The organism is Ochrobactrum sp. AN78, from assembly GCF_029909885.1.
GTDB lineage: Bacteria > Pseudomonadota > Alphaproteobacteria > Rhizobiales > Rhizobiaceae > Brucella > Brucella quorumnocens.
In genome coordinates this window covers 228,200-285,870 of record NZ_JASAMU010000004.1, presented here as the reverse complement: position 1 = coordinate 285,870, position 57,671 = coordinate 228,200, and the positions used below count along the sequence as shown (strand labels likewise).

Genomic DNA, 57,671 nt, shown 5'->3' with positions numbered 1-57,671 from the left:
TATAGGTAGCGGAGAAGGGAAAAGCGTTAATGAAATTATTTCCCTTATCGAACAAACAATGGGTGTAAAAGCAAAGAAAAACGCCCTGCCAGGGAGAAGTTTCGATGTTAGAAAAAGTGTTCTCGATATATCGTTAATAAGGAATGAACTCGATTGGCATCCGAATGTTGATCTGAGCGACGGCATAAATCTTACTGTTAATAGTTTATAGGATTCCATTGTGAGTTCGGATAATTTTTTGATGCCTACACCCGCAGAAGTTGATCAAAGGCCTTACGACAATATCAACATCGCACATCAGTATATATCAACTCCACAATGGAACTTTGGGGTAAACGCCCAAGCTCGCGTGCTGAACGATATTTTCAATGATGGTTTAACTTCGGATATTGTTTGGCAACCAGATACATACCATTCCGCAAAGCAGTATACCGATGTTTCCGGGGTGAAGCGTATAATTGACATTGGTTGTGGCAGCGCTCTTAAGCTCAAGAGTCTATTTTCGGAAAGCGATTTCGAGGTTGTAGCTGTTGATTTTGCTGGCTCCTTGATCGCAGCCAAGGAGAACTATCCAGCTGCAACGCATGTCGAGTGCGATCTAACATCGTGGAATGAAGTACTGGCAGTGGCCGAAAAATTTCGGGACGGCGTCCCGACTGTAATTTTGTGCGCCGATGTAATCGAACATATACCTGATCCTAGGCCATTGTTGGCATTCATTCGATTATTATTGGCGGGGTCGGTCGACAATCGATGCTTCCTGTCTACGCCAGATCGCTCCAGGTTGGGGTATCACAGTCTAACAAGCAGGCCAGCTAACCCAGCCCATATTCGTGAGTGGACGAACGGAGAACTTAGAAACCTCTTGATGGCATCAGGATTCCACGTGGTGCAGATCGGTAATATCCGTGCGAATATACACGACGAGCTTGCTAGTACCATATTGGCGGAATGTTCATTCGATGCTGCGTCATATGAAGAGGTATTATCGCGCTACGGGATGTCCCAGAATGTATCTTCTATAATGATGACGACGGAATATCCTGGATTAGTTGCGAGCGGTGGCATTGGCACTTTTGTAGCAGACTGGCACCGTTCCATTGACGGCTCTGCAGTGCTTGCTGCATTCGATTTTGATAAGAAGAAGAAGGCTGCCAACGACGTTATTTTCAGCCCATCAGATATAATAGATGTATCGAAAATTGGTGATATTGGAATTGCCGACGTATTGCTCCAAGCTGTCACTCAATTGCTTTTTATGTGTCCTGATCTTAAGGAAGTTCATTTCCAAGAGTATTTGGGTATCGGAACTCGTATTGCTCAGGCTAAGAGAACGGGAGTTCTTCCTGATACACTTACAATCGTTGTTCATTGTCATGGCAACCAGCATTATCTTGAAAATGCTAACCAATCTTGGTCAGGCGCCGATGCACAAGTATGCGCGGTAAAAGAAAAGATTTGTATAGAGCTTAGCGATCTAGTCGTTTTCCCGTCGGTTTTTCTGCGCAATCTTTACATTCAAGCAGGCATTCGAATTGATAATGATAGGGTTTTAATGTGCCCTTATCGATACGCGAACGTTACTGCCGATAACTTGAGATTCTCCAATATTAGACGCGTCGTTTTCATTGGGAAATTCATGCCGATGAAAGGTTTCGACCTCTTTTGTGAATCTTTTAACGAGAGTTTTTGTAAAGAGCTTCAAGCAAAAGGAATTGAGGAGGTCACGCTTATTGGCCGCGGCCCTAATGGAGGGTATGTCAACGAGGCGGCAATCAAACGTCATTTCAAATTGACGGTGTACACCGAGTTTGATCTTGCGAAACTTGTTTCGTACATAAGGGAGCAACGATCCGATAGCTTATTTGTGGAGCCATATCGGGGCGATAATTTTCCGCTCGCAGTCTATGATGTTGTCGGTAATGGCGGCTTGCTCCTGACTGGGAACGCAGGAGGCATCCCTGAAATGTTCCAAGTTGAAGCTTGGCGGGAATGCTTAGCGGACCTTTCCATCGAATCGCTCCGTCACAAAATTCGCGAACTGGTCGATTGGGATAATGAGAAAAAGAACCGTATCGTCGATGAACTTATCGACGATTTGCGAAGGACTAATATTAAGGCGGAAAATATTAAGTATGAAAAGGTCGATAGAAAAGAAGTAGAGCTTCTTAGTTCGACAGTGATGATCCCATTCTATAACACTGATATTTCTGAGTTTACTGACTTGCTGAAATCGTTAAACCAGCAGGCTCTTCGACCAACTGAAATTATCATCGTAAACGATGCTTCTGATTATAAGAGCCGGATCGAGATGGCAGAAGCGGCTCAAAAGCACCTCGATGTACCGTTCAGGATTATTGATCATGCGTACAATTGCGGACTGGCCGGTGCAAGAAATACAGCGTTATCTGCCTGCACGACGGACTTGATACTAAACGCTGATTCGGACGATATTCCACTAAATGACTGGGTTAAGACAATAGTCATTGCGTTGAGCCGTGACTCAACTGCGGCTGCGGCGGTGCCATATTTGACCGCGTTTGATGCTGGTACGAACTTCAATCAATACTATCCGATGGGACAATATACATACCGCCCGCTTGGAGATGGGTTCGTTACCTCTCAAGCCCAAAATGACTTGGGTCATGCAAACTCTGGATACAGGGTTTCTCATGCGAAAGGTATGGGAGGATGGAATGCCGCGTCCAAAGCAAAGTATGAAGACTGGGCATTCTATCTCAACGTCATAGCCAATGGCCTTCGCATCGCGATTATCCCGACGGTAACTTGTCTCTACCGTGTACGGAAAAATTCGATGGCGAGGACGTATTCTGAGTGGCCGGGTCAAGTTCGGCTTTATCAGACAACGAATGGTTTATCTAGATTCGAGACGCTTCAACTACAGCGCTTGTCCCGCATGGCTTCCGGCACTGGCGGAATTATCGAACTGCAGAGGCGATTGAGTGCATTAGAGAACCGAAAAGTTATCAGAATAACGAATGCAGTTTCTGCGCGATTAGAACGAATGCCGGTTGTTTATTCTGCTGTTCGTAAAATGGCCCGGTTCTCTTGGAATTTCGCCAATCGCATGAGACGAGCGCTGCGGTCTTAACCGCAGCGTTACGTATTCATCATCACGTCAACCCAGAAAGCGCTCCATTGCTTTATCAATGGAAGCGATGTTTTTGTGTGGGTTCTGGTTGAGGTTGACGTGCTGCATTGACGAAACTATGGCTGCCGCCAGCGATTGTTTCGCTTCTTTTGATCGTTCTGAGGACGGGTGCTTAACAATTTCTATAAGGCTATCAAAGAAACCGTAGTTTACGTGATAGTTGTCCGGTAAAGTAAGTGCAGGCACAGAGAGGGTGTGGGGCACACCTCCGTTAACCCATTCGTCGGCTGTAATTGTCGGTATTGATGAGAAATTCTTGAATGGAAACGATGCTAGTCTGATTACATCGCTAGAAATATAATCTTCCTCGACTGGAAGTCGAACGACTGGGGTGCTGGCGATCAGCGCATCCAAAATTAAAGTTGAATGAGTAGTGATAACGCCGTCGACGGCCTTTACAAGGCGCATGAGTGGCCAATCTATGGAGGTTAAAAGAATATCATCAACTAGAATGGCGTTTTCCGCCTCAGTGGATGCAATAAAATCATAAATAGAGTTATCGTCTGGATGTGGTTTGATAAAGAAAAGATGATCTTTATTGTTTTTCAATATTCGAGAAATCCAAGAGTAGGTATCGTCAGATCCGTAACGATGGACTGACCAGTGAAGATTCAGAGCAATCAGAATATGCCTCTTGTACCGGCGGGTCCATTCACCAAAACGGTGTGGTATTGCATTGATCGCTTGCTGTAATTGAGCATCAAGGAATTTGGGTGAACCGAGCACCTCTATTGTGTGGCAATGAGCACTGGAAAGGGCCGACCTCATCGCGTCTTCTGCACCTTCATCCCAAACACCAATAACTTCTGATGATGGCGACAATACCGACGCTATAGTCATCCCGTGCTGAAGTGAAACAGTATGAAACCCAGCGTCACGCGCCTTACTCATTGTTATCGAGTTGAGTTGGTGAGTAATGCTGTGGTTCCCTTCTGTTGCAGTCATCCAAAGCCGGGAGGCATTAGAAGATGGCGTCATCAATGCGGCGGCGTCGTCAACCGTGCGAAGAGTTGTGTACTCAATTCCTTTCTGTGTCAGAAATCCTCGAATGACGTTTTGATAGGATTCACTTATGCAATCACTACGAAGTGTCACCCGCAGCCTATCGGAAGGCCAAACGTCCATAATGCTACGTAAAAAGGACCAATCCTGGACGAAGTGAACAGAATAGGTTAACTCTGGGTACACACGTTCAAGGGATCGCTTATGCCAACGATAAGCAATATCTAGATATTCTGCGACCTTTTCTCGTAAATCCACGATAGAGGGCGATTGAACACCGTTATTGCGAACGACAAGATAGTGTTGATGGTTTTTGATATCGCGAAAGGCGTTTATTCTCTGCCAATGAGCAACAGAGATAATATCAGCACCCGTTCCGGTGTATCGTGTGTTTCTAATGAGGTCATCGAAATAGGTATCAGAATAAACTTCGTAGTCCGCGAGTTTGAAAAGTGCTTTCCAGGTTTCAATCGGTAGAACGCTCGAATGAAAACTGTTCGATCGCGAACTGGGTCTGGTACTAATCGAAATGACGAGAGCCTTGCCGATGATTGGTTTCAAATTGAGAAGAAAGTCGGCAAGATGCTCGTTATCAATGTGCTCTGCAACGTCTAGGCAGGTAGATATCCAGGAGTCTCCCAGGTTCTCGTTGATGAATGGTTGGATATCATTTGTCTCATCCACTTCGTAATGCGATAGATCAAACTTTTTACAAAAATCTTCAGGGTTGTCGTAGTAGTCTAGTGATGCAGCTTTGCCGCCGAAACCGCGCCATATACGAGACAGTGTTCCGTTACCCCCTCCTATATCTAAAAGACTTTCTACACCTATCTCACCAGCTAGTTTTTGAAGCAAAAGAGGGAATCGTTCAACATCGTATGATGTTGAGCCTGATTGGTGAGCATAATAATTCTGAGCGTACAGCTTTTCGTAATTGGTTACGCTGGCGGTCGCGTGACGAACCAAGAATAACGGGTTTGGATTGTGATCGACGTCCGAAGTGAAACCAGAAGACATTAACGATTTGAATTTATTCAGTATAGACTTCATGATCTTAGAATCCATCCTCCACTAATTCTCAAATATCAAACAACAACTGGTGTACAAACAAAACAGTTTAATGAGTCGGGCTATCTTTCGTCCAAAGATATACGCGCAGCATTTCGATTTCGCTATTCTTTCCGCTCTAAATTCAAATGATCTTTATCATGGCAACGCTGTCGCCGGTGTGTCACTTCTGTTCGACTCCCATTGACCGAACGGATGTTTGGAAAGCGTCACCGAATCTCGTAACCCTTCCAACAAAAACGGGAAAGATCACCAAAAGAGACGGTAAATTCTAATTCCTCGCGGCCTCAGGCTAGGACTCAGTATAAGAGGAGTATGTTCGTAGTCTACTGATAATTAGAACAATTTGAGTCCATGGGTCCCATAAAAGGTCATCGCTGACTGGGTAAAAACCCGTATATGCCAAAATCCTTTCTTCGAAGCATGTCCACCTGCATGGACCACTCTTATTGTGGGCACATATGCTGTATCAGTAATTTTACGCGATCTTAAAGAAAGATCAAAATCCTCAAAATATAAGAAGAATTTATCACTGAATCCGCCTGTATCTCTTAAAGTAGTGCTTCTAAAAAACATGAAACACCCGCTCACGATGGGCGGGTTCCAAAAGACTGCGTTCTGCGTTTCAGCCTGCAATTCATATCGCGCTAATCGTGCTGAGAAAAGCGAGCGAACTATCTTGGGTGCAAAGCCTCTTATGATTAAGTCAAAGATAGCTGGGTAGCGTTTACATAGATATTGTCGTTGCTCATTCGGCCAAGCGGCATAAGGGCTCAATAGTCCACAATTTTCATTGGTTCTCATAAATGCAAGTGCATTTATCAGCGCATCAGGATCGAGTTGGATATCTGGATTGAGAATGAGATGAAATTCACCCATCGGCTGCATTGCGAGGTTATGAGCCCGGCCAAAGCCGATATTTCCTTGACCTTCAATTAGTTTAACTGGCAATTGTGGATAGTAACGCAGCAGAAAAGAGGCGACTTCTTTACTAGAGGAGTTATCCACAATTGTGATTGCGAAAGATCTGGGCGCGAACGTCTTCAGTGCAATTTTCAGGCTGTCCAGTGTTTTTTTGAGTTCATCAAAGTCAGGATTAAATGTAACGATTGAAATCGTTAGCAATGGCTGCTTATTGGTTTGAGGATCAGCAGCTGAAACACTATTGGTCATTCTTTGAATTCTCGGTTCGCTAGGTAGCTCCGGCTGTCGTCAAATCGAAGCCATCATCTTAGGCATATTATGTGCTTATATGAACGAAACGAAAGAAGTAAGATGATAGGAAGTGAAAACGCATGAAGGGAATTATTCTGGCTGGCGGCAGCGGTACGAGACTGTACCCTTTAACAATCGCAGTCTCAAAGCAAATTCTGCCGATATATGATAAGCCGATGATCTATTATCCGCTTAGCGTCCTTATGCTAGCTGGAATTCGCGAAATCCTAGTCATCTCGACACCACACGATCTGCCACTTTTTCAAAAACTGCTTGGTGACGGTTCTGATTTCGGTATCAATTTTTCTTACGCTGAGCAGGCATATCCTAACGGTCTGGCTGAAGCCTTTATCATTGGTCGAGACTTCATCGGCGGCGACAGCGTAGCCATGATCCTTGGTGATAATATCTACTTTGGTGATGGTCTTTCGAAACTGTCACAACTCTCTTCTCAGCCAATGAAGGGCGGGACTGTTTTTGCTTATCGTGTCGATGATCCACAGCGTTATGGTGTTGTCGAATTTGATAGCAAAACCGGAAAAGCTGTTTCCATTGAAGAAAAGCCTGAGAAGCCCAAATCTCACTGGGCTGTCACAGGTCTTTATTTTTATGACAATCAAGTGGTTGATATCGCACATTCTATCAAGCCGTCCGCGCGCGGAGAGCTAGAGATTACCACAGTCAATAATGTCTATCTCGAACGAGGTGAGTTAAACGTTCAGCGTTTCGGACGCGGGTATGCTTGGTTGGATACAGGTACACACGACAGCCTTCACGAGGCGTCATCCTTCGTTCAGACTATCGAAAAGCGACAGGGTATTAAAATAGCTTGTCCAGAGGAGATCGGTTTGGATAAGGGGTGGCTGAGTAGTGAAACCGTGCTGGAGCGTGCATCCAAGCTGGGCAAAACTGAATATGCAGCTTACCTGCGTCGACGTGTTGATGAATTAGGGAAAGATTAATGCAAATTCGCCCTTTAGGTTTAGATGGGGTTTTTGAGATAATTCCGCGAAAGTTCGGTGATGATCGTGGTTTTTTTTCCGAAACCTACAAGATCGAGGCGCTGCGTACCCGTGGTATTGATCTTAATTTTGTTCAGGATAACCATTCGTATTCTGCAGCAAAGGGCGTTGTGCGCGGTCTTCATTATCAATTGCCACCATTTGCTCAGGATAAACTACTGCGCGTTATTCGCGGTTCAATTCTGGATGTTGCAGTTGATATCCGCAAAAGCTCATCAACTTTTGGCAAGTGGGTAGCACAGGAAGTTTCAGCCGAGAAGTGGAACCAAATTCTGGTGCCGAAGGGTTTCGCGCACGGCTTCATCACGCTCGTTGAGAATACCGAAGTGATTTACAAAGTGACGGATTATTACTCTCCGGAGCATGACCGCTCAATCCGGTTTGATGATCCCGCAATAGGCATCAATTGGCCTATTCCAGCAACTGGTGTGCAATTGTCCGATAAGGATGAGAAAGCCCCGCTGCTTGCCAACTCAGACGTTTTTGATTGAGGAATAATATGAACATTCTTGTTACGGGTGGTGCCGGTTTCATTGGTTCTGCGGTGTGTCGCTATCTGGCCGCTGATCCCAAGGTCAACGTCATCAATCTCGATAAGCTGACCTATGCGGGCAATCTGGCCTCACTGCGCCAGATTGAAAACCATCCGAATTACAGCTTTCTTCAGGCTGATATCTGCGATGACACTGGCGTTCTTGAAGCCTTGCGTGCCAACGAAATCGACGTCGTCATGCATCTGGCTGCGGAAAGCCATGTCGACCGTTCAATCGATGGTCCTGGCGCGTTCATTGAAACGAATATTGTCGGCACGTTCCGCCTGCTCAATGCGGCGCTCGCCTATTGGCGGGAACTGCCTGAGCCGCGCAGATCGGCTTTCCGTTTTCATCACATTTCAACGGATGAAGTGTTTGGCGATCTGCCTTTCGATAGCGGTATCTTCACGGAAGAAACACCATATCAGCCATCATCGCCTTATTCGGCGTCGAAAGCAGCATCCGATCATCTGGTGCGTGCCTGGCATGAGACCTATGGGCTGCCGGTCGTGCTGTCCAATTGCTCGAACAATTATGGGCCGTTCCATTTCCCAGAAAAGCTGATCCCATTGGTCATTCTCAACGCGCTCGATGAGAAGCCTCTGCCAGTTTATGGTGCAGGAGCGAATGTGCGTGACTGGCTCTATGTTGAGGATCACGCACGTGCGTTGGCATTGGTCGCGACCACGGGCAAATTGGGTGAAAGCTACAATATTGGCGGGCGTGCGGAGCGCACCAATCTGAATGTAGTGGAAACGATCTGCGCGATTCTCAACAAGAAGCGTCCGCGCGCAAACGGCAAGAGTTACGCCGATCTGATCACATTTGTGACGGATCGGCCTGGACATGACCGCCGCTATGCAATTGACGCTTCAAAGATTGAACGTGAATTGGGCTGGAAGCCACAGGAAACCTTCGAGACAGGGCTTGAAAAGACCATTCAATGGTATCTCGATAATGGTTGGTGGTGGGAGCCGATCCGCAGTGGCAATTACGCGGGTGAACGGCTCGGTAGCGCGGTGGCAAAAGAGACCAAGGCATGAAAATCGTTGTCACCGGGCGAGAGGGACAGCTTGTCCAGAGCCTTTTGGAAAGGGCAGCGCAACAACCCAATCTGCAAGTGATTGCACTGGGTCGCCCGGAACTGGATTTGACGAAGCCCGAAACCGTGCGCAGTGCCATTGAGGCGCTCAAGCCCGACCTCGTTGTCTCCGCTGCCGCCTACACGGCAGTGGATCTGGCTGAGGATGAGCCTGAATTAGCCTTTGCGGTGAATGCAACTGGCGCGCAAGCAGTTGCCGAAGCGGCAAAGGCCTGCGGTGCTCCTGTCGTTCACTTGTCGACGGATTATGTTTTTTCGGGTGATACCAGCAAACCATATGTCGAAACGGATATCACTGGACCTCGCAGCGTCTATGGAAGCTCCAAGCTTGAAGGTGAGCGTCGGGTAGCGCAAGCCAATCCAAAACACATCATTCTAAGAACGGCGTGGGTCTATAGCCCCTTCGGCAAGAATTTCGTCAAGACGATGCTGAAGCTGGCGGAGACGCGCGACGCTATTTCCGTTGTTTCTGACCAATGGGGCAATCCAACCAGTGCACTCAATATCGCAGATGCGATTATTAAGGTGGCAGATCATTTAACGGCAACGCCCAACTTTTCCGCCTATGGCGTTTACCACTTGGCGGGTACGGGTGACACGAACTGGAGCGGCTTTGCGCGCGCCATATTTAGTGAGAGTGCCGAACTTGGCGGACCGACGACGACTGTTACAGATATTGCAACAGCTGATTATCCGACCAAAGCCGTGCGTCCTGCCAACTCACGCCTGTCGACTGCGAAATTCCAGGAAATCTTCAACTGGTCTGCGCCTCATTGCCACTCCTCACTGCGGAATGTTGTGGCTAGACTAGTATAATATCATATCGCCAATTTGTCCGTTTTCGGTCCCGGTCTCATTTCGATAAGCTGCTATAACTTTGACAGATCGAGGTTATCGGCTCTACATCGTCGCTTTACTTTTAAAGGACTACCTGGGTCTCAAAACTTGATGATGCCTAAGACGCCCTGATTGCAACGGTTTTTGTTTTCCACTATCCCAACTATTAAATACGACTAGACCGGAGCACCCTATGTGTGGAATTATCGGCATTATTGGCAATAACGAGGTCGCACCGCGTCTGGTTGATGCGCTGAAGCGCCTTGAATATCGCGGTTATGATTCTGCCGGCATTGCCACGCTCCAGAATGGTAAGCTCGATCGCCGTCGTGCGGAAGGCAAGCTCGTCAATCTCGAAAATCGCCTTACGGGCGAGCCACTTCCCGGGGTAATCGGCATTGGCCACACGCGTTGGGCCACCCATGGCAAGCCCGTTGAGCGCAACGCGCATCCGCACATCACCGCACGTCTGGCTGTGGTGCATAACGGCATTATCGAAAACTTTGCTGAACTGCGTACCATGCTTGAAGCCGAAGGGCGCAAATTCGAGACCGAGACTGATACCGAAGCTGTCGCGCACCTCGTGACGCGCGAGCTGGAAAAGGGCAAGTCGCCGGTTGAAGCCGTGCGTGACAGCTTGCCATTGTTGCAGGGTGCTTTTGCACTTGCTTTCCTGTTTGAAGGCGATGAAGAAACTCTGATCGGTGCGCGTCAGGGACCGCCGCTGGCTGTCGGATACGGCGAGGGTGAAATGTTCCTTGGTTCCGACGCCATCGCGTTGTCACCATTTACTGACACAATTGCTTATCTGGAAGATGGCGATTGGGCTGTGCTGACACGCAAGAGTGTAACCGTCTATGACGAAACCAATGCCGAGGTCGAGCGCGAGGTCCAAAAATCACAGACTGCAAATATGTTGGTGTCGAAGGGAAATCATCGCCACTTCATGCAGAAGGAGATGTTCGAGCAGCCGGAAGTTATTTCCCATACGCTTGCAAACTATCTCGATTTCACCACCGGAAAAGTGCGTGAAGAAGCAGTCGGCATTGATTTCAGCAAGGTTGATCGTCTGACCATTTCTGCCTGTGGCACCGCTTTTTATGCAGCCTCAGTTGGCAAATACTGGTTCGAGCAGATTGCGCGTTTGCCGGTCGACAGCGATATTGCATCGGAATTCCGTTATCGCGAAATGCCGCTTTCAAAGGATTCGCTGGCGATGTTCGTTTCGCAATCCGGTGAAACGGCTGATACTCTGGCTTCGCTGCGCTATTGCAAGCAACAGGGCTTGAAAATCGCCTCTGTGGTCAATGTGACCGGCTCGACTATTGCGCGAGAATCGGATGCTGTGTTTCCCACGCTTGCCGGTCCTGAAATCGGTGTTGCTTCGACCAAGGCATTCACCTGTCAGCTCTCGACCATGGCGTCACTTGCAATTGCTGCCGCAAAGGCGCGCGGGGTGATTGACGACAAACGCGAGCAGGAGCTGGTGCGCCAGCTTTCCGAAGCGCCGCGTTTCATCAATCAGGTGTTGAAGCTTGAAGACCAGATTGCGGCAGTTTGTCATGAGCTGGCCAAAGTCAATCATGTGCTTTACCTCGGTCGCGGCACGTCCTTCCCACTGGCGATGGAAGGTGCGCTGAAGCTCAAGGAAATTTCCTATATTCATGCTGAAGGCTATGCGGCTGGTGAGCTGAAGCACGGACCGATTGCGCTGATCGATGAAACCATGCCGGTAATCGTCATTGCACCGTCGGATCGTCTCTATGAGAAGACTGTATCCAACATGCAGGAAGTGGCAGCTCGCGGCGGTCGTATTATTCTGATTACTGATAAGAAGGGTGCAGCGGCAGCAAGTCTTGATACGATGGCAACCATCGTTCTGCCTGACGTGCCAGAATTTATCACGCCGCTGGTCTATGCTCTGCCGATCCAGATGCTGGCTTATCACACCGCAATTCTTATGGGTACTGACGTCGATCAGCCGCGTAATCTCGCGAAGTCGGTGACGGTTGAATAGCAACCAATCTGATCGCATTAGTGATCGAACAGTTATGGAATACCCGGCATCGCTCAAGGGGCGTTGCCGAGTTTTTCGCTCGTGCAGGGAAAATTTCCGCCTGTGCATGGGTAACACCCCCATATGTAACGGAGCTCAGCAGTAGAATTTACGCAGCCTGTTTCAGTTTCTGTACGGGTGTGCTGCCGCCGATGCCCATATTGGGCCGCTCGTTGTTGTACGTCCAGAGTATCCTTCTTGTTCAAGCCATTCATGGAGGACAGTCGGTTATAGCCTTTGATTGAAGTTGAACGGTGCCCTCCAGATGGAATGGTTGCGGTGATTGAGAACCCAGACCGGACAGGTGATGGTTAATGGGTTGCAATTGTAAAAATCTTATAAGTTAAACGCTATTCGGCTGTGGATCGGATCTGATCAAAAACTTGCCGCGCGAATTCAAATTGCCGTGCTGTTCCGCGCCCCATTGAATTTTTCCCCAACGTTTCCGTGAGAATGCCGCGCTGAACGAGCAGATCCATGGTCTCAATCACTCCGCCGCGCGTCATCCCGGTAATTTTTATTACGGAGGCGAGCGTTAAGGGCTCATGAGCCTGATGCATCATGTAGAGCACGTTCAGCAACCCAATCTGCTTGATGCGTGATTGCGGCGTCTCGTCTTCGAGTGGCTTTTCCAGGATTTCCCGCAGGCCAAAATGCGCGAGAGCCTGATTTTGCCACCGTTCACTTAAATTGCTTGCCATTCTTTTAACTATCTATTATTTGCATAGTATGACGTTGAGGCACACCGACTTCCGATAACGTGCCCAACAAAAAATCGGAGGATGGGAGGCATGAACAGCTTTCTCTTTCGCAGTGCAGTGGCAAGTTTCGGGTTCGTGTCATCATATCTCAGTTTTGGTCAAAGCGCTCATGCTGACGACTGGGGCTGCCAGGTTATCCTGTGCTTATCCAATCCCGGTGGGCCGATGCAGTATGGAGCATGTCGCCCGCCGGTGCAAAAACTATGGCGTTGGCTGGCCAGAGGCAAGTCGTTTCCCACCTGTAGCGGAGTCGGGTTTCAAAGTTCGCGCCCGCATTATGAACCTCTTTATTGCAATGACGGGTACAGCCTGACCGTTACCTATTCAGATAGGGCGCGTGAAGCATCCTGTGTTTCCACTTCCAGGCAGATTGTGAACAAAAGCCTGTGCAGGCATGATCGCGATTGGCCAAGGAGCAGCAATGAACAAATCACGGCTGCACAATGGCGATCTGAAAACGGACAGCTGCAGTGTACGGGCTACGTAACAGCGCGCCCGCTTGTGCGCGAACAGCCGAACTATATCGATGTGACGATTGACGGCGTTGGCAAGCAACGGGTGTGGTTTTGATGATGCCAATTCCTTTTGTCGATCTTGCCCAGAGCTGCGCGCCGATGATGGCTTCTGAAACACTGGCTGGCATTGTCAGTCTGGAAAGCGGCTTTGCACCATTCAATATTCGCATCAACAGTGGTCCTCCATTAATGGAGCAGCCGGCATCGAAAGCCGAGGCGATAGAAATCGCCACAACACTGGCCGCCGACCATCAGGATATCCAGCTTGGTCTTGGCGGGATCCGCATCGATGATTTGCTGAAACTCAAGCTCTCAGTTTCTGACGCGTTCGATCCATGCGCCAATCTCCAGGCCACAGCGACCTTGCTTGAGGACTATTATCGGTTTGCCATCAGGATCGGTGACGACAAGTCGATGGCTGGGAAGGTCATGCTGCAGTCGTTCTACGGTCGTGGCGATCCTTCCATCGGTGCACTGGTCAAATATGACAGCCAGGTCCGGCGCGAAATCCAACGATTGAAGCCAACAATAGCCAAATTGACTGTTGGCGTCTCTCAGTATGGTCGTGATCAGATGCAAACTGCGGTCACGCCGAACGTCGTCGCGAATGTTGTGGCTGAGAATTCCAAGGAGGAGGACGCCTCCGACGAGGCTGTACCTTTGTGGGATGTGTTCAGCAGCCGGCGACGGTCTTCGATCCTGGTTTTCCAGAATAAGAATGGAGCAGAATGAAATGAACTATCGTTCTCGTATGCGTTCAGTTGCAGCTTCCGCAACAATGTCATTCATTGTGGTGGCAGCCTTCGTTGAACCCGCCTTTGCTCAAGCTGCCGGCATTGAATCGATCCTTCAAAATGTTGTCGATATGCTGACGGGCAATATTTTCAGGCTGATAGCGACGATAGCAGTGATCATAATCGCGATCGCCTGGATGTTTGGATATATGGACCTGCGGCGCGCCGGTTACTGGATCGTCGGTATCGGGGTGATTGCAGGCTCCTCTGAACTCGTCAACACAATCGTCGGGAGCTGACCGGATGATGACGGCAGGGTCTCCGCTTGCAGAGGACACGTTGTTTATTGCCTGTACCCGGCCTGCAATGTTTGCAGGCGTCACGATGGAGGCGATGGGGATCAATGTCATTGCGACGACGATCTTCTACCTCGCAGCAGGTTCAGTCGCCTATGCGCTTGTCGGCATCGTGTTTCACTTCATCTTCCGCGCGCTCGTCAAGCATGACCACAACATGTTTCGCATCGTGCTTGCATGGGTAGAGACACGCGGGCGATCCCGAAACACGTCCCATTGGGGCGGCAGCTCGATCTCTCCGATGAAGCTGTCGCGTCGGTTTGATGAAAGGGATCTTGGTTTTGCCTAGCGTTGCAACGTTGAAATCCCGGGAGCTTGGCCCGGAGACCTTCATCCCCTATCTGCGCCACGTTGACGAGAATATGATTGCGCTGGAGTCACGAGCGCTGATGGTGATCATTGCACTCGACGGCGTTTCGTTCGAGACCGCAGATCTCCTGGATATCAATGCCCTGCATCGTGATCTCAATACGCTTCACAGGAACATTGCTGATGAGCGGCTTGCGCTCTGGACGCATTTGATCCGTCGACGCGACAACAGCTATCCCGACGGAACCTTTAAAGCGCCGTTTTCAGCCCAACTCAACGAAAAATATCGCGACCGCATGATACGCGAGGATCTGTTCCGCAATGATCTCTATCTCGCAATCGTATGGTCGCCACCGCGCGATCCTGCAGAAAAGGCGGCAAAGCTGCTGTCACATCTCCGGCGTACCCGACGGGCAGGTATAGAACTCGATGAGGAGGCAATAAAGCAGCTCCGCGACAAGGTTATCGACATTACGGCGGGCCTGAAGCGGTTCGAGCCGCGGGTCCTCTCGCTCTACGAACAGGATGATCTGCTATTTTCTGAGCCGAGCGAAGTTTTACACCAGCTCGTCGGCGGACGATCGGAACCGGTTCCGCTCACCGAGGGGCGTATTGCATCTGCGATCTATTCCGATCGTATCATCGTCGGTCGCGAGACAATAGAAATTCGGCATGAGGCTGAGAGCCGTTTTGCGGGAATGCTGAGTTTCAAGGAATATCCCGCCACGACCAGACCCGGCATGCTGGATGGTGTTCTAACGAGCCCTTTTGAACTGATCCTCTCACAGTCCTTTTCCTTTGTCTCAAAGGCTGATGCCCGGACCATCATGGGCCGCAAGCAAAACCAAATGCTGAGCAGCGGAGATAAGGCAGCTTCGCAGATCGAAGAACTCGATGACGCGATGGACGATCTGGAATCGAACCGGTTCGTTCTTGGTGAACATCATCTGTCCCTTGCAGTCTTCGCTCCAACAGTGAAAAATCTGACTGATCATCTTGCCAAGGCACGCGCCAGTCTGACCAATGGCGGTGCTGTCGTAGCGCGTGAGGATCTCGGGCTGGAAGCTGCCTGGTGGGCGCAGCTTCCAGGAAATTTCAGATATCGAGCTCGGTCCGGTGCCATTACCTCACGCAATTTTGCAGCGTTCTCGCCGTTCCATTCTTATCCGGTCGGTCAGAAAGACGGCAATAAATGGGGCGCTGCAGTAGCCCTTTTGAAAGCTGCATCCGGCTCTCCCTACTATTTCAATTTCCATGACAGTGATCTTGGAAACACGTTCATTTGCGGCCCGTCTGGTGCCGGCAAGACCGTGCTTTTGAATTTCATGCTTTCGCAACTCGAAAAACATGATCCGCATGTTGTGTTTTTTGACAAAGACCGCGGCGCCGACCTTTATGTGCGCGCGGCAGGCGGCGTCTATCATTCGCTTAGGAATGGCAAGCCGACCGGCTGTGCGCCGCTGAAAGCGCTCGATCTGACACCGGAAAACAAGATCTTCCTGGCGAACTGGGTTGGGAAGCTCGTCGGATCGGGGACACGGGAATTATCTGTCACCGAATTGCGCGATATCGCTGCTGCAATTGACGGACTTGCCGATTTGTCCGTGGAACAACGCACGATCGGTGCGCTTCGGACTTTTCTTGACAATACGAACCCCGAAGGGATCGCAGCCCGGTTGCGCCGATGGGAGCGGGGAGGCCCGCTTGGCTGGGTCTTTGACAATCCAAGCGAGGATATCGGTTTGGGGGAGTTCGGTGTTGGCGGAAACATGGTCGGTTACGACATGACCGATTTTCTGGATAATGAGGAAATCCGCACACCCCTGATGGCCTATCTGTTCCACCGCGTCGAGCAGCTGATTGATGGTCGGCGCATCATCATCGTCATCGATGAATTCTGGAAAGCGTTGCAGGATGAGGATTTTCGGGATCTGGCGCAAAACAAACTGAAGACAATCCGCAAGCAAAATGGCCTGATGCTGTTTGCAACGCAAAGCCCGCGCGACGCAATCAATTCGCCGATCGCCCACACCATCATCGAACAATGCCCCACGCAAATCTTTTTGCCAAATTCGCGGGGCAGCCATGCGGATTATGTCGACGGATTTAAGCTGACAGAGCGTGAATATGAACTGATCGCGCGCGAACTTTCCGTCGAAAGCCGACGTTTTGTCCTGAAACAGGGGCACAAAAGCGTCGTGGCGGAGCTAAACCTCCATGGCTTTGACGACGAGCTCGCCATTCTTTCCGGACGCATCGCCAGTGTCGAACTTGCAGATAGCATCCGCGCGGAAGTTGGCGACAGGCTAGATGATTGGCTTCCGGTTTTCCAGCAACGAAGGAGTGCAAGCTGATGGCGGTAAACCGACCATGTGGAGCAGTAGTTGCTACCGCGATGATCTTCTCACTCAAGGCAGCTGGTGCGCAGGGGATTCCCGTCGTCGACCAGACCTCTATTCTAAAACAGATAGAGAGCATCACTCAGCTGAAATCCCAACTCGATGCGCTTCATCAGCAGATTGATCAGGCACAGCAACTTTATAGCTCGCTCAACAAGCTGACTGATATGGCGGATGTCGCCAATGTCTTGAACGATCCGGAGATACGAAAGGCACTGCCTTCAGATTTCGTTTCCATTGAAGGTCTGTTCAAAGGCTATGGATCAGGCAGCATCGGGCAATCCGCATCAAAATTTCTCGAAAGCAATTCTAGCTATCAAACGGGCGCTGATGATTTTTATGCGAAAGAGCTATCGCGTATCCAGAACAAGAATGCTGGTCAGATGAGCCTCGGTCAGCAGATCTATGATGCTGCAACGAAACGTATCGACGGTATTGACGAATTGCGTGAGAAAATCTCATCGACAGGTGACGCCAAAGGTATCGCTGACCTGCAAGCCCGGCTTCAGGCGGAACAGGCTTTTCTCCAGACGGATGTCCTGCGGATGGAGGGGCTGCAAATGGTGCAGCGCGCGCAAACTGAGGTCGATGAACAGCGCAAGGCGGAAGACTGGCGCCAGCGCATGGACAGTATGAAGGCGGCGCTGAAATGAGGGCGCTTGTTACCATGACAGTGCTTGGCCTTCTTGCCGGTTGTTCCGATGATATTGGCCCGACCTATACCGTCGAAGAGCTCATCCGAGATGAAAGTTTGCTGAGCCGTATTCTCACCGAATGCCGTAACAATCCAGGCGATCTCAGTGCCACAAGCAATTGTGTGAATGCACAAGCTGCGGATGGCAGGCTGCGGCTCCAGAATATGCGCGAAGCGCTCAGGAACTGATGCCATGTACCAGGTATTCGACTTCATCGACAGTCAGTTCCAGCGACCATTGGAGACGTTCGTTTCCGATGGTACATCAAACATTGCCGAATGGGTGACGGGCCCGCTCACTGCTGCAGTAACCCTCTATATCGTGCTTTATGGCTATCTGGTGCTGCGTGGTTCGGTTAGTGATCCGATCGTCGAATTTGTCTTCCGGGCCATCAAACTCGCGATCATCGTAATGCTGGTCAGAAATGCAGGCGAATATCAGACCTATGTCACGAACATCTTTTTCAATGTGCTGCCGCATGAAATCGCGCAGGCACTGAATTCTGGCGCATCACCAAGCGCCAGCACCTTTGACAGCCTTCTCGACAAGGGCCAGGCATCAGCAACAGATATCTGGTCACGCGCCGCCTGGCCGATCGATATCGTCACCGGTGTTGCCGGGATGATGGTGATTGCGGTGAGTTTCCTTGTCGCCGGCATCGGCTATGTGGTGTCACTATATGCGCGTCTTGCGCTTGCCATTGTGCTGGCGATTGGTCCGATCTTTGTCGCACTTGCCATGTTCCAATCGACCCGACGTTTTACCGAGGCCTGGATCGGACAACTTGCCAATTTCGTTATCCTGCAGGTCCTTGTTGTTGCGGTGGGTTCGCTGCTGATCTCGTGTATTGATTCAACCTTCACGACAATTGATGGCTATTCCGATGTCCTCATGCGCCCGATTGCACTTTGCGCCATCGGAATTGCCGCACTTTACGTCTTTTATCAGCTCCCCGGCATTGCATCGGCACTTGCTTCCGGAGGAGCGTCGCTTGCCTACGGATACAGCACGGCGCGTGATGCGCATGAAGGCATGCTTGCGCGTGGCACCGGGAGCACAGGACGTCTTGTTATGCGCACCGCTCGTCTGGTCGGGCGAACGGTTGGCTCCAGAGAAACGGGGGCATGACGCAAGCCCGTTCCACATTCTTGGCTCGATAACGCTCTCTTAAAATCAGAAAGGGTCCTCCCCAATGATCAGGCTTTCCCTGTTGCTTGCGATTGTGCTCATTTTGAGTGGCTGCGCTTCGCTGAGCTATCCCTTGCCGAAGTGTAATGGCTATTCCCGCCGTCCGCTCAATAGCTCGATGTGGCAATGGGAAGGCAAACGAAACCTGAAATCGCAGCAATCTAACGCGGGGTCGTCGGTTCCGGTCACGCCTTATATGGAGCATTCGAAGGGAGCCGCTGCCTTCGACCACCTCGACATTGACGGCTCCTATGGTCCTTGCGCGGAGTGAAGTCATGGTCTCAACAGATAATCTCAAGAGCTATTTTGAAAAGGCGCGCCGTTTCGACCAGGACCGGTTGATCCAAATTGAGCGATCGAACCGTATTGCCTGGTCGATTGCGATTGCCGCAAGCCTTGTTGCTGCCGTTTCGGTCTTTGCGATTGCCGGACTGACGCCGCTCAAGACCGTGGAACCCTTTGTTGTCCGGGTCGATAATTCAACCGGTATTGTCGATGTGGTTTCCGCACTGACATCGACGGCTGGCACCTATGATGAAGCGGTGACCAAATATTTTGCTGCAAAATATGTTCGTGCCCGCGAGGGATATGTCTGGAGCGAGGCGCAAGAGAATTTCAGGACGATTGCACTTTTGTCAGTGCAGGCTGAGCAGGATCGTTTTGCGGGCCATTATCGCGGCAGCAATCCTGAATCGCCGCAGGTCACTTATGGTCGCGCGGCGACAGCGAAGATCAGCATTGCCTCTATATCGCTGATCAACCAGAACGTCGTGTCTGTCCGTTATATGCGCACCGTGACCCGCGGCGATGACGTTCGCATGACCCATTGGGTTGCGACGCTCACTTTTTCCTACGCCAACGCGCCGATGACTTCGACAGACCGGCTGGTCAATCCGCTTGGTTTTGTGGTCAGCGAATATCGCTCCGATCGGGAGGCAATCGATTGATACGAAAAATCCTCATTTTCACAGCTCTCACTGTCGGAACCATTTCCAGCGCGCATGCGCTCGATATTCCACGCGGGGGCCCACAAGATAGTCGCGTTCGCTTCGTCAATTACCAGCCCTATAACATCACGAAGATTGTCGGCTCGCTGCGTTCTTCCGTGCAGGTGGAATTTGCAGCCGACGAGGAGATCGCGCATGTAGCACTCGGCAACAGCATGGCCTGGGAAGTTGCTCCTGCTGGCAATATCCTGTTTTTAAAGCCGCGCGAAAAGCAGCCGCTTACGAATATTTCCGTTGTGACGACAAGGCGTGATGGTTCGACGCGCAGCTATCAGATGGAACTGACCGTGCGCCACGGACCTGTGGAAGCTGGTCAAAACACTTACTTCTATGTGAAGTTCCGATATCCCGGCGATGAAGCAGAGGCCCGACGCCTACAGGCTCAATCTCGCGCCCGCGAAGCGCAGGCGAAGGCCGCCGACGATGTTCTGGCGCTTCATGAGGCTTATGGTCCGCGCAACTGGCACTATTCAGCGCAAGGCGCTCCGGCGCTTGAACCGCAGAGCGTCTATGACAATGGCAAGATCACGACCTTTGTCTTTGTCGGCAATCAGGAAATGCCCGCAATCTATATGGAAAATTTTGATGGTTCGGAAAGCCTGGTGCCGAAATCTGTCGATGGCAATCTGGTCATGGTCCACGCGATCAGCCGCAAGTTTATTCTGCGCCGGGGCAAGGATGTCATTTGCGTTTTCAACGAAGCTTATAACCGCGTAGGCATCAATCCCGATACCAGTACGACGTCGCCCTCGGTCGAACGCGTCGTGAAAACTGATCAAGCAATGCAATAGGGGAGGGATATAGTCATGGCACAGGAAGAAGAAACCCATATTCCCGGTGAACGCGCCGAGACGACTGTCGGTCGGCGCATAGACAATAATCCGGTTCTCAAACGCGGCGCGGTCGCGCTCGCTGTCGTGGCGTTTGTGGGCTTTGCCATCTGGTCAACCTCGGGAAAGAAGTACAATGATGAGCAGACACGACCTAAGCGCATTGTCATTCGCCAGACCAATGATTTTGAACCGGTAAAGGAAAAGGCGGATCCGGTTGTGTCGGTTCCAGAGACAAAGGTGGCGCTGCCCACACCTGCGCTTCAGCCTGTTGCACCAGAAAAGGACGAATTGCTTGATTCCGCGCGGCGCGCACCAGTCATTGCCTATAGCCGGGGACAGAATAGTGCGCCGTCACGACAGGCAGCCAGTAATCAATCTGAATTGATAGATAGCAACTTTGTACCACTTACCAGCGACATGTCAGGTCAGAACCAGGCAAATAGTGATCGGCAACGCTTCGATGGTCTCGTGCGGCCGACGAAGCTTGAAGGCTCGCGTGCCGGTACGCTGGGCAATCGTGATTTCATTGTCGCGATGGGTACTTCCATTCCTTGCGTGCTGGAAACGGCGCTGGCCTCTGATCAGCCAGGTTTTACGAGCTGTGTGATCAATCGCGATGTTCTTTCCGATAATGGCCGGGTTGTTCTGATGGAAAAGGGGACGCAGGTTGTTGGGGAATATCGTGGCGGCCTTCAGCGCGGCCAAAAGAGGCTGTTCGTGCTATGGAACAGGGCAAAAACACCCAAAGGCGTGATTGTCACGCTCGCCTCTCCCGCAACGGATCTGCTCGGTCGTGCCGGCGTTGACGGCCATGTCGACACGCATTGGTGGGAGCGGTTTGGAAGTGCGCTGCTTTTGTCCATCGTCGGCGATGCAACGAGCTATGCCAACAGCCGTTTGCAGGACAGTGATGTTGATGCGCAAAAGACCGCGAGTGCTGGCCAGCAGGCGGCGGCAATTGCCGTGGAGCAGTCGATTAACATTCCCCCGACCTTGAACAAACACCAGGGAGAACTCGTCTCGATCTTCGTGGCTCGTGATCTCGACTTCTCTAGCGTCTACCGTCTGCGTGTAACCGAACCGAGGAACCGCATCTTCGACAGGGCGGTGCAGGGTGACTTTATTCCGGATTCGACGATCGTGACGAAGTAGGAGTGCTTGATGACGGAGGAAACCGATGCTGTCGTCGTTCGCGAACTGTTATCGCCACTTGCGATCTTCCTTGCAGACAAATCGCTCTATGAGGTGATTATCAATCGGCCCGGTGAGATACTTACCGAAGGACCAAATGGGTGGCAGGTCCATGATGCCCCGGACCTGACATTCGAAAAGCTGATGCGCCTTGCGCGGGCCGTTGCGACCTTTTCCAACCAGTCCATTGATGAAAAACGCCCCATTCTTTCGGCAACACTTCCAGACGACGAGCGCATTCAGATCGTCATACCTCCGGCCACTACCAATAGCACCGTCAGTATCACAATCCGCAAACCATCATCGGTGGATCTGGCGCTAACAGACCTTGAGGAAAAGGGATTCTTTTGTGAAGCGAGGCGCACTGGCGTCACATCATCCACACAGGATATGAAACTGGTTGAGCTATATCATGACGGCGCCTACATGCAGTTCCTGCGAGAGGCAGTCATTGCACGAAAGAATATCGTCATCTCAGGGGCGACGGGTTCTGCCAAAACCACGCTTTCCAAAGCTCTCATCAAGCATATTCCCCAAAATGAACGGGTAATCTCCATTGAGGACACGCCGGAACTGGTTATCCCACAGCCCAATCATGTGCGGCTTTACTATTCCAAGGGTGGTCAGGGTCTTTCGGGCGCGGGGCCGCGCGAACTTCTGGAATCGTGCCTGCGCATGCGACCAGATCGCATCCTTTTGCAGGAGCTTCGTGACGGAACCGCCTTTTACTACATTCGAAACGTCAATTCCGGGCATCCCGGTTCGATAACCACCGTTCACGCCGGATCGGCAGAATTGGCCTTCGAGCAGCTGGCAACACTGGTGAAGGAATCGGAAGCAGGACGTGACCTTGAACGTTCAGACGTGCTTTCCTCGTTGCGGATTGCCATCGATATCGTCGTGCAATGCAAACGCATCGATGGAACATTCAGAGCGACTGAAATCTATTATCAGGACGCAGTTCCGGGAGAACGGATTGTGCAAAGATCGCGATCTGCCTGCGACATGAACGGCGTTACTAAGCGCTACATTCACGTTGGCAAGTGATGACGTCCCGACTACACTTCATTTGCGAGCCCACGATGCAGAACGGGTGTCGAGGAGGGCTATACACCTGACGCTGCCTGCAACGAATGGACGGTGAAATGCTGGCCGGATGTGGGCAAAGCGCCCAGTCGTGGCCCGGCAAGCGCGAGGTTGCGAATTGGGTGGCCAGAAATGATTAGCCGCTTCATCGGGTACTCCACACCATTCCCGTTTTATGTCGCTCGTATAGACGAGGGTCAGCTTTTGCGGCCAACCCCTGACGGGGTAAGACTCGCCCGCATTTTTTGCAAAATTCGATTTAGTTTTCCCATGCGAGGCAGGCATTTTCACCTGCAGGCGGGCAAAAGTGCGCCATCACTTAAATATGGCAAATAGAATTTTGCAAAAAATGCGGGTGAGCTGACCGCAGCAGATCCATCGTCTCTTCGTGCGCCATCGGGAATGGTCCCGAGCAACCGAAGGAAACAGAACCGTGGCCACCACAATCGCAACCCTGACGCAGAAGACTGACGGTACTTTCGAGGGCGTCTTCGCCACCATCCGGGTCAATGCCCCGATCGCCATCGTCCCGAACGCTACCAAGGTCAGTGAAGAAGCCCCCGATTTCCTGGTTATTCATCGCCTAAGCGGTTTCGAGATTGGCGCAGGATGGAACCGTATCGCCCGTCAGACCGGTGAAGAGTACGTCTCCATAAAGCTGGAAGCTCCGGAAATTGGCGTGCTCTGCGGCAACCTCGCGCAAGCCCCGGGCGGTGATCCGGATAGGAAAGTCATCCTCTGGAATAACCAGAACTGAACCACGAATGGAGCCGGCCCCGAATTTCGGGGCCGACTTTACCAGGCCAGATCCCACGTTGCCAGGCTTCGCTTTGTTTTGTGCGAATACTGGAGCGAAAGCAGACATCGAACCTGCAACCTGCTCCTCACTGCCTGTAACAAGAATTAAGGAGAGCCTCAGGGACCTTGTCTTTCATCCCTGCATTCGTTTCGCCCGTAAAGCTCAAGAAACAGTGACATGACGTTCTCGTCGAGTTCGGATTGGTGCATCTTTGGCTGTTCGTTTGAGCCGATATGGAATGCTATTTTGGGTGTTCATTCTGATTGCGGAAGGCTTTGTTGGCAACTTGACTGGTATTTGAAGTTCGCTGATTGGTTCGCGCTGCCCGGTGCTGAATCCTGCAGCATTCAGTTGCTGCCCTCCGCTGCGCTCACAATATTCAGTGACTTTTATGTTTCCCCGCATTGACGAACCGGTTGACTTCTGCGGCCTCGTCCATTTCCTTTCGCCGGAAATAGATCGCACGACCGCACCGGATCGGACTGTGTCCTTGTACAATGATGATCTGCTCGTCTTTGCGCATTGATTGGGTGATTTCGTGTGGCATGATTAAGGGGCGACGCTGGAAACTGATGTTTTCAGATTTTCGCGACGCGCCATTATTTGTTTCCCAGCCAATACGACGCGAGCTTGCCTTTACTTCGACCGTCATGTCCCCGCATTGTGCGGAGACGTTGCGCGCGGTGTCGAGCGCCTTGATCGCGGCATAAGACACGAATGCACAGCCGTCGATCCATGACACAGCACCGTCCTTGCCGAAGTGGCGTTCCAGCTGGCCGACTGACTGGTACATCAGCATCATGCTGATCCCGTATTTGCGACCGCGATCGCGTGCTTCTTCCAGAACGCGCATATAGCCAAGCAAGTCCACTTCATCAAGCATGAACAAAGCGCGACGCTGGAATGTCCCATCCGCTTCGATCATTGCATTCATCAGTGAGCCGATGATCACGCGTCCAATTCCCGGATAAGACCGAAGGATGGATGCAGAAATATTGAGGAAGACATCTTTTTTGCCTTCAGCGATTTCTCTGGATTCGAAGCTGTCGCCACAGACGAGGGCTGCGTAATTGTCGAGCGAGAGCCACTGCGTGTCCTTGGATGCGGTGGAATAGACGCCTGAGAATGTCTGCTCTGTCATATTAACGAACACGCCAAGCGTTTCGCGAATGAAGGCCGAGCCTGAATGCTCTTGAACCTCTCGGAGCATTGCAAGTACCGATGGCTCTGGTTGAGAAACGATCTGACGCAGGCTGCGCAGATTACGCTGGCCAGAAAATTCTGGTGACAACATCACATGGGCCAGAAGCCCGGTTAGAAGATTATGTGCCTGGTTCTGGAAGTAGGAGGCGGTTGAACTTTCAAAGCGCGCGCTTTCCGACAACAGCATATGGGCGATGCCAACAATGTCTTCCTCTTTGTTCTTTGATGTCTCAATTGCGTCAAGGACATTGAAGCCCATGATCGGATTGATCGGATCGAGCACGATGACTTGGCGCCGGAGCATTTTCTCGCGATGTTTGATGACCATAGGTGCCACTTCGGTTGAGGGGTCAAGGCAGATGACCGGTCCGGTGTAGCGCAGCGCTGTCGGCACGACGTTACTGGTCGTTTTGTACCCACCTGACCCTGCGAAAAAAAGCATATGCGTTGAATCGAAGTCCTGCTTGTAGGTGAGGAGAGGGGCTTTTCCGCCATCTCCCCATGTGGAGCGGTCATTGGGATCAAACGGCAGTCCATGGACGAGTTGCTTGTCGACGCGATAGCGTTCACCGACGACGATTTCGCCATCTTGGGGAAAAAGTCGTGCCGCCGCCGACAGGGTTAGCCAGCCTGCATCACCAAAGACTGCACACCTTGCGCGTTTGACCGGTTGGGGTACGACGTTTGCGAAGCGGGCTGATACCGCGACTGCGAGAAAGCCAACTGCCGCACTTATGACTGCAATCATATCGAGGAAGGATAGTGCTTCTTCCCATCTCACCGCTCCACTCTTCACAAAGGGGGAGAGACGAGTGAACTCGCGCAGTGCGTAAAAGCCAGCCACGAGCAAAAAGCAAAGGACGTTTGCCAGGGCAATGGGTCTGCGTTGATGCAGCGGGAGCACCCAGACGATCAAGAGGCCGGTGAGTGATCCAAACACAAGCGCCGGCATGGGGGACGCGCGCAGGAACCAGTATTGCACTCTGCCTGACATGCCATTGGCCAGTTCAGACCAACGCCAGTTTGCAACATAAAAGAAAAAGCAGGAGAGGACGATTGGAACGAGAATGAGTAATACACTCAAACAGCGTTTTCCTCGTGCCGTCATTGGGCTGCATCTGAAACTGTAACATCTCCGCGCTCAGACACAGGGGATCGGAAAGCGATCTCGCCCAAATCCTGCAAGCGTTGATATTCTGTTGTTGCGGGTGACAATCTCGCCAGTTCCAGAAGTCCGCCCAGCAGGAATGCCCGATCGACATTTGATAAACTCGCACGAATGACGATACTACCGAGCAGGAATTTCTCTCGGGCCACTTTTTTGCGATCAGTTGCCATGAGGAGCCTCTGCCGCCGCTCCAATCTCGCCATTTGTCTGTTTATGCGGCCAAGCTGTTTCCCCATTGGTCCTCTTTGTTGGCGCTTTAGGAAATCGCGCGGCGATCTCTTCGAAGATGCGATCGATGTCCTCATCGCTTAGTTCCATTTCTGCTAATCCAGCCTTTGTTGCAGCACGCGCAAAGCGGTCAGCCGATTTGACTATCAAGAGTTTTCGACGTTCACGCAGCTTCTCGATTTGTGTGTCGATATCGATGATTGATGATTTGGATGCCATGACGTTTCGTCCTCCATATATCGATTTTATCCAACAGGTATTTAACTAATCAGAAAAAGATAGTAAAATAAGGTACATTATGCAACTCTCCAAAATGGTGATGCCGGAATTTTTAGCTGAGCCGTCTTCCTGAAAAGCAGCATCGGGCTGAAAGCCTGATCGATTTGAGGATGCAATAAATGTCGCTCACGCGACTCGCTTGGCAGATTGGAGACAGTCGTGGCGATCATGTTCGTAAGAGCACAGGTGATAAGTCGGGGGGCGGGACGCAGCGTCGTCTCGGCAGCCGCTTATCGTCATCGCGCTCGGATGTTTGACGAACAGTCTGGAACTGCGTTCAGCTATCGTGGTGGCGCTAGTGAACTGAAGCATGAAGAATTGGCGCTTCCGGACCAGGTCCCAGCGTGGCTGAGGTCCGCAATCGACGGCAGAAGTGTCGCTGGATCAAGTGAGGCATTATGGAACGCGGTTGATGCGTTCGAGACGCGGGTGGATGCACAGCTTGCGCGTGAACTTATTATTGCGCTGCCGGAGGAACTGACACTGGGGGAGAACATAGCCCTTGTCCAGGAATTTGTTCGGGACAATCTGACTTCAAAGGGGATGATTGCTGACTGGGTTTATCACGACAAGGACGGCAATCCTCACATCCACCTGATGACGGCATTGCGGCCGCTGACCGAAGAAGGGTTCGGGCGAAAGAATGTCCAGGTGCTTGGGTGTGATGGCCAGCCGCTGCGTGTTATGAGACCGGATCGACAGAATGGGAAGATCGTTTACAAGCAGTGGGCTGGCGACAAGGAGACGATGAAAGCCTGGAAGATCGCCTGGGCGCAAACAGCCAATCGGCATCTGACACTTGCTGGCCATGACATTCGTCTTGATGGACGCTCCTATGCTGAGCAGGGCCTCGATGGATTTGCCCAGAAACATCTTGGGCCGAAAAAGGCGGCGTTGGTACGCAAGGGTATTGAGATGTATTTTGCACCGGCGGCCCTTGCCCATCGACAGGAGATGGCTGATCGGCTCCTGGCCGATCCCGGCTTGCTGCTGAAACAACTTGGCAACGAGCGCTCGACCTTTGACGAAAAGGATATGGCGAGAATTCTGCACCGCTATGTCGACGATCCATCCGATTTTGCCAATATCCGTGCGCGGTTAATGGCATCGGACAATCTTGTCTTGTTAAAGGCGCAGCAAGTGGATTGGCAAACTGGCAAGGTGACTGAACCCGCAATATTCACCACGCGCGAAATTTTGCGCATCGAATATGACATGGCGCGCTCGGCGGAAGTTTTGTCACAGCGCAAGGGGTTTGGGATTGCTGAGGCGAAGATTGCCAAGGCTGTCCGGAGTTTTGAAACGGCTGATCCGAACAAGCCTTTGGTGCTTGATCGTGAACAGGTTGAAGCCGTCCGTCATATTTTGGGGGAGAACGGCATTGCGGCCGTGGTGGGGCTTGCCGGGGCTGGCAAGTCGACATTGCTTTGTGCTGCACGCAGCGCTTGGGAACGTGGACATCATCGTGTTTTTGGCGCGGCACTCGCTGGCAAAGCGGCTGAAGGACTGGAGGAGAGTTCTGGTATCAAATCGCGAACCCTTGCGGCGTGGGAACTCGCCTGGGAGAATGGTCGTGATCTGCTCAAACACGGCGACGTGTTGATCGTTGATGAAGCCGGTATGGTTTCCTCGCAACAAATGGCGCGCGTGTTGAAGGCGGCAGAGAATGCTGGTGCGAAGGTGGTTTTGGTCGGTGACGCGATGCAGCTTCAGCCCATTCAGGCGGGTGCTGCTTTCCGGGCCATAGCGGAGCGAATTGGTTTCGCTGAGCTTGCCGGTGTTCGCCGTCAGCGGGAAACATGGGCACGTGATGCCTCACGAATGTTGGCCCAGGGCAAGGTTGGGGAGGGGTTGGATGCTTATGCGCAACACGGGCATATATTCGAAGCTGAGCGGCGTAGCGAGGCCATAGAGCGTATTGTCGCTGACTGGAGCAAGGCGCGCCAACAGGCAATTGCGAACTGTGTTGCCGCGCGAAACGGCGGACGACTGCGCGGCGATGAGATGCTCGTGCTCGCCCATACCAATGAAGATGTAAAGCGGCTCAATTCCTCCCTTCGCACTGTGATGAACAGGGAAGGTGCTCTGACAAACGCGCGTGAGTTTCGCACGGAGCGCGGCGTTCGGGAGTTTGCCTCCGGTGACCGCATTATCTTTATGGAAAATGCTCGTTTTGTTGAAAAGCGTGCAACCCGCCCTGGTCCACATTATGTCAAGAACGGCATGCTCGGCACGGTCGTTTCCACCGGTAGCAAGCGCGGTGGCCCACTGCTTTCAATCCGTCTCGACAATGGAAGCGATGTGGTCCTTAGTGAGGACAGTTATCGCAACATTGACCATGGCTATGCGGCGACGATCCATAAATCGCAAGGGTCGACCGTCGATCGGACCTTTGTGCTCGCCAGCGGCATGATGGATCAGCATCTGACCTATGTGTCGATGACCCGCCATCGTGATCGGGCTGATCTTTATGCAGCGCGTGAGGACTTTGAGCCAAAACCGCAATGGAGCAGGAAATCGCGTATCGATCATGCCGCTGGCGTTTCCGGGGAATTGGTTGAAACCGGAATTGCGAAGTTCCGGCCTCAAGATAAGGATGCGGATGAAAGTCCATATGCTGATGTGAAGACGAATGACGGGACAGTGCATCGGCTCTGGGGCGTCAGCCTGCCCCAAGCACTGTCCGACGGAGGCGTATCGGAAGGCGATACTGTTCTTTTGAAAAAAGATGGCGTTGAAATCGTCAAGGTCAAAATCCCTGTCATAGATAAGGAAACCGGCCGGAAGAGTTTCGAGGAACGCGAGGTCGAGCGAAACGTTTGGACGGCAAAACAGCTCGAAACTGCAGCATTGAGATTGGCGCGGATCGAGCGTGAGAGCTATCTCCCGGAATTATTTAAACAGCTCGTTGAACGCCTTAGCCGTTCCGGTGCAAAAACCACAACACTCGATTTTGAGAATGAAGCTGGTTATCGGGCGCATGCGCATGATTTTGCCCGCCGGCGTGGTATCGACACGCTTGCCGGAGGTGTAGCGAGCATAGAAGAGCGTGTCGGACAAAAGCTGGTGTGGCTTGATGACAAGCGCGGACAAGTGGCAAAGCTCTGGGAGCGGGCCAGTGTGGCGCTTGATATCGTAATTGAGCGCGAAAGAAGCGTTTCCTATAATGACAAACGTTTTGAAAACCTTGCAGCACGAGCACCTGAAACATCAGAGCGGGGCGGCGGCGGGCCATATCTTATTGCACCCACAACCCGGTTTGCACGCAGCGTCGAGGAGGACGCCAGACGTGCTCAGCTTCACTCGGATCGCTGGAGGGAACGAGAAGCCATTCTTCGGCCTGTATTGGAGAAGATCTATCGCGATCCCGACCGTGCGCTGGCCAGGCTCAATGCGCTTGCGTCGAACAGGCACATAGAACCCCGCCGCCTTGCGGAGGATCTTGCGACCACGCCGCAGCGTCTTGGTCGCCTGTTAGGATCGGATCGCCTCGCTGACGGCCGTGCTGCCCGTGGTGAGCATAAACAAGCACGCGCTGCACTGTCAGAACTCAGCCCTCTCGCGCGTGCTCATGCCACACAATTCCGGCGTCAGGCCGAAGGCTTTGGCCTTCGCGAGAAGCAACGGCGAGCGCATATGGCATTGTCGATCCCGGCGCTTTCGAAACCGGCAATGGCGCGCCTCTTAGAAATCGAAGCGGTCCGCAAGAGCGGCGGGCCTGATGCCTACAAGACCGCCTTTGCCTATGCCGTCGAGGATCGTCTGCTGGTTCAGCAAGTGAAAGCCGTCAATGAGGCGCTGACGGTCCGCTTCGGCTACTCCACTTTTACGGATAAAGTGGATGGGGTTGTTCAGCGCAATAGGCTTGAGCGCATGCCGGACGATCTTACCCCTGAACGTCGAGAGAAACTGACACATCTGTTTGGCGCTGTGCGTCGCTTTGCTGAGCAACAGCATATTGCTGAAAGGAAAGACCACAGGAAGTTGGTTGCAGCTGCCAGCGTTGAGCCTGGCAAAGAGAGCACTCTGCATCTTCCGATGCTTGCAGCCGTGACAGAGTTCAAAACGCGCGCTGAAGACCAGGCTCAAACGAGGGCGCTCGCAGCAAACCATTATAGACACAATCGCGCAGCCCTGGCCCAAACAGCGTCCAGCATCTGGCGTGATCCAGCTGGCGCCGCGAGCACGATTGAAGGTCTGATCCTGAAAGGCATTTCTGGCGAGCGGATCGCTGCGGCTGTGGCAAACCATCCCGAAGCCTACGGCGCGTTGCGCGGTTCTGAGCGCATTATCGACAGACTACTGGCAGGCGGTCGCGAGCGAAAGAACGCCGTTAAGGCCGTTATGGAGGCGGAAAGCCGTATCAGATCGCTGGCAGCGTCCTATGTCACCGCTCTCGATAGCGAGCTCAAGGTCATCGTCGAAGAGCGTCGGCGTATGGGTACTGCAATTCCCGGAATGTCGCCAGCGGCTGAAGATGCGTTGCGTGAGCTTACAGCGGGGATCAAAACGAAGGACACCAAGCTCGATATTGCCGCAAGCTCACTCGATGCCAGAACCTGGCAGGAATTTACCCGGGTAAGCCGGGCGCTCGATCTCAGGTTTGGACGCGATGCAATCTTGCGCGGTGAGAAGTCGGTCGTCAACGTCGTACCACCACAGCAGCGCCAAGCATTCGAGGCCATGCAAAAGCGACTTAAAACCTTGCAACAGGTCGTTCGCATGGGAAGTGCGGAGCAAATTGTAGCAGAGCGTCAGCGCCGGGTCGTGCAACGTGGTCAGAGTATTCAGCACTGAGTTTTAAGGAGAAAAAACGGCGAACGCCATTAACGGAAAGTATCTCATTGCGGCCAGCCTAAGAAACGCACTACCGAGATATTTAGCCAAGCGCCTGGCGTTGTGATCGAAGGTCTTAACGCTCCATGCAGTGATCAGGATAGTGCGAAAACGCTACGATTTGCTTCAGAATAAAGGTGAGGATTTGTTAGTTTGATTGGCCAGTATTTCTTTCGAATGGGGGGAATAACGCGTCTCTCGACGGGGTCCATTCAAGTTGGCCTCCAGGCCCCGTTTTGCATAGGTCGAGCCCTACTTGTAGGAGAGACCAAATTCCATGGAACGTGGCGAGATCAAAGGCTTCCACACGCAGGTGAAGGCCGTTTGCAGTGGGACTGAGGATCGCGCGCCCGTCGCCAAATGTAATCAGCTTATCATGGCCTGAAAAATCGACTGATACAATATACGCGCGGTATTCAAGGCAGAATGTCTTGCCGACTTTCTCAGCATTCGGAATTGGAATGAACGCTTCGGTGTCGTGTTTATATCTTGGTTCCGTCATAATGAAATCCTCCTGTTTTCCAACGAACGGAAAGCTTTGACGCGCTGCGCCAGCTCAACTGCTTGCGACAGCGACCGTGGTTTCCAAAAATCTAACTGACAACCGCGCAGTTGGCTCAGACAACTGTTTCATTTTGCGTACGAATGCGAACGTGCTTTCGATCACATGACGACGTATGGAACTTATGCCGTACCAACTGCCGATGTAATTGCTAGCTTATCTCATCCCGGAGATTGTGGCTTACGATGTTCTGAACGGCCTCGCAAAAACGCCGAATTTGATCAGCTTCATGGCTCGCCGTAAGCGAGATCCGTAACCCCGCTTCACCTTTGGCGACAGTTGGAAAGAATATGGCCGAGGCATAATACCCGTCCTTGAGGAGTTGCTGCGCACAAGAAATGGACGCCAATTCGTTACCTATCCTGATCGTGCGAATTGGCATCTTTGAGCCATGCTGCTCGGTCGGCATCAAGCTGTCGAACAGCGCAATATTTCTTCGCAATGAAGTCTGCCGGTTGCAAAGTTCTGGTGATCTGTGAATCTCCAGCGAGGCCTTGACGGCACCAATTGCGGCAGTATTGATGGATGCCGAGAATGCATGTGCAATCGCAAAACGTCGAAAGAGAGTTTCCTGTGTAGCGGTTCCCAGCATCAACAACCCACCGGACGCCCCAAACCCCTTTCCTAATGACGTAGCGATAATTGTACGGTCTCCTAGATCTTGAAACTGTGTCCGAGCATAGCCCTGTCCTTTGTCTCCAAAGATCGAAACTCCGTGTGCATCATCGATGTAGAGAAACAGACCGTATTTCTCTTGCAATCTCTTCAGTTCATCGATTTGCGTGCTGCCGCCCATAGAGTAGACGCCGTCGCAGATATAAGCAACGCATGGGTTCTGCTTGCATATCGCCTCAAGCATTTCAAAATCGTTGTGCGGAATCGTCTGGACGGATGTTTCATTGGCCACGGTGCCTTTATGATAAGCAAGGGTAGCATGAGCGAAACGGTCAAAAACCATAATCGGCTTCAGCCCGCTTGTCAGATGCCCTGATGCGATCAGTGGAAGCGCGCTCATATTCGCCGCAAGAACTGTCGTGTAGGTTATGGTGCGTGCGTCAAAGAGTTCGGAAAGTGATTTTTCGAGTTCAGCGAGCTGCGCAAAGTTTAACCGGGTTCGAGCACATGACCAATGTAGGCTACCGTTTTGGCGAATAGCTTCGATTGCGCCGGAAACAATTTTAGGGTGGTTGTCTAATCCGAGATAGGAACACCGGACAAAGTCAACAATTGGCTTATTTTGGTTCAATAGCGTGACTTGGCGACCTGACATTGGAGTAGCATACAGTGCCATAATCCCCTGAAGGTTGGCGGCATCGAAATGCGAGTCGGCGGCTGCTATCATCTTTGTGGTATTGCGTGTTCGCAAGGTTGATCTGCGTTCGGTTATTCCAAATGAATTATGCGGCATCACGTCCTCCATTATGCTGCCGCTATTGCAACGGTTTGCGATTGCCTTATCAACAAAGCTGCGATGAATTGTTTTAGAAGAATGTTTTCATAAATATGAAGATCTAACAAAGAGCAATTTTAGTGAGAATATTCAAATGCATAACCGGTCGTGTGTACCGTTCTTATCAGGTTCTTTCCGGTTAATTTGCGTAAGCGCCTTCGTAAATTGCCCACATGGACATCTACTGTTCGCCTTTGGACGTAATGGTGGGGCGGCCAGCCGACCTTGATGATCTGCTCTCGATTCAACACATGACCTGGAGCATCGATCAGTCCCTGTAAGATTCTGAACTCGATAGGCGTTAGCTGAATTTCCACTTCTCCGTATCTCAAAATCCTTTTATCGGCGAGTATGTCGAGGTTGCCAACATGGATTTCATTCCGTTGAAGAGGATGTGGAGAAGTATGATCGATACTGAGAGGGTATCGGTTTTGAAGAAACGACAAGATTCGCTCCGGCGCGAATGGATTAGCAAAGCATTCATCTATACCCGCTTGCAGGAAACGCAGAAAATTCCTTGTGTTACATGGTGGAAGCAATGCAATAAGAATTATATTTTTAGTGGTGGGGTTGTGTTTAATCTTAGCGCACAGCTCCAATATCGGCTCGGTGTCTTCAGCTGTGTCAAACAGTACGGCAAAGGGAATGGCCGCATCCTTTGAACACGTCAGACTGTCCAGTTTCATAAGACTTGGCGTATAACCTGCAACGCTGAGAATATGACCTAAAAGTAGATACGTTTGAGGATTCTGGGTAAATATTGGCACACTGCAGTTCACAATCGGAGCTCTCCGGTGGCGGCAACGCAGAATAATGTTGCGACATAATAATGGATTGTCGTGTGCCATATTAATAAAAACTTAAAGTACGTCAATATTTTTCATATGTTTTGTTTTAATATAGACAAAAATACATATAAATGTTGCAACAAAATAACTAAGAAGATTAGCTTCGAGCAGGATAGCGAACTGCACGTTGTCAACGAACGATATTTAGCAATAGTAACCGTAAAACTTCTCAAACTCCCGTTCAATTGTTAAGCGCAATTTGATGCTGACGTCATTTGTTCAATCGGTTGTTAACAAATGGATAATAATAAATTTTATGTGCGCTTTTGATGTTTGTTATTGCAATCTTTTATTCTAGAAATAAGAAGAATTATTACTTTAACGTTGGAACTCAATTACAACGCCGATTTAGGAGGGGCGTTGGATAATACCTTGAACACGAGATCTTTTTTCAATCAGCTTGAGCTAGATGGCGACATGTATAGATGCCAAAGCTTGCAATTCTCTGGCATCTTTCGGTTTGTTATGAAGTTTAACTCCGCACCCAAACGTTCCATTTTTGTAGCAGCATGCGGGTATTTTCATTTATCCATTGAGCGTCTGGAACAACGACGCTGTCGCGTACTTGCTCATCTGATGGCATAAAACGCTTTGTTTCTTCGGACATGATAGCGATCGCATCTGTGCTGGGTGGTGTGCAAGCGAGAATGTCGCATGCTTTGGCTTGAGCTTTGGGGTTGTCGAGCCAGTAAGCCATCAGTTTGAGTGCATTTTTGCGATTGGGAGCACCCTTAACGAGAGCTATGCGATCACCGACAAGAAATGATGCTTCATAAGACCAGCCGATTGGAAGTCCCTCAGTCTGGAGGGCGCGCGCGCGCGTGAGCCATATCTGCCCCAATGAATATTCGTTGTTGCGGAAGCCTTGCACACTTTGATCTCCGCTTTTCCACCATAAAGATATAGATGGTCGGATTTCGTCGAGCTTTTTGAAAGCGCGTTCAACATCAAGTGGAAAAAGGTCATCGCGTTTTACACCATCAGCAAGTAATGCCGCAGCGAGTACCCGCCAGGGATCGTCAAAGTTCGGGAACGCCCGACCGCCAGGAAACTTGGAGATATCCCACATGTCAGCCCAGGTTCGCGGCTCCGGCACGCCCGAAACGTCCTTTCTATAGACCAGTAATGTTGCTGTCGACTGGAGCAAAGCACCGCCGCGTGAGCAGGCATTCGTCGTCAGGTCGGGTCTGTTTGCAAATGTCTTGCAGAATTCACTTAAGTCCTCGGTAACCTGTCGATGCGCATCGGATTCTGACTGGATTTCTCCATCGAGATACAAATCCCATGACACATTTCCGGCCTTGACCATGGCGGAAGCCTTAGCGCGCATTTCCGCATTGGTTGCGGAGACAATTTTTACGCGGATCCCTGTCTGTTCCGTGAACGGATCGAACCATGCTTCTTTCAGTGCGCGGTCGTAGGCGCCCCCGGTTGACGCGATGATAACCTCTTCGGCGCAAGCAGTTCCGGCATATAAGCTAGCGCCGAGTGCTGTTGCAAAAACCATGGAGCGGCGAAAGGATTTGTAGGCATTGTTCGTTCTCATAATTTTTCGCCTTCTTTTAGTGTTGTCTGGATCGCGAGAGCATGAATGACAGAGCGATAAGGCATATCGACGCCAGTACGATGATGGTAGAGGCGGCGGCAATGGTTGGGGTCAGGTTGAAATCTATATCTTCAAACATTTTTCTACCGATCGTCTTTCCGTTTATGTCAGAAATGAAGAATGCTACCGTTGCCTCATCAAATGAGGCCAGAAAAGCAAAGACGAATCCTGAGGCAATGCCGGGTGTGATGATAGGCAAGGTGATGTGGAAAAATGCCCTGCCTCGTCCGGCGCCACAATTAAGAGCCGCAAGTTCCAATGTCGGATCAAAACGCTGCAACGCGGCGACGACGGTAATCATCACAAATGGAACAGACAGGACCGTGTGACCGACAAGGAATCCCAGAAAAGTGCCGGTCAGCTGGTGGGGCGCAAAAACCAAATACAGAGCGACACCAAGAACGATATGCGGGACGATCATGGGTCCGATCGTTAGCACCTGAAATACCCCCTTGAAGGGCAGGTCGCCGCGAACAATAGCGAGAGCTGCCATCGTACCTATAATGGTTGATGTTATCGCCGTTGCTACTGCAATTTTCAGGCTGAACCAGGTTGAAGCCATCCAGTCAGGATCACAGAAATACGATACGTACCATTTCAATGAGAATCCTTGAGGTGGGAATTGCAGATATTCAGTCTGGCTGAACGACATTGGCATAATGATCAGAGTGGGTAGGATGAGAAACAGCAATATGGCACTCACCAGGAAGCCCGCGAAAAGTTTCAACATCAGATTACCCAGGCGTGCTCCTTTAATGGAAACTGGTGAGGTGCAAATCACCGGATGTGAGGTGATAGTGGAGGGCTGATTAATGAACACTGCCAAATCCCCTATTGAGCGCGAGCACCCGTCGAAACGAGGCGACAAAGATAATTGTCATGGCGAGCAGCACAGTTGAAAGCGCCGCGGCGAATGGCCAGTCAAGCGTCACAGTGGTTTCCTGCCCGATAAGCGTTGCCATCAACATGGAATCCGGACCGCCTACCAGAGCGGGCGTTATATAAAACCCCAGTGCCAGAACAAAGCACAATGTGGCTCCGGCAAATATTCCCGGCAGGCACAAGGGAAATGTAATGACAAAAAAGGCTTTCAATGGGCTTGCGCCAAGATTGAGCGCGGCGCGATCAAGGTCCCGTGGTATGGCTTTAAGCGCGGCATATATAGGAAGTACGACGAATGGCATCAAAACATGCGACATCGCCAGAATAACTGCACCTTGTGTGTAGAGAAGCTTGAGAGGTTCGTTGGTTATGCCTGCAAAACTGAGAAGACCATTCACGATCCCATTTCGCTGAAGTAGGACAATCCATGCATATGAGCGAACCAGGACCGAGGTCCAGAGGGGAATAAAGACACAAATGGCTGCAATGACCGCTGCAACCTTGCCTGCTTTCGCCATGACGAGGGCGACAGGAAACCCAAGGAAGCACCCAATAGCGGTTACGGACAATGCGACCCCAACAGTAGAAGCCAATACATCAAGATATAGGCTCCCTTCTACTATGCGAGAGTAACTAATTGCATCTTCGTCAAAGCTTAGAGCGATCAGCCTGCCGATCGGATATAGAAAGCCAATAGCCAACAAAAGCAGCAATGGAAGCACCAACAGCCAGGATGTTATCGGCGGATATTGGTGCGCGGACTTTCCCTGCAGGATCTTGCTGAAATCAGTAATCGCCAAACTCATGCCGCCCACCTCTTTTCCTGGACGAACGTAAGGAGCGACATTTCGTCGAAGGATACGCCCACGCGGCTATTCCTGCTGAAGTCAGGAGAAGATGCGCGCGCTGGCAATTGAACACGCAGTTCCATATCAGGGAAAGCGTCGAGGCGGATCAAGACGATCATATTGGAACCAATGAAAACAAACGCTTTCACCGTGCCCGCGAGCTGACCCTGCTCAACATTGGGTGAAATCAGAACGTGTTCGGGCCTCGTGGCCAGCTGGATTTCGGAGCCGGGGGCTGTCTCATTTAAGTGAGGATGCAACCGCGTGTCTACTTCCAAGGTGAAACCTTCTGCGATCTCAAGTTCGCATTTACCACTTTTGTTTCCGCGGTAGGTTGCGGGTATGAAATTGATTGAACCGATGAAATCTGCAACGAAGGTGCCATTTGGTTCTTTATAGAGTTGAGATGGAGTGCCGATCTGCTGCACGCGTCCGTCATGCATAACCACGATGCGATCAGACATGGTTAGAGCTTCTTCCTGATCGTGAGTGACATAGATCACGGTGGCTCCAAGTTCCTCCTGTATCCGTTTGATTTCGAATTGCATCGTCTCTCGCAGTTTCTTATCGAGGGCGCCAAGGGGTTCATCCATCAAGATCACGGGTGGAGAAAAAACCAGAGCCCTTGCAACGGCTACCCGTTGTTGCTGACCGCCAGACAATTGGTTTGGATAGCGATCAGCAAAGTCTTTGAGGCGAACCAGTTCGAGCATCTCATCAACGCGAGAGCGGATCTCCATCTTTGAGCCCAGCCGACGCATTTTCAAAGGAAAGGCAATATTCTGGCGAACGTTCAGATGGGGGAAGAGTGCGTATTTTTGGAACACCATGCCGATATTTCGGCGATTGGGCGGTAATGCGGTGATGTCCTCGCCGCCTACTATAATGCGACCTTTCGTAGGTTGTTCAAACCCGGCGATCATCGTGAGCAAAGTTGTTTTACCCGATCCTGAGGGCCCAATTACTGAGACAAATTCGCCTGCCTGAATGTTGATCGAAGTATCGTGAACAGCCCACGTTTCCCCAAATCTTTTCTCGATTCCGGTTAGTACCAATTCTTGACCGATCAATCTGTCCTCCTCCAAAGCAAAGTTGATATCTTCGAAATGCTGCGTTCACGCTGTCTGCTTAAACTGCAGGTATCCTGTGCCTCGCCCAAATGAATGCATGCTTGCTCAGCCATCGCGTGACTCCACGAGCGCGCGCTGTTAAAATCTGTTATGATGCGACAAAATCTTTGCAAAAACTTTACATTGCTATTTTGTTGCATCAAAAAAATGGCGTGTCAACAGTGTAAGAGGTCTAAATGAGTGCAGAAAAAATACAGGATACCGTCAGTGAGGGGCAGGCTTCGGGACTTGGGGACGTCGCTTATCGCGAAATGAAAGAGCGATTAATACGCGGAGACTATAAGCCAGGTAAAAAGCTCACCGTACGCGCAGTTGCAGAGGATCTTGGATTCAGCTCGACTCCGGCGCGCGATGCGATAAACCGGCTTACCGGCGAGGGGGCACTGGTTTATTCAGGTCCTAAAACAGTTATTGTCCCGGTTCTCAGCGAGGAAAATCTGCAGGAGATCACTTTAATCCGCCTTGCCCTGGAAGGACTGGCTGCGCAGCTGGCAGTCGACAAGGTTTCCCACGAAGATATTGAAAAACTTAAGAACATTCAGAATAAAATCAATAATGCACTTGATGAACGCGCCTACGAAACGGTCTTGCGGCATAATAAGGATTTCCATTTTCATATTTACAATATGGCCGGAATGCCTCGCCTTTTGTCCATGATTGAAGGGGCCTGGTTACGGGTCGGTCCGTCGCTTTATGATCTTTATCCAGAGTTTGCGGAGGAAAAATACGGAGTACGAAACCACCAGTTGGCCATTGATTCCCTAGAGGAAAAGGATGGTGCTTCGTTGCGGGCCGCATTTGAAAGCGACATTCGCGATGGCTATCGCCGATTGCGCCAGGCTGCTCGGGCACGAAGCGCTTCAAAATAGAATTTTGTTGTATGGGCTTGACGTTTTGCAATTTTGTTGCAACAAAAATGCAAAGCTGACGCAAACGCGTTGGCCAAAGCTTTTTTGAAGGGCCCACACAATGATACCCAATCACGTAAAACGTTGTGATGATCCAGTACGCAAAGCTCAATCGTCGCGTCTCTACGCACGCGGTCTGGATCTCATGCCGCAAGGTGTGTCACGTGCCACGATTGATATAGATCCAGTGCCGATTTACATTGAGCGTGGTGAAGGCGCCTATCTGGTCGATGTGGACAATAACAGACTCCTTGACCTTAACAACAATTTCACCACGCTTATTCACGGACATGGCTTCCGACCTGTGGTTGAAGTGGTCGCGAAGCTATTGCGGGACGGAACATGTTTCTCCAATCCGACCGAGCACGAGCTTGCTCTTGCTGAACTACTTGTTTCCCGTATTCCAGCGATGGAGAAGGTACGCTTCGTAAATAGCGGGACCGAGGCCGTAATGTTCGCGATCAAGGCGGCGCGTGCCTTTACTGGTCGGCCTGCGATCGTGCGTTTTGAGGGAGCCTATCACGGCGCATACGATTGGGCGGAAGTCGGCCAAGCTGGTAGTTACAAGAGCAATACTTCCGGTCAGTTCGTCCCCATCCCTGTTTATAATGGTGCTCCTGCAAGTGTCGGCGACGACGTCATTGTGCTTGAATTTAATGAGATTGAGGGCATGGTTGCGCGCCTTGAAGAAAACAAAGAGCGGATTGCTGGCATATTGATAGATCCGATGCCCAGCCGAGCTGGTTTCTTTGAACCTGATCAAAGATTTATTGAAACGCTGACCGGGTTTGCAAAAGAGCAAGGCATTCTGATCATAGCCGATGAAGTCTTGAACATACGGCAGGGTTATGCGGGTGCTTCCGACCGTTACGGGTTCAAACCGGATCTGATAGCCACGGGCAAGATCATAGGCGGTGGCTTTCCTATCGGCGCGATCGGTGGGCGCGCCGAAGTGATGTCTGTTTTTGAGAAGCGGGATGGAAATGTAGCACTTCCGCAAGGCGGAACATTCTCAGCAAATCCAATCTCAATGGCTGCAGGTATCGCTACGATGGGTGCATTAACCCCCAGTATCTTCGCGCATCTCGAAAATCTTGGTTCTTCCTTGCGTGCGCGTCTGTCACTGATCGCCCAGTCCAGGGAGGCGCCCTACAGCGTGACAGGTGCTGCCTCACTCTTTCGTATTCATCCCAAACGTGTGACGCCAACCACTTACCGCGATGCCATCGTGTCAAAGGATGAGGCTTTGCGAATGCGGGAACTAACGCGGCATTTTGAAAGGAATGGGGTGCTGTTGCCATTTGGCGCTGCGGCCAGCCTGTCGACCCCAATGACTGAGAAAGAAGTCGATCTTATTGCGTCCCTATTCGATGATTTCCTCATAAATAACCCGGTTCGGGAGGACCTTCCATGAAACATACGCAAATTACACAAAGTGTGGCTGATCGTATCGCGCAAGCCCTCATCCGACACGGCGTCGAAGCAATCTTTGCACAAAGTCTGCCGTCCGCCGTAATTCTCGCCGCCGAAGCGCGAGGCATCCGTCAGATCGCGTATCGACAGGAAAATATGGGCGGGGCGATGGCAGATGGCTATGCACGTGTTTCAGGAAAGGTCGGTGTTGTGGCGGCGCAGAACGGTCCTGCTGCAACATTACTTGTTCCACCATTAGCCGAGGCCATGAAGGCAAGCATTCCAGTGGTTGCACTCGTTCAGGATGTGGAGCGAAACCAGACGGACAAGAATGCCTTTCAGGATATCGATCAGATAGCGCTTTTTGAATCCTGCACAAAATGGGTCCGTAGACTTAATGTTGCGGAACGGGTCGACGACTATATTGATGCAGCATTCACCGCGGCTACGAGCGGGAGAGCAGGTCCGGTTGCACTGTTGCTACCCGCAGACCTTTTGCGCAGTCCGGCTCTAAAGAGCGACAACCCACGAACATCATGTCTTGGCAACTGGCCACTTGACCGCTTTCGTCCATCCGATGAATTGATCGAAGCGGCAGCAGAGACTATTGCGCTGGCAAATAATCCTGTTGTGCTGGCCGGTGGTGGTGTCCATGCTGGCGGTGCCGCTCAACAACTGGCTAGACTACAGGAAATCGCTTCTCTTCCGGTATTCACGACCAATATGGGGAAAGGCTCAGTTGATGAGTTCCACCCGTTATCTGCCGGGGTTCTCGGATCATTGACCGGCCCACGATCGCTCGGATTCCACAGCCGCGCGCTCTTGGATGAAGCCGATCTCGTTATCCTAGTGGGGACGCGCACCAATCAAAACGGGACCGACAATTGGCAGCAGATCCCAGTCTCAGCGAAGGTCATACATATCGACATCGATCCTGTAGAAATCGGACGCAATTTCGAGGCGTTACGTCTACAAGGCGACGCGCGAGAAACGCTGACTGCCCTATGCGATGCCTTGTCGAAGAAGAAATTCCTGCATCGAAATACGTCGCGCACGGCCTATGAAGAGAGAATTGCGGGCTTCTGGTCGAAATATGATGCGGCACGCCAGCCGGTTCTGGCTGATCGTGTGGGCGCTATGCGACCTGAGCGCATCATGAAGGAATTGCAACCCTGGCTCGATCACGACGTGACGGTTGTGGCGGATGCAAGCTATTCTTCCATGTGGGTCGTTGGCCAGCTGCGCTGCCCACAAGTGGGAAGCAGGTTCATCACACCGCGCGGGCTGGCCGGTCTTGGCTGGGGGCTGCCACTGGCTATGGGCGTAAAAGTCGCCCGGCCCGACAAGCCGGTTATAGCGGTCGTTGGCGATGGCGGGTTTGCGCATAGCTGGGCCGAACTTGAAACCATGACGCGCATGCAACTGCCCGTAACCATCATTCTTCTGAACAATGGCATCCTTGGCTTCCAAAAAGATGCCGAAACCGTCAAATTCGGTCAGTACACCACGGCATGTCATTTCGCACCCGTAAAGCATTCAGCAATCGCATCGGCATGTGGATGTCGATCCGCAACGGTAGATAACGCCGCTGACTTTGCCGAGCAATTGCGACTGAGCATTGAAAGCGCCACTCCATCTTTGATTGAAGTCGTTACAGACCCCGAGGCTCATCCGCCGCTTTCGCTCTTTGCCGCAATGGACCAGGCGGCATGATTGCTCAAACCGATCAACGTATAGCAGTGGTAACCGGAGGAAGTTCAGGAATTGGGTTGTCGACGGTCCGCCGACTGGCGATGGAAGGCTACCGAGTAGCTTTCTTTGGAAAAACTCCTAGCCGCGTGGACGCGGCGGCTGAGACGTTCACTGCGGAGTTTGGTAAAGATGTGATCTTTCATCGCTGTGTTGATATAAGCGAGCCGACAGCAATTGCTGACTTTTTTGATGCAGTGCGGAACCACTGGGGGTCGCCAGATACGCTGATCTGTAACGCTGGCATATCGCCAAAAAATGCAGATGGCCAAGCTACACCATTTATGGGAACACCACTTAAGGAATGGAATCAGGTCCTTTCTACGAATTTAATGGGACCGGTCCTTTGTTGTCAGTATGTGTTGCCCGATCTTATGAGAAGGCGGTTCGGTCGAATTATATTGATCGGCTCTATAGCTGGTAGGACGATACCGAAACTGGCAGGAGCTTCTTACACAACCTCGAAGGCGGCGCTGGCGGGCTGTCTTCGTTCTTTGGTCATGACACTTAACGGAACCGGTGTGACGGCTAATCTTGTCGCGCCTGGGCATATTGTTACCGGAATGACTGGTCCAATTGATTCTGATGTGAACCAGCATGCGCGTTCACGCATTCCCGTCGGAAGATTGGGAAACCCAGAAGACGTGGCGAATTTGATTGCGTTCTTAGTGTCGGACGATGCTGGCTTCATCAATGGTGCCACAATCGATGTGAATGGGGGGGAATTCGTCCCGCTGTGACGGCTCTGAAAGACGGCCAATGTGATGCACAAGGTTCTTATATTCACCGAAGATCCGCAATTGTTTCTGCTGCTTCGCCACTTGCTTGCAGTGGAAGGGTTTGAAGCAGAGCTTTCGGCAGGTATCGATGCGGATATCGCGACTGAAACCGAGAGTGAGCGAACTCCGCCCGTATTGTTGTTAGACAAAACCGGCGATCGGTTTTCCGAATTTCTACGTTTCAAGGAATTCGTTTCCGGCATTCCGAGCGTCCTTCTGACGAGAGCAGACATGAGGGACGAGACTGAAATATATGATCGATTTGATCTGATACTGAAATGGCCATTCGAGCCGCTCGTTTTGTTGCGATTTCTCCAGCAGCAGCGCACGGGTTTGAATCCCCAAAATGAACCTGGATCAACCCAAACCGTCCTGACTTATTATGACCTTTTGCTGCACCGCCCACAGTTCAGGGTTTTTCGCGATGGACACAATATAGATCTGACCCCATTGCAATTTCGACTGCTTGAAACGCTCATGGAAAAACCAGAGGTTGTCTGGAACAGGCAAGATCTTATCGATGTGGTCTGGGTGAACGGGGCCAACGTCGAGCCCCGCACGGTCGACATTCATATCGGCCACCTCCGACGGGCCTTGGCCGACTATGGCCCTAACCTAATCAGGACCGTTCACGCACGGGGGTATGCTCTGGATCAATCAGCCGAGCCGTGGCCGTGATTGCTAGTTCATGAGCCGTTGAAAAATCCGCGTCCAGAACTGAAAATTCCATTGGTCGTCCTCAAACCACGCGTCGAGTGCAAAAAGTGCCGCAGCGGTTGGTGCTGTGTCGGCATAAATTCGTCTCGTTGAATCGGCGATCAGACTTTCATCTGCTCCCTTTAGGATGACATCTTCTTGTAAAAGTTCCCGCGCGGCTTTGACGTTCGATATTTGCAACACGATCATTTCCTCCTGCGTCCGGCGCAGGGGATGAACTGTTTTGAGCCGGACGTTAGGAGAAGCCGCAAGTGGCTTTTGAAACAGCATAGGCTGTGAAATCGTCCCTGGCATGTGTCATGAATTCGATCCTCCTATCCTAACAGAATCAATTAATTGTGGCAAGAAATGAAACCTCCCGTTATACTATCTTGACCAGCTCAGAGAGGTTTGAAGTTCTGCCGTTTGCTCTAGAAATGCACTGAAAGATGTCCGGGGGGTGTCTTTCATCACGTGGCTTCTTCGAAGGTATCATTTGGGAGCAAATTTAGCCGAACCTTTGCAAAGCCTTTGTTGATCCCCGGCTTCGAATTTTGCATCCTTGACCGAAACACAAAACTGTTGTTCGGCCTTCCTTTAAATTGACAGGTGCGCCAGTGCTGATGAAAGACCGTATAGATCACCTTCCCCATGTAAAGCAGCACGAGCTGCGGCGCGTGGTAGAGGTGCTTCTGGAAGAGTTTGAGGATGCGCTCAAGGAAGGTTCTGCTGATTTCAAGAAGCGCGGTCGTATCCTGAAGATTGTTTTGTTCGGATCATACGCTCGCGGTACACAGGTTGATGAGCCGCATACCGGTAAAGGTTATCGCTCCGATTTCGATCTGCTGATCATTGTCAATAATCGTAAACTCGCGGATTTCGAAACCTACTGGCACAAAGCAGAAGATCGTCTGATGCGCATGCGCGATGTGCAAACGCCGGTGAACTTCATTGTGCATTCACTGCGGGAGGTAAATTCACGCATTAAGGAAGGACGGTACTTCTTCACCGATATTCGTCGTGAGGGTATTGTGCTTTATGAACTCGACGCCGAACCTCTCGCCCAGTCTGGGGTTCTCAATCGGGAAGACGCCTATCGCGTTGCGAAAGAGTATTTCAATGATAGGTTGCCGCATGCGGAGAGTTTTGCGGATGGAGCAAACTTCTATCTTGGCAAAGGAAAGTTCAAAGAAGGAGCCTTTTTACTCCATCAGGCAATCGAGCAGGCTTATTCAAGCTTTCTGCTGGTAACCACAAATTACTCACCAGCCTCGCATAATCTTAAATTCTTGCGGCGATTGTCAGAAGGGCAAAGGAATGAGCTCGCCAGGGCCTGGCCGCAGGATCAGCAGCGCTACAAGGCTTGGTTCAACATCGTCAACGAGGCCTATGTGAAGGCCCGCTATTCGCCACATTTCAATATAACCGAAGAAGCCTTGCGCTGGCTCCTCCAGCAAACAAACCTGCTCATCGCCGAAATCGAAGAAATATGTTCTCAGCATTTGGAGAAAATGGCATCATAAATTCAATGTCTGGAAGGGAAATTGCTGTGAAAAGGCCATGGTGTAGACCTTTCTCCCGACATTGATGCCAGAGATTTGAAGAACGTTAACCCAGACAGGTCGTGCGGAAGAGATGGCGATTGCCCGTAACAATGTTGGCTTTTACAAGCACTGAAGGCGGCATTCTTCGCTCTTCTGTGAGAGGCCAGCTCCGTTCCGCACTCAACATGACTTACCCTCGGCAGTTCTTAAGGGCTAAATCAAACTAGCCGACTTCTCCGGTGAAAACGGGTACACTTAAGCTTCGTAGCTAGGTTAGTTTAGCCCTTTATTGCATGGCCTCAAACACGACAGCGCTCACAAGGCGTGGTCGTGTTTTTCGTTTTTAAAGAAAGAAATACCCTTGTACTTCGCCTTTACGGCACGGCGTTTACCTACTTTAAGTGTTGCAAAATTGCTTCTCCGTCATCTTCAAAATTTCAACTCTTGTTAGCAACGGCCCGAAATCGTTGCAACAATCTGAAAATGATATATTGAGCGATTCACTCAACTTTTAGCCAGCAAGTCCCGATAGGCAAGCCAGCGATCATGCAATGCTTATCTCGGGGACATCATGCTGGGGACTTCGTCTTTCCAAAAAACCGCCAACCGTCGTTGGTTGAAGATGCTTTCTGCCTCTGTCGCGCTCTGCGTGGCCTCGCAGGCACATGCTCAAACAGCCCAAAAAGTCGAAGCTGTTCAGCAGAACCGGCACGACGATGGCGAAAGTTCTGAGCCTATCAAGCTCAAGACAATTACACTTTCAGCGGAACGCGCTGCCAAAAACCTGCTTGATGTTCCAATGTCCATCAGTGTGATTGATCGTGATACGCTCGACCGGCATCAAGTGCGCGATATTCAGGATATGGTGCGGTATGAGCCGGGCGTGAGCGTTGATCGTCAGACATCGCTCACCAATCCTTTTGGACAGCTCAACGGCTTCAATATTCGTGGTGTTGGTGGCAACCGTGTGCAAATTCTGGTCGACGGCGCACGCGTTCAAGAGCGCATTACCGATGGTAGCCGAGATTTCGTTGATCCCTTCAATATGAAGTCTGTAGAAATCACACGTGGCCCGAATTCAGTTCTGTGGGGAGCTGATGCTCTGGGTGGCGTTGTGTTCTTCCGGACACTGGACCCTGAAGATTTGCTTGATGGTACCAAGCCTTGGGCCGTCGAAACCAAGTTCAGCTATGACAGTTTCGACAAGTCGTTCCGTAAGCAGATTACCGGCGCGGCTGAGGCTGGCGATTTCAAGGTCCTGGGTAGTTTCGGACATATGAGTGCGTCAGAACCGGACATGCGTAAGGCGCGTGCCGACGGCGGCATCTGGGGTTGTCCGCGTGAATCCATCTGGCCGTGCAATAAAGCCTCTCCCATGGATACGGATTCCTATAACAGCCTTATGAAACTGCAGTGGAATCCGTCTGCCGATCATGAATTCAAGCTGACTGGCGAGTGGTTTGAGCGGAATACCGATGTCGATCAGAAATACGATTCCGGTGCTGCCAATCCGCTTTATGCAAGCATGCCAGCCTATTATAGCTTTTATTATGAGAACGAGAGCTGGGACCGTTCGCTGAAAATGCAGCGGGCAAGGTTTGCCCTTGATCATCGCTGGACGGTGGGTGCATCGTGGCTGGATGAGGTGAAATGGAACATTTCCTATTCGCCGCAGAAGCGCGATACGACGAGCAATCAGATCCGCAATTATCCGCTTCTTGCCACACCGCGTCGCGAAAAGCGCATCCAGATCCGCAATTATAGCGAAGACTTTCTACAGGCCGACGTTCAGCTGACATCGTCATTTGATCTTGGTCAGACAAGCCATAAATTCATCTATGGTTTTGCGGGTGACATCACCAAGAGCAATTATGACGGTGAGAATATCACCACCAATCTGAATACGGGCGTTACGACTGTTGCGCTGCGACAAGGGTTCAATTTCCCCAAAGTTGAGACCATACGCGCCGATTTCTATGTTCAGGATGAAATCAAGCTGTTGGATGAGCGTCTGACGCTTACGCCGGGCCTGCGTCTTGCAACTTACTCAATCGATCCGACCCAGGATGGTGACTATGTCCCGCTCGAAGGTTTTGATCCTGAGAAGACGGACAAGACCCGTCTGATCAAGCGTCTCGGTGCAATCTATAAGCTAGACGATACCTATTCGGTGTTCGCCTCCTATGGCGAAGGTTTCAAGATGCCGACGGCGCAGCAGCTTTTTGTCTCCTCCACTTCAATCGGTGCGACGAGCATGGTCGAAGTCATTCCAAATCCAAACTTGAGACCGGAATTCGTGCGCAGTTATGAAGCTGGTCTGCGTGGCGAATTTAATCGCGGCTATTTCAGCGCGTCCACATTCTATTCGGATTACAAGGACTTTATCCGTGGCCTGCAGCCCGTTCCGGGCGAAGCCGACAAATACACCTCCGACAATGTGGAAAGCGTAAAGGTCTGGGGTATTGAGTTCGGCGGTGAATACGAGGTTTACAACAACGTTTTCGCCAATGCGGCGCTTTCTTATATGCGTGGCGATCAGCGTGTTGATGCCGGTTCCGAGAAGACGCCGTTTGATGGTGCGTCGCCACTAACCACCGTTCTTGGCCTGCGTTACATCATCCCCGATTGGAATCTGGAAACAGAGTTTGTCGGCACTTTTGCATCGGGCGTGAAACGTCGCGCTGACGAGAATGCTTTCAAACCCTCAAGCTACACGGTGTTTGATGCCTATGCGAAATGGTCTCCAACCAAACATATTGATGTGAATTTCGGTGTCGAGAACATCTTCGACAAGCGCTATTTCCCAAATACGCTGACAGGTTATGCCAATTCGCCGGAGACGTCCTCGGTCGCCAATGTCAATCCGCTTGAGATGCAGGTTGCGCCAGGCCGCACCTTCAAGGTTGGCGCGACGATGCGTTTCTGATCGCCATTGATGATCAACATGCCGGAGCAGGTTTACAGCTGCTCCGGCTTTCTCATGTCAGTATCGGTTGATTATGCTTATTGTGCTTAAACAATTTTGGCAGCTGCTCAAATATTGCAATTCCGGCGAGGGGAAAGTCCTCGGCTGGCTGCTTCTGGCTTTGATATTCGCACTTGATTTCATAGGCATTTATCTTGGCGTCAAGTTAATCGGTTGGACTGCCGCGTTCTACAACGCGGTTGAACAAAAAAATGCGGCTGAAACACTGGCGCAACTTGGCGTTTTTGGACTGATCGTAACCGGAAACACCCTGATTTATCTGTTTGGCTATTATGCGAACGGGTGGTTAGAAATACGATGGCGCGAGCGCCTGACCAATGTCGCGCTATCAACTTGGTTCAGTAATAAGGCTTACTGGCACTTGGGTTTGAAAGGCGGGCAAGACAGTAAAACACCCGACAATCCAGATCAGCGCATCTCCGAAGATTGCGCCTTGTTTGTGAAATACACGCTTGCGGAAGGTGTGGGTCTGATAACACGGTCGGTAGGCTTGTTCTCTTACGTTGCAGTTCTCGCGGGATTGGCAACTTTTTCCCTTAGTTTTTCAATCGCGGGCTTTCATGTGGAAGTGCCACGATACATGCTTTGGGCGCCATTCGCCTATGTTGGTCTTTCATCGATCTTGACCCATATGTTTGGCCACCGCCTCAAGGCAACTTTTGTCGAGCAACAGAAAAAGGAAGCAGATTTTCGTTTCGGAATGGCGAATATACGCCAGAACGCTAGTGAAATTGCTGTTTTGAATGGTGAAGAAGCAGAGCGAAAATTGTTGGACAGGCGATTTGTCGGTGTTCGTTCCAACTGGTTTCGTCTTATTGGCAGACAGACACTTCTGAGTGTTTTCACTTACCCTTATCGATCAACAATTTTACGAATTCCGATGTTTCTAGCACTGCCGGGTTATTTTGCCGGAGCGGTAAACTTTGGCGGCTTGATGCAATTGGGTACAGCTTCACAGCAGGTTGCAACCACATTGTCATGGTTTATTTTCCGCTATCACGTTCTTGCTGAACTGGTATCGGCGATATCGCGTTTGTCCAATTTCTTGAACGCAGCCAATTCGGTTGGGGCAACGCACAAACACACTGTTGTTGACGCGACACAACCATCGCTGCAATTGCGCGATGTTTCATTGAAAACGCCTGATGGGCAGAACCTCCTGAACATATCCGAGCTTGAAATCGAACGCGGCAAAACTGTGTGGCTGCGTGGCCGCTCAGGCCTTGGAAAGACGACATTGCTCCGTTTGATTGCGGGTGCCTGGCATTTTGCAGGTGGAACAATTCACCGACCTGATTCCTCAATGCTGGTGCTTTCGCAAAAGCCTTACATGCCAAACTCGGGGTTATATGATGCGGTTTCCTATCCGCTTCCAGCAGAGAACTTTGATCAGATTCAAATCGCTGAAGCACTTGCAAAGGTCGGACTTTCAAAACTGTCGCCGCCTGCACGTTCACACGAACATATCGCGCCGGGAGCACTCTCTGGCGGTGAGATGCAAAGGCTGTCTCTTGCGCGTGCAATCCTGATTAAGCCTGACTGGCTGTTTCTCGATGAAGCCACCAGTGCACTGGACAAGATTGCTGAGGCCGAGCTGCTGGAGCTCTTGCGGAAAGAACTGCCCACTTCAACCATCGTCATTCTGGCTCATCGCGAGCCTGCAAATCTTGTCATAGACAGCGTCATCGACCTTGAAACTTTTAGCACTACGCAAAAGCGGTCCGAGCTGTCTGATCTCTAAACAGCATGAGGAAATTATGAGCGAACAACCAATCCGCGTAAAAGTTCTGGCCGATGCCGCTGATGTTCTCAAAACGTTGCCAGCCATGGGCAAGCTTATGATCAATTCCAAAAGTGGTGGCGCGACGCATGAGCGTATCGGCGTCGTAGAACAGGTCGAAGTTCGTGACGGCTGGATTTACTTCTCCGGTAGCGAGCACCATTCGCGCATCGATCTTTCAGCAATTGCGTCGCTTATCGCGGATCGCAGCAGTGTGATGCAGGAAAAAGTCTATCCGCGTATCGACCTGCTTGCTGAAGATGAGAGTGTGATTGGCAGCGTGATCGGCTTTGATGGCGCGGAGCCATTCGATAAGGCTCTGAATGGCTTTGCGTTCTTGGCTCTTCCACCCAAAGACAAAGATCGCAGTACTGGCGAAGCGCTGGAAGTCGGTGATGATGAACCCGGTTTGAAGCCTTTTGCGGCAGCTCAGCGCAATAAGGCCGAGATACGCGTCGCGCTCGAATTGCCTGCTTTCAAACAGGAGTGGAGCGGTGAGATGCCAGAGGTACGGCCATCCCGCGGTTTTATCAATGTGATGAAGCCTGATTTCCATCTGCATCTCAAAGCGGGCCACGTTGCTTCGTGGCATGAGGTAGAAGAAGGGGATGAGTATCGCTTCTACGCTCTCAATGAGACAGGTCAGCAAACGGGTCTCGTCGTGTCGGGGAAAAAGGATGCGTTTCGATGAGCTTAGAGCCTTTATCGGTACAAGCCGGGCAATGGATTGATTCAAAGTCGCCAGAAGTTCGCACGCATCAATCGATCATGCGTGAAATGGCCCAGAAGCGCGTTGTGCTTCTCGGCGAACGGCATGACCGGTATGATATTCACCGTTGGCAGATGCACATCTCGGCCTCTCTCCTCGCACTTCGTGATGATCTGGCTGTCGGCTTTGAAATGTTTCCACGACGGCTCCAGCCTGTGCTTGACGAATGGGTCGCTGGCAAGCTCGATGCTGAGACGTTTCTGGAACGCGCAGAGTGGGGCAAAGTTTGGGGCTTTGATGCAGATCTTTACTGGCCGCTTTTCCACTTCTGCCGCGAGTTTCGCGTTAAAATGTTGGCGCTCAATTGTCGTCGCGACCTCGTAACTCGTGTAGGCAAAGAAGGCTGGGAAGCGATTGTGGAAGAAGATCGCGACGGTTTGACCCCGGCACGTCCTGCGAGCCTTGCGCATCGCGAACATCTTCTGCGTCTGACCAATGGCGGGCCGCCGGTCATGCAGGGAAAATCTGCTGACGCACCTGAGTTTGACCGCTTTGTCCGCGCCCAGCAGACATGGGATCGTGCCTTCGCCTGTAATATTGCGGCTTATCTCAATGAAAAGCCGGAAGCACTGGTTGTCGGTATCATCGGACGCGGGCATATGGAATATGGCTTTGGCACGCCCGATCAACTTGATGACCTTGGAATCAATCAGGTTGGTGTTCTCCTGACAGAAGATGTGGGGGATGCGGCATCGACGCTGAAAGTCGCGGAACTTCCGGCTATCGCTGATGCAGTTTTTGGGTTGGCCGATTCCTGATGGAATATTGCGACCATCATTGCTGGAGAGCACGGTTGTCGCTGACCATAAAACATCGAATGATTGAGAATTTGAGGATCATGAGAATGCAAGATCGTACCAGTTTCCGCCTTATCATGATGCTCGGTTCTGTACTGGCGGTGACGGCATACACCATGCCGTCAGTTGCGCAGACTGGACCGCGTGTTACAACGACGCCCGCCGCATCTGAAACCGCAGACGTGCCGTCCATTACCAATCAGGCAGGATGGCAGAATGCTGTCGTGATTATTCTTCAACGCTATGGTCAGCTTTTGGCGCGCGAGCTTGCTCCTCTGAAGCTGGACGGTGTTTTCAAGCCGAAAATCAGCTTCTATCTTTCTCCAGACGGTACTGTGTCGGATGTCAAACTTGTCGAAAGTTCGGGCGACGATCTGGTTGACGCGGCGGCTTTGAAAGTTCCGACTGCTGGTGCGGCCTTCCCACCCTTCACTCCAGACATGGCGGGTGACAAACCTAAAAAGCTTATTGCCCCGTTCGAGGTTCGTCTCCACAAGCCCGAGTCAGAAACAACAAGCAATCCCGCGAAGGCGGAATAGGACTAAGCGACTTTCAGCTCTCCGATCGGCAAGCCGGTGTCGGTCATTTTGTTATCCACACCGTTTTCATCGAGAAACTGCTTCATTTCGGCATAGGTCTCAAACCAGGCGCGGTTATATTTGTCGAACAGCGATTGATCCCAATAGTCTTCCAGACGAAATGGCTTTTCGCTGAAGACATCATAGCTTGGGATTTTATAGGTTTCGGCAAACTCAGCCGTGCGGCTGTCATAGGTGAAATAGATAGACGGAATGCCATTGGCGAGCGCCATCAGGTTGCCGTGCAGGCGGTAGCCAAGGACTAGTTGCTGCTCACGCACGAGATTTTCGTAATCCGCCACGACATCTGAATAGAACATTCGATGGCGATAGAGGTTCTCGATATCGTCATCGAAATACCAGTCAGCCGTCCAGCGATGTGCTTTGAGAGCTTCTATCGCTTCTTCTTTTTGTTCGGGCGTGCCGAACACCATCTTCTTTTCTTCTATTTCGCCCTGCGCCATCAATGTCACATCGAACCGTCCAGCCATTGTGCGGATAAGATCGCGATGGCGGGTCAGATATTGCTCAATATCCTGCGCATAAGCTGGCGAAACTTCGCGGCGGACCGTAACACCCACCTGTTTGACCGCTTCGAGCGGGGGCAGTTTGATGCGCAGATGCTGATTGTTGCGGCGAAACGCCGTCGGACAACCGATGATACGCACATTCTGAATGCCGATATCGTTGAGTACCTGAGCCGTATAGGCCCCACGCACGCCAACAGAGACGGTTGAATCGGCGATCATGCGCAGAACTGCCTTCGTTTCCTCTGATAGCTGGATTTCACCCCGCACCGGAGCCTGCGCGCCAACGCCAAATGCAATAACCGGGAGTTTCAACCGCTGGAGCACTGGGATCGTGTCGCGCCAGTTCATATCTTTATTGATGTAATTAGAGCCGCGCAGGATCACATAATCATATTCTTCCCGCAGCTGATCAATCTTTTCGGGTGAAAAATTGGTAATCGGCAGCTCGGACGCCTTCTCGTAATTCATCAGCTTCAGCGACGACTCGAAAACGAAAGCGTCGCCGATATTGTGATAGTGATTGATGCTGCCCTGCACGTCAGTATGACGATACCAGCGGACATTGTCGTGATCGTACACTTCTCCTGCCGGGATCATGACGAGGGCGCGTGCCATAGGCTATTCCTTCTTTTATAAACAGATGCAGGCGAGCCAGGCTCAGCTTGCCTGAGAAAGTGCGGTTTCTGTGACCGCAGGTTTCAGTCTGCGAGGCTTGGCCTCGCGAAGCCGGTTGTAAAGATCAAGATGTGCGCTGGCACAGTCGATGTAGTGAACTGGCTTTCGGATGGATTGATGCAAGCGGTTCCAGATGTTCTGATCGCTCAGCACTTCTGTAAAGCGGTCGGCCAGATCTTCTGCGCTTCGAACACGAAAATGAAGACCATCTTCACCGTCACGGATTTTTTCAGCCATGCCGCCAATGTTGGAGCAGATGACCGGGCGGCGATGGTGCAGGGCTTCCTGAATGACGATCGGCGAGTTTTCCCACCAGATCGAGGGCATGACTACCCAATCTACCGACTGCATGAGGCGCGGCATTTCCGCATTCTGATAAGCGCCATAAAAGCGAACGCGCGGACCTGCCTCCTCAATCAGCTTCTGCATGCGTTCCTGAAAGGCTGGCGGTTGCTTTTCGAGGTTGCCGCCAAAGATCATCAGGCGGGAGTCCTCGCCCCAGACCTGTTCGGGGACGCGCGACACCGCATCAATAAGCACATCGATGCCCTTGAATGGATTGATCTGTCCGAAGAAGGCAAAGCGGCTGCGGCGTGGATCGGGCCCCGTCAGCTCGCGAGGCGGTGTTGTTTGTGTGATCGCGATGCCATTTTCTATAACCGCCATCTTGTCAGGATTGATCCCCCATTCGCGATAGCGATTTGCCAGAAATTCACTCGGCGACACAAAAGCATCAGCTAACTCCAGCATGCCGCGTACAAAGCGTTCACGTTTGAGAAAACGGGCAGGGGGTATCTGCGGAAAGCAGGCGTGGCAATCAATTGGGGACGCCTCATTGCAGAGCTTTGACGAGCCCGCCTTCACCATCTGGCCGTCATTGTTGCAAATGGAAAGGAACTCATGGAACGTCACCAGAATGATGCGATCCGGCAGCGCTTCGCGGATGGCATAAAGCGTTTCAAGACCGAGACCCAGCACATGGTGAAAGTGAACGATATCCGGATCGAAATCGCGCACGAACCGCAAAAGATCGCGGCGGATTTCGTCGGTATTCTTGTTGGACAGATAAAAGTGATCATACTCGTCGGCGTGAAACAGAATCTCGTCACTGGCGCGCCGCATGCTCATCAGCGCCGTGGTGCCGTGGCGGGGGATAGGATGGCTGGCGCGCGCCAGATAAACCGATTGTACGCCTGGTGTGGCATTCAATCCCTTGTGCAGATTGTAGGATGCGATTTCACCGCCGCCGAGCGAGATTGACGGATGTGCATGGGAAATGACGAGAACACGGAGTTTTTCGCTCATGCGGTTTCCTCCATCGCGACCTTGCGCTTGCCTGCGAGAATTGCAGACCAGCGAGCGTCAAAAACCTGACGATCGATACGTTCTATAAGCGCGATGGTGGATGCTTTATCTGTTACTGAAACATCATCCGCGCCGAGCATCTGTGCGGAAGGCAGCCAATAAGAACGCAGGCCGGATTGCTTGAGCTTCAAGCCAAGGTCGAGACCCTTTTCATGGGTGCCGAGATAGCCGCGGGTAAAACCACCAGCGGTGAATAAAGCTTCGCGGGGCATGATGCAGCATTCGAAGGTTGCTGTTGCCACCTCAGTCAACTGCATGCCCGATATGGCGTCAATCGGGTAGCCGGCATAACGGCTGATGAGGGCGCGGTCTGACTGTGGCCCTGCCACCCATGTTCCCGCCCAGCGGATCGAGTCATCCTCATAGGCAAGCGTCGGCGAAAGCACGCAATCCTTATGCGTCTCATAGGCACTGACCAATTTGTTGAGCCAGCCCGAACGGCGCGGCAACAGCGAACCAGCGAGAAAGATTACCTGATCGGTGGAAACCGTTCGCGCCCCGACTTCAAGCGCATCATAAAGATCTTCTGATCCATTGGCCGAAACCAATCGGATGCGCAGTCGATAAAAATCGGCAAGTCGTCTGATCTGTACGCCGATACGGTCAATGATTTCGGTCGCAGCTGCAATCACAATCGGTGCGATCCGTGTTTCAGGATCAAGCGCCAGCAGAGCAAGCAGCGGTTCGATTTCTTCGACGCGTTCGTCAATACCAATGATGATAGCTGGCCCGATCGCGTCCTCAAAGGGACCAAGCTCGACCACGCCAAAGACTTCCGGGGCAGGACGGTTGACGCCGCGCAACAATGGCACAAGCTGCTGATCGACGATGTGGCGCAACGCCCATGCATTCGGATCGGTGGCACGCAGTTGCCGGACGATGGCATCGCGCGACGTTACACGGGTTGGAGTGAGCGGAAAGAATGCGCGCCGCCCGTCGCTGATTGCGAGCTCCAGATAGAAGGGGGACGTACTGTCACCTGCAAGTTCCGGGGCAAAGGCCACAAAACCATGGGCATGGCGGTTTGGGTCAAGCCCCGCATTAAAGGGAGGATGATTATCAAATTCACGTGTCACATCGGAGCGGTCGATGCGCGTCCACGTCGTGTCGATCTGGATGTCGCCGCGATGACGTCGAAGCCGCACGCTTTCAACGTGACTGTCGGGATCAAGCAGCCAGCCGGAAATCAGGATGCCACTTCCTTCAACCCGAAAGACATTGTCGATGCCCATGCGAACGGGAAACGGCAGGGCGGAGACGGTATCTGTACCATCGAAACGATTGGCGGCAGAACGCAGGCGCAAAAGAATATCGGTTGAACTGCGTACGCGCGGCAGGATCGCGCGGATATGGGCCGGTGTTTCGCGCGAACCTGAGAGAAGTCTGCGATCATAGACTTCAGTAAAGCGCCAGCCGCGTCGACCGCGAAACAAAATACGCTCGATATCATTGGCTTCCACTGGCTCATTGGCGAGAAGAAGCCCGGCAAAGCCAGAGGCTTGTTCTTCAAGATCAGGGCGCGCAAAAACACTGATCGAGCATTCGGCGAGTGAGGAGTTTTTACCGCTGATCAGAAGGCGTGTTACCGCAGGTGTCAAATCCTGCGCCCAGCCCTGAACGAAAATATCGCCTTCGTCGCTTCCGCCGATCAGTTCGATGCATCCATCCGAGCGCGCACCCGCCTGCAGCAGAACGGTGATTGCGGATAGCTTTTTTCGGCTGATAGGGCCGGAAATCAATCCCTCAACGAGTTCATCGATGACGCCTGAAAGGTTCTGCCCGGATAAATCTCCGATCATCGCCACGAAATCTGGAACAGATGCCGAGCGCGATGCAAAATTATAGCGCCCAACCTTTGCCCGATGCTGGAACATGATGGTCTTGAGGATACCGCGACGCAACACATTCGTCGGCACGATGGCAACAAAGCCATGTGTTCCGGCGGGCGATGGCTCTTTCAACGGCCAGGTTATGAGGCTCGTTTTCACGCTCATCGCCGGGTCTCCATTGAGAAACGCTGTAACCTGATCAGTGGTGGCACTTCCGATGCCAAGCACCAGGACGAGCGTCTCCTCAATCACGCACCCCACCACCATTTCGCCTTCCATAATCATGGGAGGACGGTCGGTCGTGCGGCCATTTCTGGCAGCGGATTGTATGTTTGGCCTTTCATCCTGTGTCA

General features: G+C 51.5%; 50 protein-coding genes (2 of these 50 running past the window's edge). 33 read left to right on the top strand and 17 right to left on the bottom strand.

The genetic code is table 11. The features are described from left to right. Both QBD00_RS10625 and QBD00_RS10620 read left to right on the top strand, forming a co-directional pair. Positions 1-211, top strand: partial view of an NAD-dependent epimerase/dehydratase family protein gene (locus QBD00_RS10625; RefSeq protein WP_318579429.1) — the 3' portion only. It extends 707 nt beyond the left edge of the window; 211 of the gene's 918 nt are visible here — the last part of the coding sequence; the start codon falls outside the window, past its left edge; its stop codon occupies positions 209-211. Between the two features lie 9 nt (positions 212-220). Beyond that, positions 221-3,112: a glycosyltransferase gene (locus tag QBD00_RS10620; protein ID WP_318579428.1), complete on the top strand. Its 2,892-nt coding sequence runs from the start codon at positions 221-223 to the stop codon at positions 3,110-3,112. Between the two features lie 27 nt (positions 3,113-3,139). Here the strand turns inward: QBD00_RS10620 and QBD00_RS10615 are convergent, their stop codons facing one another. Both QBD00_RS10615 and QBD00_RS10610 read right to left on the bottom strand, forming a co-directional pair. Next, positions 3,140-5,224: a hypothetical protein gene (locus tag QBD00_RS10615; protein ID WP_318579427.1), complete on the bottom strand. Its 2,085-nt coding sequence runs from the start codon at positions 5,222-5,224 to the stop codon at positions 3,140-3,142. A gap of 354 nt (positions 5,225-5,578) precedes the next feature. Further along, entirely contained in the window at positions 5,579-6,415 is an 837-nt protein-coding gene (locus QBD00_RS10610) for a glycosyltransferase family 2 protein (RefSeq protein ID WP_318579426.1), read from the bottom strand. A 122-nt stretch (positions 6,416-6,537) separates the two neighbouring features. Here QBD00_RS10610 and rfbA point away from each other — a divergent pair, with 122 nt between their 5' ends. The 5 genes from rfbA to glmS all read left to right on the top strand — a co-directional run bounded on the left by rfbA (position 6,538) and on the right by glmS (position 11,968). Next, positions 6,538-7,419 carry a glucose-1-phosphate thymidylyltransferase RfbA gene (rfbA, locus tag QBD00_RS10605; protein ID WP_318579425.1) on the top strand — a complete coding sequence of 294 codons (882 nt, stop codon included), beginning with the start codon at positions 6,538-6,540 and terminating at the stop codon, positions 7,417-7,419. Beyond that, positions 7,419-7,970 carry a dTDP-4-dehydrorhamnose 3,5-epimerase gene (gene rfbC / locus QBD00_RS10600; protein WP_318579424.1) on the top strand — a complete coding sequence of 184 codons (552 nt, stop codon included), beginning with the start codon at positions 7,419-7,421 and terminating at the stop codon, positions 7,968-7,970. The genes rfbA and rfbC overlap by 1 nt, the downstream gene beginning before the upstream one ends. Positions 7,971-7,978: 8 nt before the next feature. Further along, positions 7,979-9,055, top strand: coding sequence for a dTDP-glucose 4,6-dehydratase (gene rfbB, locus QBD00_RS10595; RefSeq protein WP_318579423.1), 1,077 nt, complete (start codon positions 7,979-7,981; stop codon positions 9,053-9,055). Further along, entirely contained in the window at positions 9,052-9,930 is an 879-nt protein-coding gene (gene rfbD / locus QBD00_RS10590; RefSeq protein ID WP_318579422.1) for a dTDP-4-dehydrorhamnose reductase, read from the top strand. Before rfbB ends, rfbD begins: the two co-directional genes overlap by 4 nt. A gap of 214 nt (positions 9,931-10,144) precedes the next feature. Beyond that, on the top strand, positions 10,145-11,968 hold the full coding sequence (glmS, locus tag QBD00_RS10585; protein ID WP_191793212.1) for a glutamine--fructose-6-phosphate transaminase (isomerizing): 1,824 nt from the start codon (positions 10,145-10,147) through the stop codon (positions 11,966-11,968). Positions 11,969-12,357: 389 nt separating this feature from the next. On the opposite strand, the gene QBD00_RS10580 is transcribed toward glmS, so the two are convergent. Next, positions 12,358-12,708 (bottom strand): transcriptional regulator, encoded by a 351-nt coding sequence (locus QBD00_RS10580; RefSeq protein WP_318579421.1) that lies wholly within the window; start codon positions 12,706-12,708, stop codon positions 12,358-12,360. Positions 12,709-12,798: 90 nt separating this feature from the next. Between QBD00_RS10580 and QBD00_RS10575 the strand changes: the two genes are divergently transcribed. From QBD00_RS10575 to virB11, 13 genes are all read left to right on the top strand, one after another. Continuing rightward, positions 12,799-13,338 (top strand): hypothetical protein, encoded by a 540-nt coding sequence (locus QBD00_RS10575; protein ID WP_318579420.1) that lies wholly within the window; start codon positions 12,799-12,801, stop codon positions 13,336-13,338. 2 nt (positions 13,339-13,340) lie between these two features. Then, positions 13,341-14,015: a type IV secretion system protein VirB1 gene (locus QBD00_RS10570; protein ID WP_318579503.1), complete on the top strand. Its 675-nt coding sequence runs from the start codon at positions 13,341-13,343 to the stop codon at positions 14,013-14,015. A gap of 1 nt (position 14,016) precedes the next feature. Then, entirely contained in the window at positions 14,017-14,316 is a 300-nt protein-coding gene (locus QBD00_RS10565; RefSeq protein ID WP_318579419.1) for a TrbC/VirB2 family protein, read from the top strand. Positions 14,317-14,320: 4 nt separating this feature from the next. Then, a complete protein-coding gene (locus tag QBD00_RS10560; protein WP_318579418.1) occupies positions 14,321-14,662 on the top strand; it encodes a type IV secretion system protein VirB3 in 342 nt (113 codons plus the stop codon). After that, positions 14,637-17,036: a VirB4 family type IV secretion system protein gene (locus tag QBD00_RS10555; RefSeq protein WP_318579417.1), complete on the top strand. Its 2,400-nt coding sequence runs from the start codon at positions 14,637-14,639 to the stop codon at positions 17,034-17,036. Before QBD00_RS10560 ends, QBD00_RS10555 begins: the two co-directional genes overlap by 26 nt. Beyond that, positions 17,036-17,734, top strand: a complete 699-nt coding sequence (gene virB5 / locus QBD00_RS10550; RefSeq protein ID WP_318579416.1) for a P-type DNA transfer protein VirB5 — start codon at positions 17,036-17,038, stop codon at positions 17,732-17,734. The genes QBD00_RS10555 and virB5 overlap by 1 nt, the downstream gene beginning before the upstream one ends. Next, positions 17,731-17,964: an EexN family lipoprotein gene (locus QBD00_RS10545; RefSeq protein WP_318579415.1), complete on the top strand. Its 234-nt coding sequence runs from the start codon at positions 17,731-17,733 to the stop codon at positions 17,962-17,964. The genes virB5 and QBD00_RS10545 overlap by 4 nt, the downstream gene beginning before the upstream one ends. Positions 17,965-17,968: 4 nt before the next feature. Beyond that, positions 17,969-18,904 (top strand): type IV secretion system protein, encoded by a 936-nt coding sequence (locus QBD00_RS10540; RefSeq protein WP_318579414.1) that lies wholly within the window; start codon positions 17,969-17,971, stop codon positions 18,902-18,904. Positions 18,905-18,968: 64 nt separating this feature from the next. After that, positions 18,969-19,235: a hypothetical protein gene (locus QBD00_RS10535; RefSeq protein ID WP_318579413.1), complete on the top strand. Its 267-nt coding sequence runs from the start codon at positions 18,969-18,971 to the stop codon at positions 19,233-19,235. Positions 19,236-19,239: 4 nt separating this feature from the next. After that, positions 19,240-19,911 carry a virB8 family protein gene (locus QBD00_RS10530; protein WP_318579412.1) on the top strand — a complete coding sequence of 224 codons (672 nt, stop codon included), beginning with the start codon at positions 19,240-19,242 and terminating at the stop codon, positions 19,909-19,911. Continuing rightward, entirely contained in the window at positions 19,908-20,762 is an 855-nt protein-coding gene (virB9, locus tag QBD00_RS10525) for a P-type conjugative transfer protein VirB9 (protein WP_318579411.1), read from the top strand. Before QBD00_RS10530 ends, virB9 begins: the two co-directional genes overlap by 4 nt. Positions 20,763-20,777: 15 nt before the next feature. After that, the gene (virB10, locus tag QBD00_RS10520; RefSeq protein WP_318579410.1) at positions 20,778-21,956 is read left to right on the top strand and encodes a type IV secretion system protein VirB10; all 1,179 of its coding nucleotides are present in this window, start codon (positions 20,778-20,780) and stop codon (positions 21,954-21,956) included. 9 nt (positions 21,957-21,965) lie between these two features. Then, the gene (gene virB11 / locus QBD00_RS10515; RefSeq protein WP_318579409.1) at positions 21,966-23,042 is read left to right on the top strand and encodes a P-type DNA transfer ATPase VirB11; all 1,077 of its coding nucleotides are present in this window, start codon (positions 21,966-21,968) and stop codon (positions 23,040-23,042) included. A gap of 59 nt (positions 23,043-23,101) precedes the next feature. Here the strand turns inward: virB11 and QBD00_RS10510 are convergent, their stop codons facing one another. Continuing rightward, positions 23,102-23,230 carry a hypothetical protein gene (locus tag QBD00_RS10510; RefSeq protein ID WP_318579408.1) on the bottom strand — a complete coding sequence of 43 codons (129 nt, stop codon included), beginning with the start codon at positions 23,228-23,230 and terminating at the stop codon, positions 23,102-23,104. Between the two features lie 284 nt (positions 23,231-23,514). Between QBD00_RS10510 and QBD00_RS10505 the strand changes: the two genes are divergently transcribed. Then, on the top strand, positions 23,515-23,838 hold the full coding sequence (locus tag QBD00_RS10505; protein WP_318579407.1) for a DUF736 domain-containing protein: 324 nt from the start codon (positions 23,515-23,517) through the stop codon (positions 23,836-23,838). A 421-nt stretch (positions 23,839-24,259) separates the two neighbouring features. Here the strand turns inward: QBD00_RS10505 and traG are convergent, their stop codons facing one another. The 3 genes from traG to QBD00_RS10490 are packed head-to-tail and all read right to left on the bottom strand — an operon-like array spanning position 24,260 to position 26,698. Next, positions 24,260-26,191: a Ti-type conjugative transfer system protein TraG gene (traG, locus tag QBD00_RS10500; RefSeq protein ID WP_318579406.1), complete on the bottom strand. Its 1,932-nt coding sequence runs from the start codon at positions 26,189-26,191 to the stop codon at positions 24,260-24,262. Further along, positions 26,188-26,421, bottom strand: coding sequence for a conjugal transfer protein TraD (locus tag QBD00_RS10495; RefSeq protein WP_318579405.1), 234 nt, complete (start codon positions 26,419-26,421; stop codon positions 26,188-26,190). The genes traG and QBD00_RS10495 overlap by 4 nt, the downstream gene beginning before the upstream one ends. Then, positions 26,411-26,698, bottom strand: a complete 288-nt coding sequence (locus QBD00_RS10490) for a TraC family protein (protein ID WP_134155697.1) — start codon at positions 26,696-26,698, stop codon at positions 26,411-26,413. The genes QBD00_RS10495 and QBD00_RS10490 overlap by 11 nt, the downstream gene beginning before the upstream one ends. A gap of 219 nt (positions 26,699-26,917) precedes the next feature. Here QBD00_RS10490 and traA point away from each other — a divergent pair, with 219 nt between their 5' ends. After that, on the top strand, positions 26,918-31,555 hold the full coding sequence (gene traA / locus QBD00_RS10485) for a Ti-type conjugative transfer relaxase TraA (RefSeq protein ID WP_318579404.1): 4,638 nt from the start codon (positions 26,918-26,920) through the stop codon (positions 31,553-31,555). 752 nt (positions 31,556-32,307) lie between these two features. Here the strand turns inward: traA and QBD00_RS10480 are convergent. The 6 genes from QBD00_RS10480 to QBD00_RS10455 form a co-directional block, all read right to left on the bottom strand. Beyond that, on the bottom strand, positions 32,308-33,564 hold the full coding sequence (locus tag QBD00_RS10480) for an aminotransferase class I/II-fold pyridoxal phosphate-dependent enzyme (protein ID WP_318579403.1): 1,257 nt from the start codon (positions 33,562-33,564) through the stop codon (positions 32,308-32,310). Positions 33,565-33,683: 119 nt separating this feature from the next. Further along, positions 33,684-34,385: a response regulator transcription factor gene (locus QBD00_RS10475; protein ID WP_318579402.1), complete on the bottom strand. Its 702-nt coding sequence runs from the start codon at positions 34,383-34,385 to the stop codon at positions 33,684-33,686. A gap of 541 nt (positions 34,386-34,926) precedes the next feature. Further along, a complete protein-coding gene (locus QBD00_RS10470; RefSeq protein ID WP_318579502.1) occupies positions 34,927-35,961 on the bottom strand; it encodes an ABC transporter substrate-binding protein in 1,035 nt (344 codons plus the stop codon). A 55-nt stretch (positions 35,962-36,016) separates the two neighbouring features. After that, entirely contained in the window at positions 36,017-36,790 is a 774-nt protein-coding gene (locus QBD00_RS10465) for an ABC transporter permease (protein ID WP_318579501.1), read from the bottom strand. Positions 36,791-36,869: 79 nt separating this feature from the next. Further along, complete coding sequence (locus QBD00_RS10460; protein WP_318579401.1) at positions 36,870-37,748, bottom strand: ABC transporter permease; 879 nt, start codon at positions 37,746-37,748, stop codon at positions 36,870-36,872. Beyond that, positions 37,745-38,860, bottom strand: coding sequence for an ABC transporter ATP-binding protein (locus QBD00_RS10455; RefSeq protein WP_318579400.1), 1,116 nt, complete (start codon positions 38,858-38,860; stop codon positions 37,745-37,747). The genes QBD00_RS10460 and QBD00_RS10455 overlap by 4 nt, the downstream gene beginning before the upstream one ends. A 236-nt stretch (positions 38,861-39,096) precedes the next feature. Here QBD00_RS10455 and QBD00_RS10450 point away from each other — a divergent pair, with 236 nt between their 5' ends. From QBD00_RS10450 to QBD00_RS10430, 5 genes are all read left to right on the top strand, one after another. Continuing rightward, positions 39,097-39,789 (top strand): GntR family transcriptional regulator, encoded by a 693-nt coding sequence (locus tag QBD00_RS10450; protein WP_318579399.1) that lies wholly within the window; start codon positions 39,097-39,099, stop codon positions 39,787-39,789. A 100-nt stretch (positions 39,790-39,889) separates the two neighbouring features. Next, positions 39,890-41,242, top strand: a complete 1,353-nt coding sequence (locus QBD00_RS10445; protein WP_318579398.1) for an aspartate aminotransferase family protein — start codon at positions 39,890-39,892, stop codon at positions 41,240-41,242. Next, positions 41,239-42,954, top strand: a complete 1,716-nt coding sequence (locus tag QBD00_RS10440; protein ID WP_318579397.1) for an acetolactate synthase catalytic subunit — start codon at positions 41,239-41,241, stop codon at positions 42,952-42,954. The genes QBD00_RS10445 and QBD00_RS10440 overlap by 4 nt, the downstream gene beginning before the upstream one ends. Continuing rightward, a complete protein-coding gene (locus tag QBD00_RS10435; RefSeq protein ID WP_318579396.1) occupies positions 42,951-43,730 on the top strand; it encodes an SDR family oxidoreductase in 780 nt (259 codons plus the stop codon). The genes QBD00_RS10440 and QBD00_RS10435 overlap by 4 nt, the downstream gene beginning before the upstream one ends. A 24-nt stretch (positions 43,731-43,754) precedes the next feature. Then, on the top strand, positions 43,755-44,447 hold the full coding sequence (locus QBD00_RS10430) for a response regulator transcription factor (RefSeq protein ID WP_318579395.1): 693 nt from the start codon (positions 43,755-43,757) through the stop codon (positions 44,445-44,447). Positions 44,448-44,450: 3 nt separating this feature from the next. Here the strand turns inward: QBD00_RS10430 and QBD00_RS10425 are convergent, their stop codons facing one another. Further along, the gene (locus tag QBD00_RS10425; RefSeq protein ID WP_318579394.1) at positions 44,451-44,780 is read right to left on the bottom strand and encodes a hypothetical protein; all 330 of its coding nucleotides are present in this window, start codon (positions 44,778-44,780) and stop codon (positions 44,451-44,453) included. Between the two features lie 308 nt (positions 44,781-45,088). Here QBD00_RS10425 and QBD00_RS10420 point away from each other — a divergent pair, with 308 nt between their 5' ends. The 6 genes from QBD00_RS10420 (at position 45,089) to QBD00_RS10395 (ending at position 52,880) form a co-directional block, all read left to right on the top strand. Continuing rightward, entirely contained in the window at positions 45,089-45,988 is a 900-nt protein-coding gene (locus tag QBD00_RS10420; RefSeq protein ID WP_318579500.1) for a nucleotidyltransferase and HEPN domain-containing protein, read from the top strand. 592 nt (positions 45,989-46,580) lie between these two features. Further along, positions 46,581-48,935 carry a TonB-dependent hemoglobin/transferrin/lactoferrin family receptor gene (locus QBD00_RS10415; protein ID WP_318579393.1) on the top strand — a complete coding sequence of 785 codons (2,355 nt, stop codon included), beginning with the start codon at positions 46,581-46,583 and terminating at the stop codon, positions 48,933-48,935. A gap of 82 nt (positions 48,936-49,017) precedes the next feature. Beyond that, positions 49,018-50,736: an ABC transporter ATP-binding protein/permease gene (locus QBD00_RS10410; RefSeq protein WP_318579392.1), complete on the top strand. Its 1,719-nt coding sequence runs from the start codon at positions 49,018-49,020 to the stop codon at positions 50,734-50,736. A gap of 16 nt (positions 50,737-50,752) precedes the next feature. Beyond that, positions 50,753-51,466, top strand: coding sequence for a hypothetical protein (locus QBD00_RS10405; protein WP_318579391.1), 714 nt, complete (start codon positions 50,753-50,755; stop codon positions 51,464-51,466). Then, the gene (locus QBD00_RS10400) at positions 51,463-52,302 is read left to right on the top strand and encodes a ChaN family lipoprotein (protein ID WP_318579390.1); all 840 of its coding nucleotides are present in this window, start codon (positions 51,463-51,465) and stop codon (positions 52,300-52,302) included. The genes QBD00_RS10405 and QBD00_RS10400 overlap by 4 nt, the downstream gene beginning before the upstream one ends. A gap of 86 nt (positions 52,303-52,388) precedes the next feature. Then, entirely contained in the window at positions 52,389-52,880 is a 492-nt protein-coding gene (locus QBD00_RS10395; RefSeq protein ID WP_318579389.1) for a TonB family protein, read from the top strand. Positions 52,881-52,882: 2 nt separating this feature from the next. Here QBD00_RS10395 and QBD00_RS10390 read toward each other — a convergent pair whose 3' ends face one another. The 3 genes in view from QBD00_RS10390 to QBD00_RS10380 are tightly spaced (at most 42 nt apart) and all read right to left on the bottom strand, a layout consistent with a single transcriptional unit that may run on beyond the window. Beyond that, entirely contained in the window at positions 52,883-54,064 is a 1,182-nt protein-coding gene (locus tag QBD00_RS10390) for a polysaccharide pyruvyl transferase family protein (protein ID WP_318579388.1), read from the bottom strand. Between the two features lie 42 nt (positions 54,065-54,106). Next, a complete protein-coding gene (locus tag QBD00_RS10385) occupies positions 54,107-55,429 on the bottom strand; it encodes a glycosyltransferase family 4 protein (protein ID WP_318579387.1) in 1,323 nt (440 codons plus the stop codon). Then, on the bottom strand, positions 55,426-57,671 hold the 3' portion of the coding sequence (locus QBD00_RS10380; protein ID WP_318579386.1) for a hypothetical protein. Its footprint extends 1 nt past the window's final position; the window shows 2,246 of its 2,247 coding nt (coding positions 2-2,247); its start codon straddles the right edge of the window (only 2 of its three bases are visible, at positions 57,670-57,671); it ends in the stop codon at positions 55,426-55,428. Before QBD00_RS10380 ends, QBD00_RS10385 begins: the two co-directional genes overlap by 4 nt.

What these genes read in the sequence shown, in the direction of transcription:
- QBD00_RS10530 (WP_318579412.1), top strand. Translation starts at nt 19,240, where the DNA reads ATGGTCTCAACAGATAATCTCAAGAGCTATTTTGAAAAGGCGCGCCGT.
- QBD00_RS10385 (WP_318579387.1), bottom strand. Translation starts at nt 55,429, where the DNA reads ATGAGCGAAAAACTCCGTGTTCTCGTCATTTCCCATGCACATCCGTCA.
- QBD00_RS10470 (WP_318579502.1), bottom strand. Translation starts at nt 35,961, where the DNA reads ATGGTTTTTGCAACAGCACTCGGCGCTAGCTTATATGCCGGAACTGCT.
- QBD00_RS10540 (WP_318579414.1), top strand. Translation starts at nt 17,969, where the DNA reads ATGTACCAGGTATTCGACTTCATCGACAGTCAGTTCCAGCGACCATTG.
- QBD00_RS10440 (WP_318579397.1), top strand. Translation starts at nt 41,239, where the DNA reads ATGAAACATACGCAAATTACACAAAGTGTGGCTGATCGTATCGCGCAA.
- QBD00_RS10435 (WP_318579396.1), top strand. Translation starts at nt 42,951, where the DNA reads ATGATTGCTCAAACCGATCAACGTATAGCAGTGGTAACCGGAGGAAGT.
- QBD00_RS10565 (WP_318579419.1), top strand. Translation starts at nt 14,017, where the DNA reads ATGAACTATCGTTCTCGTATGCGTTCAGTTGCAGCTTCCGCAACAATG.
- rfbB (WP_318579423.1), top strand. Translation starts at nt 7,979, where the DNA reads ATGAACATTCTTGTTACGGGTGGTGCCGGTTTCATTGGTTCTGCGGTG.
- QBD00_RS10570 (WP_318579503.1), top strand. Translation starts at nt 13,341, where the DNA reads ATGCCAATTCCTTTTGTCGATCTTGCCCAGAGCTGCGCGCCGATGATG.
- QBD00_RS10450 (WP_318579399.1), top strand. Translation starts at nt 39,097, where the DNA reads ATGAGTGCAGAAAAAATACAGGATACCGTCAGTGAGGGGCAGGCTTCG.
- virB11 (WP_318579409.1), top strand. Translation starts at nt 21,966, where the DNA reads ATGACGGAGGAAACCGATGCTGTCGTCGTTCGCGAACTGTTATCGCCA.
- QBD00_RS10575 (WP_318579420.1), top strand. Translation starts at nt 12,799, where the DNA reads ATGAACAGCTTTCTCTTTCGCAGTGCAGTGGCAAGTTTCGGGTTCGTG.
- QBD00_RS10510 (WP_318579408.1), bottom strand. Translation starts at nt 23,230, where the DNA reads ATGAAGCGGCTAATCATTTCTGGCCACCCAATTCGCAACCTCGCGCTT.
- QBD00_RS10580 (WP_318579421.1), bottom strand. Translation starts at nt 12,708, where the DNA reads ATGGCAAGCAATTTAAGTGAACGGTGGCAAAATCAGGCTCTCGCGCAT.
- QBD00_RS10555 (WP_318579417.1), top strand. Translation starts at nt 14,637, where the DNA reads ATGAAAGGGATCTTGGTTTTGCCTAGCGTTGCAACGTTGAAATCCCGG.
- QBD00_RS10390 (WP_318579388.1), bottom strand. Translation starts at nt 54,064, where the DNA reads ATGGCACGCGCCCTCGTCATGATCCCGGCAGGAGAAGTGTACGATCAC.
- QBD00_RS10465 (WP_318579501.1), bottom strand. Translation starts at nt 36,790, where the DNA reads ATGTTGAAACTTTTCGCGGGCTTCCTGGTGAGTGCCATATTGCTGTTT.
- QBD00_RS10495 (WP_318579405.1), bottom strand. Translation starts at nt 26,421, where the DNA reads ATGGCAACTGATCGCAAAAAAGTGGCCCGAGAGAAATTCCTGCTCGGT.
- QBD00_RS10430 (WP_318579395.1), top strand. Translation starts at nt 43,755, where the DNA reads ATGCACAAGGTTCTTATATTCACCGAAGATCCGCAATTGTTTCTGCTG.
- QBD00_RS10560 (WP_318579418.1), top strand. Translation starts at nt 14,321, where the DNA reads ATGATGACGGCAGGGTCTCCGCTTGCAGAGGACACGTTGTTTATTGCC.
- QBD00_RS10610 (WP_318579426.1), bottom strand. Translation starts at nt 6,415, where the DNA reads ATGACCAATAGTGTTTCAGCTGCTGATCCTCAAACCAATAAGCAGCCA.
- virB5 (WP_318579416.1), top strand. Translation starts at nt 17,036, where the DNA reads ATGGCGGTAAACCGACCATGTGGAGCAGTAGTTGCTACCGCGATGATC.
- QBD00_RS10395 (WP_318579389.1), top strand. Translation starts at nt 52,389, where the DNA reads ATGCAAGATCGTACCAGTTTCCGCCTTATCATGATGCTCGGTTCTGTA.
- QBD00_RS10400 (WP_318579390.1), top strand. Translation starts at nt 51,463, where the DNA reads ATGAGCTTAGAGCCTTTATCGGTACAAGCCGGGCAATGGATTGATTCA.
- QBD00_RS10420 (WP_318579500.1), top strand. Translation starts at nt 45,089, where the DNA reads ATGAAAGACCGTATAGATCACCTTCCCCATGTAAAGCAGCACGAGCTG.
- glmS (WP_191793212.1), top strand. Translation starts at nt 10,145, where the DNA reads ATGTGTGGAATTATCGGCATTATTGGCAATAACGAGGTCGCACCGCGT.
- rfbD (WP_318579422.1), top strand. Translation starts at nt 9,052, where the DNA reads ATGAAAATCGTTGTCACCGGGCGAGAGGGACAGCTTGTCCAGAGCCTT.
- QBD00_RS10460 (WP_318579401.1), bottom strand. Translation starts at nt 37,748, where the DNA reads ATGAGTTTGGCGATTACTGATTTCAGCAAGATCCTGCAGGGAAAGTCC.
- virB10 (WP_318579410.1), top strand. Translation starts at nt 20,778, where the DNA reads ATGGCACAGGAAGAAGAAACCCATATTCCCGGTGAACGCGCCGAGACG.
- traG (WP_318579406.1), bottom strand. Translation starts at nt 26,191, where the DNA reads ATGACGGCACGAGGAAAACGCTGTTTGAGTGTATTACTCATTCTCGTT.
- QBD00_RS10405 (WP_318579391.1), top strand. Translation starts at nt 50,753, where the DNA reads ATGAGCGAACAACCAATCCGCGTAAAAGTTCTGGCCGATGCCGCTGAT.
- QBD00_RS10490 (WP_134155697.1), bottom strand. Translation starts at nt 26,698, where the DNA reads ATGGCATCCAAATCATCAATCATCGATATCGACACACAAATCGAGAAG.
- rfbA (WP_318579425.1), top strand. Translation starts at nt 6,538, where the DNA reads ATGAAGGGAATTATTCTGGCTGGCGGCAGCGGTACGAGACTGTACCCT.
- QBD00_RS10445 (WP_318579398.1), top strand. Translation starts at nt 39,890, where the DNA reads ATGATACCCAATCACGTAAAACGTTGTGATGATCCAGTACGCAAAGCT.
- QBD00_RS10535 (WP_318579413.1), top strand. Translation starts at nt 18,969, where the DNA reads ATGATCAGGCTTTCCCTGTTGCTTGCGATTGTGCTCATTTTGAGTGGC.
- QBD00_RS10545 (WP_318579415.1), top strand. Translation starts at nt 17,731, where the DNA reads ATGAGGGCGCTTGTTACCATGACAGTGCTTGGCCTTCTTGCCGGTTGT.
- QBD00_RS10480 (WP_318579403.1), bottom strand. Translation starts at nt 33,564, where the DNA reads ATGCCGCATAATTCATTTGGAATAACCGAACGCAGATCAACCTTGCGA.
- QBD00_RS10415 (WP_318579393.1), top strand. Translation starts at nt 46,581, where the DNA reads ATGCTGGGGACTTCGTCTTTCCAAAAAACCGCCAACCGTCGTTGGTTG.
- QBD00_RS10425 (WP_318579394.1), bottom strand. Translation starts at nt 44,780, where the DNA reads ATGCCAGGGACGATTTCACAGCCTATGCTGTTTCAAAAGCCACTTGCG.
- rfbC (WP_318579424.1), top strand. Translation starts at nt 7,419, where the DNA reads ATGCAAATTCGCCCTTTAGGTTTAGATGGGGTTTTTGAGATAATTCCG.
- QBD00_RS10615 (WP_318579427.1), bottom strand. Translation starts at nt 5,224, where the DNA reads ATGAAGTCTATACTGAATAAATTCAAATCGTTAATGTCTTCTGGTTTC.